This is a genomic window from Nocardia sp. NPDC049737 (genome assembly GCF_040674755.1).
Lineage (GTDB): Bacteria > Actinomycetota > Actinomycetes > Mycobacteriales > Mycobacteriaceae > Nocardia.
In genome coordinates this window covers 114,780-170,901 of sequence record NZ_JBFANH010000019.1, presented here as the reverse complement: position 1 = coordinate 170,901, position 56,122 = coordinate 114,780, and the positions used below count along the sequence as shown (strand labels likewise).

The following is a 56,122-nucleotide window of genomic DNA, read 5'->3' as shown; positions in this document are numbered from 1 at the left end:
GATGATTGTGTTCGGTGGTGTGCTCCGTGAGATATATCTCGCCTCCGCTGCGCAGGTCCGAAGCCGGCTTGCAGTGAACGGCCTGCTCGCGGTCCGTGAGCGGGTTCGCCTGCGCACCTCTGCCCTCGCCGACGATGCCCCTCTGGTCGGTGCCGCCGAACTCGCCTTCGCCGACGTCCTCACCGACCCGCTGCAAACCCTCGCCCGCATCTCCACCTGACTCGTATCAAGATCAGGTGGAATATGTGCGGGCATCGGCCGACTTGGGCCTGCTCCACCAGTGCCACCTGACCTTGATTGTGTTGACGCCAGAGCGGTCGCTTGGGTGGTTTACCTGCGGGGATATTCGTGGAATGCTGGCGCGGTCCGAGCTCGGGGGTAGTAGTTCGAACTCAATTGGGGGTGTTGCATGGAGAGACATCCGTCGGGGCTTTCGTATGCACCGAGGACTGAGCCGCCGTTGTTGCCGTACCGTGCGGCCGGGAGCCGCGTGGAATTCGAGGATCCGCCGCGTGCGTCACCGTGCCGCACGCCGTTATCGCGGAATGATCAGACCGGACGATCCGGCCCGCCGGGTGTGCGGCGGGCGCTCAGTGCCGGGCACGCAGAGTTGCCTCCGGTCGTCGAATTGGATTCGACGGCACAGCAATTCGTTGAGCGTGCGCTGCGGCTGGCGCTCGAGATACTCGACCACCGCCGCCCCGTCGCCCAACTCGCCGGAATGGCCACGCCCGCAGTGGTCTCCGCGGTCCGGACCATAGTTCGAGCCGACCTCGCACCAGGCCGAACGCTCGGTGTCGCCGTGCTCCAACGTGCGAGCCTCATGATGGTCGACGCCTCGACCGCGGAAGTCTTCGCCTCCTACGACCGCGGCCGCCAACACTTCGCCATCGCCGCGCGCATCGCCCGCACCCGCTCAACGGACTGGAAATTGACTGTCTTTCGGGTGCGGTAAATCCCAACGCGCAGCCAGTAGTCGCCACGGTGCGGACTTCGGTCCGTGCCGTGTCCGGACTGTTCCTGGCGTGTCGATGCAATGAATCCGCGGACGGGCATCGGGTGGGCCCCGCTGATGCCTAGTTCGCGACCGTCCGCGTCCGGCGCTGCGACGTGGATGTCTGCGGACGCGGGCTGCGGCATGTGCCCGGCTTGGCGGTGCTGTCCTTGCCGTCGGCGTCGGCGTATGTGTGGACGCTCGGCGGTGTGGGCGGCGCGTGCCTCCACAACGGACGCCGACTACGACGGGCGCCGCCACATTCGAGGTTCGTCTGCCCTGGGCGCGCCGCGGTCTTCCCGAGGCCGTTAGTCCACGGCGGGCGCGGGGTGCGGGCCGGAACTACGCTGGCTGGATGATCGGCACGCGACGCAGTTATGACCTGGTGGCCGAGCGTTATGCCGATGAGCTTGGGGACGAGTTGCGGGGTAAGCCGTTGGATCGGGGGATATTGGGAGTGTTTGCCGAGCTCACCAACGGGGGTGTGGTTGCGGATATTGGTTGTGGGCCGGGGCATGTCGCGGCGTATCTCGCGGGACGCGCGGTGCGGGCGGTTGGTATGGATCTTTCGCCTGCGATGTGTTCGGTGGCGCGGCGGACCAATTCGGTGGCGGTTGGTGCTGCTGACATGACTGCGCTGCCGGTGCGGGCGCAGTCGTTGGCGGGGTTGGTTTGTCTGTACGCGGTGATCCATTTGGACGAGCAACAACGGGCGGCGGCCTATGCGGAGTTCGCGCGGGTGTTGCGTCCGGGTGGTCATGCGCTCATTGCATTTCACACCGGCGACCCGGACATTCCGATCGGCGGGGCCAAGAGGCTTACGGACTGGTGGGGCCATCAGGTTGACCTCACCTTCCATTACCTGGACCCGTCTGCAGAATCCGAAGCCTTGGCGACGGCTGGTCTGGCCCTCGAGGCGCGCCTGGACCGGGAACCGCATCCGGATGCCGAACATCCGAGTCGGCGCAGCTATCTGCTGGTCCAGCGCGTATAGGGAATGGTGCGAATTATGTTGCGGGCATTGCTTTTCGATGTGCAGGGTACGGCCACAGACTTTCATTCGACCGTCTGCGCCGAAGCTCGAAGAATCGGTGGTGCCCGATATCGCCACATCGATTGGCCCGGTTTCGTAGACCACTGGCGTGCCGAGTACTTCGCCGCCCTGCGGAAGGCGAAGCCCGACCGAGACAACTGGGTCACCGTGCATTCGGTCTACGCCAACACGCTGGATGGCCTATTGGGTGACTACGGGATCGACCTATCGCCCGACCGACGCGCGGATCTCACCCTTGCCTGGCAGCGACTCGAACCCTGGCCCGATGTGGTCACCGGATTAAACAGGCTCGCAAGCAAATTCACGATCGCAACCTTGTCGAACGCGGATGTCGCCGCCGTGGTGAATATGTCGAAGCGCGCCGGGCTGCCGTGGGATGCGGTGTTCACCGCCGAGATGGCGGGCGCGTTCAAGCCCGACCCCACGGTGTATCGCATGGCCGCAAGGTATCTGGGGCTGGAACCTTCCGAGATCATGATGGTCGCCAGCCACAAGTACGACATTCAGGCGGCGGGCGCACTGGGTTTCCGGACGGCCTTCGTCGCACGTCCGCTCGAGTTCGGCAAAGGTGGTGACGTGGACGTCTCTTTCGACGACGATTTCGACATCAACGCCACCGACTTCCTCGATCTCGCAGATCAACTCGACTGCTGATCTACCCGGTTCGCATGGCACACAGCACATGTGGCGCAACAGCAGAAGCCTTTCGCGGCGCGATACCGAGGTAGCCGGCGATGAGGTGGGGTGCGTCACGATCGTCGAGCTGATCGAATCCTGTCTCCAGCAAGATATTTGCGATCTCATCGGCAGTGAAGAAGCTCAGCCATGGCTCACCGATCGATGCCACCAGATCGGCGCGCGCGGTGCGATGATCCATCTCCTCGGGCGTGGATGCCGAAGCGGGATAGAGATAGTCGAAGACCAACCGCACCGGTGTCGCCTGGCCCGCGACGAACCGTAGGGTGTCCAGGATCGTGTCGCGAGTCAGGTACATGATGACGCCGAGCCAGACGAATACGGCCGGTCGAGTCCGATCGAATCCGGCCGCAGCCAATCCTGCTGCGAGCGTTTGGCTTTCGAAGTCGACCGGGGCGAAGGTCAATGACGCCGGGAGTTCGATGCCCGCCGAATCGAGCTGCTGCCGCTTCCATTCCTGGGTATCGGGATGATCGACCTCGAATACCCGCACATCCGGATGCGGGTTGCGATAGGCGAATGTGTCCAGTCCTGCACCGAGAATCACTACCTGCCGGGTGCCCGTCGCTACCGCATCGGCAACGGTGTCCTCGGCGAAGCGCGCACGGGCGGCCAGGAACAGACGGCGTCGGCGGCGTAGGTCCGAGTCGTCCTGAATCGTCGCGGTCTCCAGATCGGCCAGTTGACCGGGCGTGACTCCCGCGATTCGAACGGCCAGCGGATCGGTGAAGATGCGCGGCTCGCTCGCGATCTGGTGGTAGGCGCGCGCGTAGGCCGTGGCCAGGGCGGTGCGACTTGGCTGACCGAGTTGCATACGCCGAACCTACGTGGCCGCTGCCCGCCGCGCTATTCCTCGGTGATGATCAGCGAGGTGGCGATGGGGGCGAGCACCTCGACCAGTTGCGTGATCGGCGGGCGTGGGTCGGCCAGAATCCATTCGTGCGCGACGCCGTTGATCGCGCCGATGAGTGCGCTTGCCGCCCAGGTGATTCCACCGCGGACGCGGATGTCCGGGCCCGCGATCGAGATGAGCAGCGCCTCGATTGCCGCTGCCCAGGCGTGGCGGCGCTCACGTCGGTGCTGTTCCATGCGTTCGCTGACCCCGACCACCTCGATGAAGGCGACCTTGGCCCGGTACGGGTCGGAGCTGATCGAACCGATGAACGCCGTCAGCACCGCGGTGAGCCCGGCTGCGATATCCGTATCCGGACCCAGCGCCGCGACGGCCTGCCCGACCACCGCCGCGGACTGGTCCTGGATGTAGTCGTAGGACGCGATGAGCACATCTTCCCTGGTCTGGAACTCCTCGTAGAACTGCCGCTTGGACAGCCCGGCCGCGGTGCACACATCGGCCAGCGAGCAGTCCGCGTAGCCGCGCTCGGCGAAGGTGCGGATGGCGGCGTCCAGGAATCGCTGCCGTCGCTCGGCCTTCCGCTCGCTCACTGCGCGGCCGCCGTACTGCCTGTCCACGATGGTCACAGCTGCACCTCGCAAGCGCTCGGCTGCGCTGCGACCAAGGGTGCTTCGCCTTTGGTTGCCTCGCTGTGCTCGATCACAGGCACCACGGTATCCGAGCGGTCACGCGGACTGCTCGGTGTGCTGTGGCGGCTCGGGTCAGCCCAGGATGAAGGCCCTGCCCAGCGCATCCTGTGCGCCATAGAAGAGCAAGAAGACGTAGTACAGAACCGTCGAGACCGGTTCATTGGGACCGTGCATATTTCCTCGGAGCTTCCCCAGCAAGCTGTCCGGCACCAACCGGCCGGTTCGGTGAAAGTTACGTCATCTGCGGCCGCTCGGCATATCGAGTCGCCAAATCAGGACTATGTCACTGCCCACCTATGCGGTCGTTGTTGCGATCCACATCACTCTTATGTCATAGTCGCCCACATGTGAGACGGAGTGGTCTCACAGTCTGTGAAGGGGATGGAAGTTGATCAATCCGCTGGCGGGTCGTGCCCGGCGAATCATGTTCTCGGCCGCAGTCACGGCCATCGCACTGCTCGCGACGACCGCGGTCACGGTCGCCGAGCCGCCGGGGGAACCGGTCGCGGTGCAACCTGCGGCACCGTTCCCGCTGCCGCCCGAATTGGATCCGGGTTTCTACCATCCGGCCGCCGAATTGGTGGCGAGCAAGGCGCCGGGCGAGATCATCGCGGCGCGGCAGGTGAATGTCGCCAACTTCGGGTTGATCCCGGTGAATGTCGATGCCTGGCAGGTCTCCTACCGCTCGAACAACAGCCGGGACGAGGCGATCGCGGCCGTCGCGACGGTGGTGAAGCCGCGCGGTTCGGCGCCGGACAAGCTCGTCTCGATGCAGATCGCCGAAGATTCTTTGGCTGGATACTGCGCTCCTTCCTATGCGGTGCAACAGTTTTCGGTCAGCCCGTTCGTCGGGCAGATCGTCGCGCCTGCCGAGTGGGTGATCGCGCAGGGGGCGGTGCAGCAGGGCTGGGCGGTCGTCATTCCCGATCATCAGGGACCGAACAATGCCTATGCGGCCGGACCGCTGGCCGGGCGGATCACGCTCGACGGCATCCGTGCGGCGCGCAATCTGGAGCCGATGCGGCTCGCATCCGACGCCCGGATCGGTATGTACGGCTACTCCGGCGGCGCCATTGCCACCGGTCACGCGGCCGAATTGAAGCAGGGCTATGCGCCCGAACTCGATATCGTTGGTGCGGCCGAGGGCGGTGTGCCCGCCGATCTTGGTGTGACGCTGAATGTCGCGAACAATCAGCTCACCTCCGGTCTGGTCCTGGGCGCCGTCAACGGGCTCACCCGCGAATACCCGGATTTCGCCCGATTCATCGAGGGGAATATCGATCTGCTCGGTAAGGCGGTGTCGACCGTCCAGGGCGGGTTGTGTGTGCAGTATGTATCCGCGTTGCTGCCGTTCCTGAACCTGAAGGGCATGCTCCGGGTGCCCGGCGATCCGATCCAGCACCCGGCGGTCGTCGACGTGCTCGACAAGACCCGCATGGGTAAGTCGGTACCCGATATGCCGATGTACATCTGGCAGGGCAATCCGGATGAAATCATCCCGGTGGGGCAGGTGAATGCTCTGGTCGATGCCTACTGCCAAAGTCCTTCCGCGAGTGTGCAATACACCCGCGAGCACTTCGCCGAGCATGTTGTCACCGAGGTTTCGGGCACTGCGCCCGCTCTCCTGTGGCTGCGTGATCGGCTCGATGGTGTTCCAGCGCAACAGGGTTGCAGCACCGCTGATGTCGGCTGGTTGGCCTTGGACCCGAACGGAATCGAGCTGCTGAAGGCAACCTTTGGTGAGACCTTCGCTTCATTCTTCGGTAAGCCGATCGGTGTGAAGTGAGTTGAACCTCCGGTCCGATCCAGACCGGAGGTTCAATCGTCCAGGCTGCCGGAGATCGGGCCGAAGTTGCCGAGAGACGGCACTCTCAGTCGGCGCTGAACAATTCCTCCGCCCGGCGGGTGTCCATGTACTCGCGGACGCGGTGGATCAGGCCGTCGCGCAATTCGAAGACGAAGCAGTAGTCGTTGTCGTAGTGATTGCCATTCATCAATGTCGCGCGCATCCGCTCCTCGACGACGACCGTCGTGCCCTCGGCGATGATGGCGGTGAACTCCACACTTCGATCGGCGACGAAGACGGTCGGAAACTCCCTGGTCAGGAAGCGCACGATGCGGTCGCGGCCGACGAGGTGATGGGTGCCGTCGATGGCGCGGGCGGTGGCGTTCTGCGGCGGGGCGAGCCATTCGGCGTCCGGGGCGAATACCGCGGCAATGCGGTCGGGATCCTGCGTCGCGAATTCGCGCCAAGCCCGGATGATCGTATCTTTGCTCGTCAGTACATTCATTCGACCAATCCTGGGTGGCGCGGCGCCGCCGACCACGCCATATCCGGACAGGTCGTGTCCGGATATGGCTGGTCGGTGTGCGGCCCGGCGCGCAGACTCGGGGTATGGGATCGTTCCAAGGCGTCGTCACGACCGGCATCTACTGTTTGCCGCCGTGTCCTGGCCGTCCGCGGGCGGAAAATATCATCCCCTTCACCTCGGCTGCGGGTGCCGAGGCGGCGGGGTTTCGGTCCTGCCACCGCTGTCGGCCCTATCGTGGTGCTGGAAATCCCGCGATTGCGTCCGAATTAGTGTGTCGCGCTGTCGATCTCATTGCCGACGGTGCACTGGACGAGGGCAATGAGGCGGAACTCGCCGCGCGGCTTGCGGTTTCGGAACGTCATCTGCGGCGGATGTTCCATGAGCAGGTCGGCGCGACGCCGGATCAGCTGGCTCGCTCGCGGCGTGCGCATTTCGCGCGACGACTATTGGACGATACCGATCTGTCGGTCACCGATATCGCCTTTGCCGCTGGATTCGGGAGCCTGCGTCAGTTCAACCGGGTGATGGTCGCGATATTTCGCGCAACACCCGTCGAACTGCGCAAACGTCGGCGACGTGCGGACCGTCTGGTCGCCGATGGTGGTCTCGCGCTGCGGGTGCCGGTTGCGGAGGGTACGAATATCGAGCGGCGATTGGCACAGCTCGCGCAGACCGCTATCGCTGGTGTCGAAAGTGCAACGTCGACTTGCTATCGGCGAACGATTGTCATGGACGACGATCCGGGAGTTATCGAAATCTGCTCGGCCACAACAGATGCCGCGCGACTCGTGCTGCACGTGCCGCATATCGAAGGGCTGATCCACCTCGTGTCCAGAGTGCAGCGGCTGCTCGCGGGCCAGCCATGGGATCCATTCGAGGACGACATACGCGGCATGGTGTCGGACAGAGATGTTCTCGACGATCTCGTCACTGCCTATGGCACGCCCATCGGCGGCCTGCAGCAGTTCGGCCTTTCCTACCTCTTCCCGACGCCGACGGCGCTTGCCCCCGCCGACCTGAACGGTCTGGATGCCGTTGGTGCACAAGCGATGCTTTCGCCCTCGTGAACTAGCCGGTTGAGTCGTGCTGGCATGGAATCGGGCGCACGGTCGAATGATCGAGGGCATTGAGCACGAGTGCGGCGGTGGTAGGTGAGAAGACCGTGCCGTTGTGTCCGGCTTTGCTGGCGGCGCAGACGTTTTGGAGGACGTAGTTGTCGACACCGGGTTCCGCGAGTATGGCCTGGGCCTGGCCGAGGGACGAGATCGGGTCGAAACGGCTGCTGATGGTGGTGTAGGTGACGCCGGGGACGGTGATGGGGCCGGAGTTGAGCTCCTGTAGGAAGGCCGATCCGGCCAATAGATCCTTCACCGCGGGCGGGACCGGAAGTTCGTCGCGGAGGTTTCCGGTATTGAGGAGGGTCGCGCCGAGATTGCCGAGCGTGCCGTGTGTCGGCGAGGAGATGGTGGTCACCGAACGGACATCACTGGCGATATCCGGGTCGGTTTTCACGATGTACTGCGCCATGATGCCGCCCTCGGAATGACCGATCAGGTCGACCTTCGATGCGCCGAGCCGGGTGGTCAGCGCGGTCAGTTTCTGCTTGACCTCGATCGCCGAGTCGGCCAGCGGACCATTGCCGCCGCCCTGCATGGCATTGCTGCCCCCATAAGAGAAGGAATAGACACACAGGCCCGCATTGGCGAGGGCCGGTCCGAGATAGCCCCAGGCTCGGTACTCGTCGCCCGCGAAACCATGCAGTAGGACAACGGGAACCGCGCCAGGGACGGTGGGCACGCAGTCGTACCGGTTGACTCCGGGCGGCGTGGGCGCTTCGACCTTGCCCTCCTGTACCCAGCGGGTCTCCTCGTCCTGCACCTGCTCCCAAGTGGCGGTCGGATACGGTCCGGGCTCGGCGGCGGCCATCGGCATCGCCGCAGCGCATAGTGCAAATCCGGTGAGGAACAAGGTGATTCGGTGCAACCTCATGCGTGCAATCCTTGAATAGCGGTGGTCAGGCGGATATCGGCAACCGATCGGCCGGTCAGCAGGTCGTAGGCGCCGGTGGGTAGTACCCAGGTTTCGGTTGCCTCGTCCCAGGATTCGGCGGCTCGGCGGGGAATCGGGAGCGCCACCTCGGCGGTCTCCCCCGGCTCGGCTTCGACAACCGCGAAGGCGGCCAGCCGTCGGTCCGGTTGCGATGAATGAGCGATATATGTCTGGATCGTTTCGCGGCCGCGACGATCGCCGGCATTGCGAACGCGAACAGTCAGCGTGCCGAGCGCACGCTCGGCCAAGGGATCAGGATCGAACACAGCGCTCTCGTATTCCCAGTTGGTGTAACCGATTCCGTGTCCGAACCAATACGCCGGCGCGATCGAAAGTCGTTGCCACGCACGGTATCCGATGTAGGCACCCTCCTCGTAGGCGAGGGCACCGTCGGTCGGCGTGACATTCAGTACCGGCGCGTCATCCTGATGCGTGGGCCAGGTGGTGGGCAGCCGTCCGCTCGGCTCGGCTCGGCCCATGAGCACATCGGCCAGTGCGGCGCCGCCTTCCTGTCCCGGAAACCACGTGAGCAGGACAGCCGCGACATCCTCGGCCCACGGCATGTGTACGGGTGAGCCGGTATTCACCACGACCACGGTGCGAGGATTGGCGGCGGCGACCCGCGCGACGAGCTCGTCCTGTCGACCGGGCAGCGAAAGCGATGTGCGGTCGAAGCTTTCGCTCTCCACCTCGGGCGTAGTGGCGACGACCACCACGGCCACATCGGCCGAAGCCGCCGCGGCGACCGCTTCTTCGATGAGCGCCTCGGGGTCGATATTCGGTTCCTGATGGCCGAGCGAGAACTTCTCGAAGGCAATGGGCATTTCCGGCATCGTCGTGACGGTATGCGTAACATGCACCGAAACTCGCTGTCCCGCAGTAAGTTCGACATCGAAAAGCGTCTCCGGCGGACGGAGCAAGGCGGCCAGCGGATCGCCCTGCGCGACGATGGTTTCGTCGAAACAAGTCATATCGCCGATCGTCAGTCGGAACGCCCCGACGCCCGCGATGGCCATCGTATGCGTTCCGGTCGCTCGTGGCGTGAAGGTTCCGGTGACATCGACCCGATGCAGTTCCCCGACCGCGATACCGTCCGGGAATTCACCGATCCATTCGATCGCGGCTTCCGGCAGCGGATGCTCGCCGAGCAAGCGGTCACCGGCGCCATAGAGCTGGACCCGCAGATCGAAACCCTCCTCGGCGGCGGGAATCTTGACTCGGGGGTCCGCGCCGACGGCATAGACCAGTTCGGTATCCGCATCGAGTACTGCCCGCAAGCCCTCGAGTGGCGAGATGGTATGCGGCGGGAACACCTGGGCGCTACCGCCACCGAGCGCCCTCGGCTGGTCAGCGGTCTGGCCGATCACCGCGATGCGACCGACCGTGCCGAACGGCAGGACGCCGTTCTCGTTGCGCAGCAGCACAATCGAGCGTTGTGCGATCTCGCGAGCCAGCGCGTCGCCGTTGAGCGCCCCAGGCACGGTTGCGACTTGTGGTGGTGCCCCGGCCAACGCACCGACCCGAGCGGCGAGCCGAAGCATATGTCGCGCCATCTGCTCGATCGTCTCGGCCGGAACCTCGCCTGCGCGAACGGCTTCCGCGAGAGCCTGCCCGAAGACGCTCTGCGGACCCGGCATCGCGATATCGAGTCCGCCGACGGCCGCACCGACGGTATTGCGAGCCGCCGTCCAGTCGGACACGATTGCGCCATCGAAACCCCAACGCGCACGCACGATTTCGTTCTGCAATGCGCTGTTCTCGGTCATCGTGACCCCGTTGACGCTGTTGTAGGCCGCCATCAATGCCCACGGCGAGGCCTGCTCGACCACGGTTTCGAACGGGGCCAGATATAGCTCATGCAGTGCGCGCTGGGATACCCGCACGTCGACGGTGAATCGGTCGGTCTCGGAATCATTGGCCACGAAATGCTTCGGTGTCGCGGCAACACCACCCTCCTGAACACCGGTCACATAGGCCGCGCCGATAGCCCCGGTCAGCAGCGGATCCTCCGAGTAGCACTCGAAATGCCTGCCGCCCAACGGACTTCGATGCAGATTGAGCGTGGGTGCCAGCAGCATGTGCACGCCCTTGCGTCGTGCCTCCTGCGCGAGGAGTTGCCCGGCCTGCCGAGCCAGAGTCGGATCCCAGGTCGCGGCCAGTGCGGTCGGGCTCGGCAGGGCGATCGAAGGGTCCTCCGGACTCCAGTGCACACCGCGCACGCCGATCGGACCGTCGGACATCACGACGGACGCCAGCCCGATCTCCGGAATCGCGGGCAGGGACCACATGTCCTGTCCGGCGAGCAGGCGGCAACGGGAATCCAGATCCAGTGCGGCCAAAGCCTTTTCGACTACTGCCTCGCGGTCGGCTCGGTGATTCGCCATGTCGGTCGACTCCCTTGTTCGGCTGAAGCGCGGGCATCTAACCTCGAAGTATGAAGGCTTTACCTAGCAGGCGGTAGGTAAAGTAATCAATACGTTATCATTGCGATTCTGGGCGGATCAATTGCAGGAACTTGCGCAGCAGCGCGGACATATCCACATCATCCGGCGATAGCAACCACTGCTGTTGCAACCCGTCCAGCACCGCGATCAGCAACACTGCGGCATCTCTATGTGAGACACCGCGCGGCGGATCACCGCCCAGATCACGCTCCAGGAAGGCCGTCAGCATTTCCCGGGCCTTTGCGTATCGATCGACGAAATACTCGCGCGCCGGATGATCTTGGGTGACGCTTTCGGCCGCGAGCACCGTGAACGACTGCACGATTCCGGGTCGCTCGGCATTGCGTTCCACCAGTTCGGCGAGGATTTCCAGGGTTGTCGAACGACCCTGTGCGGTGGCGAGCAGGACATCGAGATCGTTCTGATCCCGCAGTGCGAGCACATTCGCCAGTAGCGTCTGCTTATTGGGGAAGTAGTGCAGCACACCCTGCTGGCTGAGCCCGACCCGCTCTGCGACGATCGCAATGGTCGCGCCTTGATAGCCGCGTTCCGCGAAAACCTCGAGGGCTGCCTCCAGGATCGCTCGACGACGATCCTCGTGACCGGCCCGGCCCGGGGTCCGTCTCATGCGGTGCGCTCTTCTGCTGCGTCCATTGTTCGCAGACTAGCGAATCGCCATTGACAGCGGCGGTTTCGGCGCGTCTACCAGCTATCAATGCTAGATCTAGCATTGATAGACCTCACGCGGTGCGGTCTGGGAGGAACTGGGCATCAACCCTGCTCGGCTGACCGATCGGCTCGCGATTCACGACACCGCGTCCCAGTGACGGGACACTGGGCGCTGTACCGCGCCCAGTGCCGCGATCTCACCGCAGCGCGGCGACAACCTGCTGTGCGATGTTCTGCTCACCGAAAGTGTTGGGATGCAGCGGGACGATGGATGGAGTCGACAGCGAGGGGATCAGCCCGTTGATCCACTGCTGCTCCGGTGCGGCGCACATATCGTGTCCGATGCTGGAGGTGGCCGTGTCGACGAAGATCGCGTCGTGTGCGGCGGCGACATTGCGCAACAGCGTATTGAGGTTGACCAGCACATCCTGGAGGTAGTCGGCGTCGCGCGGCCATGCGGGCTGCTGCGCGGGACAGGCTCCAGCGCGCGACGCGGTCGGGTAGCCGACGATCACGACCGTGGCTTCGGGTGCGCGCGAGCGGATTTCATCGATCGCGTTCCCGTAGACGGGTGCCAACTCGCTGGTTCGTTCCGCGAAAGTGTCGACGCCGTTCGCCGTGAAGGTGTCCGTGCACGACGTGCCGTAGGGTTCGGGCAAGATATTGCCGCACAGCAGAGCCTGCTTCGCCAGACCGATATCGTTGCCGCCCATGGTCATTGTGACCAAGGTTGTGTCGGGTGTCAGCGCATCGAACTGGGGGGCGGCGGTTCCGGAGACGACGCCGCGCTGCGGGCTCGTGAGGTCGTCCAAGGTGGCCCCGCCGCAGGTGACGTCCTTGAAGGTCGCGACGCCGAGTTCCTTCGCGACCAGCGTTGGATAGTTGACCGCAGACCGTGAACATGTGGCGAGTTCGGTTTGCGGAAATACGCCCGCGCCCGCGGCGAAGGAATCACCGAGAGCCACATAGTGCGTGTCCGCGGTCGGTTCGGCGCTCGCTTGCCCGGTGATAGCGGCGCTCGCCGCGACTGCGATCGCGGCTGCGGTGACCGCCGGTCGCACCTTTCCGAGTGGGTGGGTCCAGCTGCCGAAAACTTGCATCATGTCTCCTCGTGAACCCATGACCGGACGAATTCGGATCTGAACTCCCAGGAGTAACTCGCGCCGACGGGATCGAACCTGGACATCCGACCAATCCGGACTGAGTCTAGCGCCAATTCGTCAATCCCGAATAATTTTTGGTTTTCCCGCTGCCATTTTCTGGTCGCTGCGCTCGGCTGCACGCCGATGCCTCGGGCGATGTTGGGGGATAGCGCATTTCGCGACGCTGTCAGCGACTAGGCATCGTTTCAGATCCATGTCGTCGGGTGGGGCACTGTTGCGTTCCTCACTATTCAATCTCTACCTGCGGAAAGTCCACGATGACGAATCGTCTGGGTTGACACCGCCTGCCCGCACTGGCTAACGTCGCCATTGTTCATGCTGAGTCATCGCCCGCCTCGGCATTCTTGGCAGCAGGCTGCCCACATGGTCTGGCCAAATATTTCGACTGCGGGGAGGCTGTCGTTATTCTCCGACTCTGGTCGCATTCACGCAGAAACTCGGCAGACCTTTCTTTGTGCTCCGAGACTAGATTCTCGCGCTTTTTTCTAGACCAAGCCTCCATCAGATCCGTTCGACGTTAGGCGCCGGTTTTGTCCGTCTCGATCTCACCTGCCAAGACCGTGGATGATCTCCCGGGGCCGAGCCGGTGGCCGTTGCTGGGGAATCTTCCACAGATGCGCCCCTCGTTGCTGCACCGTCAGTTCGACGAGTGGTGCGATGAGTATGGCCCGCTCTACCAGTTGCAGATGCCGGGACGGCGCATCGTTGTCGTGAGCGATCCCGATCTGAACAGGGAGATCTTCCGGGACCGACCCGGTGGATTCCGGCGGCAGTCGGCAATCGAATCGGTCATGGACGAAATGGGTTCGAACGGACTGTTTTCGCTGGAAGGGGAGGCATGGCGGCTGCGTCGCAAGCTGGCCATGCCCGCCTTCAATGCCTCGCATCTGCGCAGCTTCCACCCCACCCTGGAGACGATCACCGGACGGTTGCAACGGCGCTGGGAACGGCAGTCGCCCAAGGATATTCGCGCCGACCTGACCCGCTATACGGTGGACGTCACCGCCAAGCTGACCTTCGACTACGACATCAACACCATCGAACAGTCCGGCGACATCATCCAGCGGCACCTGGAGCTGATCTTCCCGCTCATCAACCGGCGGATCAATAGCCCGCTCCCGTACTGGCGCTATGTCAAACTTCCGGACGACCGGGCGCTGGAGCGCGCGCTGGCCGCACTGCGCACCGATCTCACCGGCGTCATCAGCCGCGCCCGCGCGAATCTGCCTGCGGTGCCGACCAATTTCATCGAAGCCTTCCTCTTGGCGCAGGACGGCAGCACCTCCTTCACCGATGACCAACTGTTCGCCGAGGCGCTCACCATCCTCATCGCCGGTCAGGACACCACCAGCAATGCCATGGCCTGGCTGCTTTACCACCTTGCGGGCAATCCGGCTGTGCAGGAACGGATTCGGGAGGAAGTCGCCGAGATTCCCTCGGCACTGGACCGACAGCCGTATCTGGAAGCCGTTGTCGCCGAATCGATGCGGCTACGGCCGACGACACCGATCGTCGGACTGGAGGCCGCCGTCGACACCACGATCGATGGTGTGCACATCCCGGCGGGCACCTGGGTAATCGTCAATGTGCAGCATGCGAGCCTGCAAGAGAAGAACTTCGAGGACGCGTTGCGCTTCGATCCGGATCGCTGGCTGCGCAGCGGCCACGGCACTCATCGGCCCGAGGTCTCCACTCCGTTCGGGGCCGGTCCGCGGTTCTGTCCGGGACGCGGGTTGGCGATGTTGGAGATCAAGAATGTGACCGGCATGGTCTGCCGCAACTTCGAGGTGCGTCTGCCCGCAGGTGCGCAGCCGCCGAGGGATCGCTTCCACTTCGCCGTCATCCCCATCGATCTCGATCTCGAACTGATCCGACGGCCCGCCTGACTCCCCATTCGCCGAGCACACTCTAAGGATGTAGATGTCGTTGCATCGACTGACCGCGACCGACGGTGTCTGGCTGTCGCTCGAATCACCCGATATGCCAATGCATATCGCCTTCCTACTGGAATTCACCGCGCCCGAGGGCGGGGCGGCCCAGTTCCTGCGACAGTGGCGGGCCGGACTGGACGCACCGGCGAGCCTGCCGCAACCGTGGAACTTCCGCCCGCTGAAGTTCCCGCCGCCAGGTGTCGCGGCCATGGTGCGTGAGGTCGACGATATCGACCTGAGCGAGCACATCCGGGAGTGGACGCTGCCGGAGCCGGGCAGCCAGGACCAGTTGACCGAGCTCGTGTCGTCGATCCATCAGAAGCAGCTCGATATGAGCCGTCCGCCATGGGAATTGCACGTCATCGAAGGACTGGCGCAGGACCGTTTCGCGCTGTTGCTCGAGGTGCACCACAGCCTGCTCGACGGCGCATCGGCCATGCGGTTGTTCACCGATACGTTCACCGAGGATGCCGACGCCCGCGATGTGCCGGACCTGTTCACGGTGCGCCCGGCCGCCGAATCGGCGGAAGCCGATAAGGCGAATCCGTTCCGTGCCCTGCTCGCCGCGTTGACCGGCGTACTGGCTTTGTTGCGCGGTGTCGGATCCGCCGCCCGCGATGCATTCCGACGTGCACGCGGCGATAAGACGATGGCGCAGAAGGCATATCAGCAGCCGGAAACCGTTCTCGACGGCACCATCACCGGTGCGCGCGATCTGTCCAGGCGTCGCTACGACCTCGCGCTGTTCAAGCGATTGGCGAAGGCGGGTGACTGCACGATCAACGACATCGTGCTGTACCTCGTGAGTACGGCACTGCGCGGCTACCTGACCGATCACGCTACGTTGCCCGAAGAGTCGTTGACCGCGGGCGTGCCTACCGATCTACGCGAGGAGGACGACGCTCGCGCCGGCACCCGCGCCGGCATGATGTTCACCGCGCTGGCCACCGATATCGCCGATCCGCGTGATCGGCTGAGTGCGGTCAAGTACTACATCCGCGCCGCGAAGCAACATATGGGCGAGATGGCTCCGAACGAGGTCATCGGCTACGGACTCGCGGTCACCCTGCCGTGGATCCTCGGGCTCAGCTTCGGCTTGACCAACACCGCGTCCTCGCACCCCATGGGCATCTCCAATGTGCCGGGACCACGAAACCCGCTGTACTGGAACGGCGCTCGACTCGAGACGATCTATCCGATTTCACTGCTGATGCACGGCAATCCGCTGAACTTCACCTGCATCGGCTATTCGGGTGGGCTGCATTTCGGCGTCCTCGGTGTGCAGGACAAGCTGCCGCCGATGTCGTACCTCACCGCGGCCATGGACGCCGCGCTCGATGAACTCACCGACCTGCTCCTGCCGGACCGTACACAGTTAGCCGCTGGATAATGTCGGATTTCGATGTAGCGATTATCGGCTCGGGCTTCAGCGGGCTGGGTGTCGCGGTGAACCTGCGCCGCCTCGGCAATGACAACTTCGTCATCTTGGAACGTGCCGACGCCATCGGCGGCACCTGGCGCGATAACGTCTATCCCGGCTGCGCGGTTGACGTGCCATCGGTGCTGTACTCGTATTCCTTTGCGCCGAACGCGGATTGGACCCGCGTGTACGCGACCCAGCCAGAATTGCGCACCTACACAGAGCAGGTCGTCGATACCTTCGATCTGCGACGGCATGTGCAGCTGAACAGCGACGTGACCGAGGCCGATTTCGACGACGAGGCCGAACAGTGGGTGCTGCGGCTGAGCGATGGCAGACTGGTCCGGGCGCGTACCGTCGTCATGGGGTACTTCTCGCTGCACGCCGAAGCGATTCCGGATATCTCCGGTCGCTCCGATTTTGCTGGGCCGCAGATGCATTCGAGCAAGTGGGATCCGTCATTCGAACCGCCGGGCAAGCGGATCGCGGTGGTCGGGGCCGGGGCGAGCGCGGTACAGATCGTGCCCGCGCTGGCGAAGTCGGCGGCTGAGCTCATCTCGTTCCAGCGCACTCCGGCCTGGGTGATTCCGCGTCTGGACCGGCCGATTCCGCCGACGGTGCGCAAGATACTGCGCACAGTGCCACCGATTCGCCTGGCGGCACGTGGATTCGTCTTCCTGTTCCTGGAGGCCATGCATTTCGCCGAATTCCATCCGCGGCTGGTTTCGGTATACGAGTGGGTCGTCCGCAAGGTGCTGGCCGAACAGGTGCCCGATCCCGAGCTGCGGCGCAAACTCACGCCCGATTATGCCTTCGGGTGCAAGCGACCGATGGTCTCCGACGAGTACTACAGCTCATTCGCCCGCCCGAATGTGCGGCTGAGCACCGAGAAGATCACCGAAATCACCGCGACCGGCATCCGCACCGCCGACGGTGACTTGCATGAAGTCGATGCGATCGTGTGGGCCACCGGATTCCACGTCCAGGATTCCATCGCGCACTTCCCGGACTTCCGTACCGCGACAACTTCGACGCGAAAGAAGTTCCAGCACGATGGTTTTCGGGCCTACCGCGGCATCGCATTCGCGGGCCTGCCGAATCTGTTCGCGGTCACCGGACCGAATACGGCGCTGCCGCATACCTCGCAGTTCCTCGCCATCGAACCGACGACGAAGCTGATCGCCAGGACGATCGAGCATATGCGGGCCAAGGGAATTCGCCGCTACAGCCCGTCCGAGCGAGCCGAGCGCGAATGGGTCACGCGCGCACGGAAACTGCTCGGCACCCGGGTGTGGTCGACCGGCGGTTGCACCAGCTACTTCATCGACGAGGACGGTACCAACACCCTGACCTGGCCGGGCGGAACGTTCAGCGTCCGACGCGACCGGCGTCGCATCCGGCCGGGGGATTGGGATACTGGTCGGTAAGCGGGGCGAGTCCTGCGAATAATCCCCAACGTAGGGCTGTGGCAAGGGGACGCCGGTCCGCTTGCCGCACCTCCGATTAGGGAGAATGCGCGGCAACTTAATTGCGGTCCACAGTGCAAGGCGTGCTGCACAGAGCGATGTAATGAGTCACGGTTGCGTACCAATGGTGATGCACGTTACTGTACCCACTCGATGATGGGAACGGGGTAGTTCCTCATTGCCGGGAGGGTTTGGCAAACATGATCCGACGTCGACGTCCGATTAAGGCAGTGGCTGCTGCGATAGCCACCTTCACCGTGTTTGCCGCAGCCGTGGTCGCGGCCGCGCCGACCCAGGCCACCCTGGGCCTCGATGCGCAATTCACCGCGAACCATGAAGGGTCGCAACAGTATCCGAACGTGTACATCGACTGGGACATCCCGATCACCATGAGTGACGGTACGGTGCTGAAGGCGAATGTCTACCATCCGGCCGACGCCTCCGGCCGCCCGATCGTCGAGCCGACGCCGACCATCGTGAACCTCACGCCCTACACCAAGCTGATGGCGAATATCGCCGACTCCGTGCTGGCCATCCCGGGCCTGGCGGAGCCGCTGATGCAGGCACTACACAGCTTCGATCTCTCGGCTTACGGCCTGAGCGGAATCAGTGATCTGGCACAGGCATTGGCGGGCGGCACCGCGCGCACCTTCGCCGTGGATCGCAAACTGGTGCAGAGCGGCTACACCCAGGTAGTCGTCGACGTGCGCGGCACCGGCTTCTCCGAGGGCATTTGGCAGGTGTTCGGCGATCGCGAGCAGCAGGACGGCGTCGAGGTGGTCGACTGGGCGGCGGCGCAGCCCTGGTCCAATGGCAAGATCGGGATGAGCGGCATCTCCTATTCCGCTATCAACCAGTTGCAGACCGCGGAGCGCAGACCCGCTGCGCTGCAGGCGATCTTCCCGATCGTGCCGGGCAGCGATCTGATCCGCGACGTGGCCGCACCCGGTGGCGCACTCGGCATCGGTTTCATCCCGGAATGGCTGCTCGCCGTCGACGGCACGAAGCTGATTCCCGATGTGGTGTCCATGCTGGCGGGCAAGTTCGACTGGACCTGGCTGGCGGACCGCGTCCGTGACCCGTTCACCTTCTTCAATATGATCATCATGGCGCTGGGCACTCAGAGCATGGATCAGATTCCGCCCGAGATGCATTCGGTACTCGACGATGAAAGTCCATTGCGCACCGCCTGGATCGGACATCCCGATCGCATCGATGTGCCGACCTTCGTCTACGGCGGCTGGCAGGACATCTTCGCCTACTCATCGCCGCGGGTCTACAACGCCATCAATGTGTCCGATAGCCAGAAGAAGCTGGTGATGGACAACAATTACCACATCACGACCGGCTCGGGCATGGGTGACGCCGACGGACCGGCGGCCCTGGACGTATTGCAGCGCGCGTGGTTCGACAAGTGGCTCAAGGGCATCGATAACGGTATCGATGACTACGACCAGGTCACCCTGTGGCAGCAGGGCGGCGGCTGGACCCACACCACGGCCTTCCCGCGGCCCGATATGGATTACCGCCGTATGTATTTGAACGCGGCGGCCTCCGGCACCGCGCCGGGCAGCGCCTATGACGGCAGCCTCACCGGGCAGCCGGGCGCACCAGCCCGGGTTACGATCGCGCCCGGCCTCACCACGCTGTGCTCACGCGACGGTGCACAGGGGACGGCGGGCATCCTGCCGCTCCCGGATATCTGCACGAAGGATTCGCGGATCGCCGAGACCAATGGTCTGACCTTCACCAGCGCGCCGGTCGCCGTGCCGACGCAGATCTCCGGCCCGATCGCCATACACCTCGATACCGTCCTGGATGCCACCGACGGGTACTGGAACGTAACCCTGAACGACGTTGCGCCGGACGGACGTTCGACCCAATGGACACACGGCCAACGCACCGCATCCCTGCGCGCCGTCGACCAGAGCAAGGCCACCCGCTCGGCCAATGGCGACTACACCGACCCGTATCCCTATCTGACCCTGGACACCCGTGAACCGATCGTGCCCGGCCAGCCGACGGTCATCGATATCGGCCTGTTCGCCACCGACGGTGTGCTGCAGCCCGGGCACCGGCTGCGCGTCGACATCTACGCCGGAAACTTCCCGAGCAGTCTTCCCTTGCGCCCCTTGCTGAATGAGAGCGGCTTGCGCCCCCAGCACCTCGACCTGGACCCGAATCAGCCGAGCTGGCTGAACATTCCAGTCGACACCGACCCCGGCTGGTAGCCCGGTCTCGCCGCGATGACGGTGTCAACCATGGTCGAATGGTCGCTCACGGAGTGGGCTCTGGCCGCCTTTCGACTACCGTCGGTGCGGCGGTGGTCGGGGTGGGGCCGGAACCGAGTAGGAGTAGGGCGGCGCGGGTGAGGGTGGGGGCCAGCGCCGGTAGATTGTGCGGGCCGGATTCGATGAGCGTGGCGCGGACGCGATCGTCGATACCGCCGAGCAGGACGTCGAGCAGTCCCGGGTCGGGTTCGGCGCGAAGTTCGCCTGCGCGCCCGCCGATTCGGGCCGCCGCGATCATTCGGTAGCCGAACATCCGATGCGTGCGGGCCCGGCGGGCGATGAGTCCCGGTCCGGCGGCGAGGGTTTCGATATGCAGCGCCCGCGCGGCGGCAGGCTCGGCCGCGAGGAACTCCAGGTAGGTCTCGAGCGTGGTGCGCACCAACTCATCGAAGGTAGCAGCGCCGGATTCGGTGACCACCCGGTCGAGCTCGTGGGTGATTGTATCGACCGCGAAATCGAAAGCGGCGGTGAAGCATTCCTCTTTGCTCTCGAACAGCCCGTAGAACGTCCGCCGGGCCACCCGGGCCCGACCGACGATATCGGTGATCGTGGTCGGGCCGTAGCCGAGTTCGGCGACCGCCTCCAAAGCGGCGAGATATAGCCGCTCGCGCTGTGACGTCACGACTTCGTCCCGGGTCAAGCGATGCGGCCCTCGGGGCAATCGGTCCGGAGAAGCGCTGGTCAAGACGGTCATAATGCCGACGATTCTGCCACACCGGATACTTTCGTCCGGAAATTCTGGTGCGGCCGGCAAAAGAGGTCAGTGCAGAGCGCTGCCCTGGAGCCACTCGTCCCACGGCATGCCCCAGTCGCCGTTCTGCCAAACCTCGAGCGGTGCGCCGCCGGTATTGCGGACCTCGACCACATCGCCCGGTATCGAAAAATTATAGAACCACTGGGCATTCGTGGCGCTCAGGTTCAGACAGCCGTGCGAGAGGTTCTGGCTGCCCTGCGCCCAGACTGTGGAATCGAGCTGGTGCAGATAGATGCCGTCGGTGCTGATGCGGGTGGCCCAGCCGATGGCCTCCTTGTAGCCGAGCCGGGAATTGACCGGCAGGCCATAGGTGGAGGAGTCCATGATCACCGGATTGCCCTTGTCCATCACGGTGTAGATGCCCGGCTGGGTCCAGAAGGTCAGCGTCTTACCCCCGATGACCTCGCTGCCGCCCCTTCCCATCGAGGTGGGCATGGTGCGGATCAGATTGCCGTTCTCGAAGACCTGCACCTGTTTGGTGTTGTCATCGGCGATGGAGACATGCGATGGGCCGATGGTGAAGGTGGTCTTGGTGTCCTCCTGGCCGTAGAGGCCGCCGCCGAGGTCCGCGCCGTAGATGTTGGCCGCGGCGGTCACCTTGGTGCCCGGTGCGAAGTATTGCTGCGGCCGCCAGTGCGCGTTGCGCCTGTCGAGCCAGTACCAGGAACCCTCGACCGGCGGGTTGGTCGTCACCGAGAGCCGCTTCTCCGCGACGGCCTTATCCGGGACGTCCTCATCGAAATGCGCGACCACAACGGTGCCGACACCGAAGGTGCCACCGTCCGCCAGCGGTGTGCCGCCGGTGGTGGTCATATACACCTTGGTCTGGTTGTTCGGCGCCAGCGTGCTGAAGGTCGAGGTGGTCGGTCCGACGCGGCCGGTGATGGTGAGGCTTTCGGCGCTGATCGTGTAGGTGTGCCCGTAGCCGAGCGGATCGACAGGCTTCCACGCCGTCTTGTCCGGCGTGTAGATGCCCTCGATCGAACGGCCCGCCTCATTGGTGAGCTTCACAGAGGTGAGCATGCCGTCATTCGCGGTAACCACGACCGGTGCGAGCGGATCGACATTGTTGCCACCGCCCGGAGTGATGACGATCGGGGGCGGCGGCGGTCCGGCCTGGGTGGTCGGCGTTTCCGACTTCGACGAACACCCGGCGACGAGCAACGTCGTCACCAATGCAAAACCCGCAGCGACTTTCCACCGGAAGCGGCGACTCGACATGACTCTCCTGTGTTTCGCCGTACGTTCCCTGCGGCGTACCTACGACATACTGGCCCGTGCCGTAGTTTACCGGCCGTTTCGGGTCCATTTCGCCGCTGCGGGTGTGACCTGCGCGGACTCCGGCGTCAGTTAACGCATGGCACACTGCTGCCGATCGTGGTCGCGACCGGCTTGCCCGCATCGGGCACGGGCTCGGCGGAGGTGGTGGTCCGCGCCGCGCTGGTGGTCGGCACGAGTTCGGCGGGCATGGTGAAATCGGTGCCGACGACCACGGTGATGTGGCCGGGTTCGGCATTCGGCGATGCGGTCGGGGTAAGGCCGATGAGGTCGCCCAGCTGCGCGGCATCGGTCTCGGCGCCGATGCCGTAGGTGAGGGTCGAGGTCGTACCGTCGGCGCGGGTGCCAGTGGCCACGGTGCCCGCCGGATAGCCGCGCTTGGTGAGCGCGGTGGACAGCTGGGCGGCTCGGCCGCTGTATCCGCTCGCATTGTGGACATCGACGATGCTGGTCGGGGTGCGCGTCGAGGTGGCAGGTGTGGTTTCGATGCCGAAGGCGGCGCGCACTTCCTTCTTGATGGCCGCCGGATCGACGATATTGACGTCCTGACCGTCGATATTGTCGTAGCGCAGCACCGGCAGTGTCCGGAATTCGACCGAGATCGAGCCCGCCGAGCCGAGGTCACGGGCGAAGTCGAGCAGGTTCCAGCCGTCGGACAGCACGATATCGCGGTGCGCCACGTCCATGAGTCCGGAGAGCTTGCTGAAGTTGGTCAGCGTGCCGGTGTCCTTCAGCGATTTGGCGACCGAGGTCAGGAAGGCCTGCTGGCGGTGGGTGCGGTCGAGGTCGCCGTTCTCCAATCCGTGGCGTTGGCGCACGAAAGACAGCGCATTGGCGGCATCGAGGTGCTGCGGGCCCGCGGGGAAGACCGCGCCGGAGTAGTAACTGTCGTCGACCGCGTGGTTGAGGCAGACATCGACGCCGCCGAGCTTATCGGCGAGGTCGTAGAAGCCGACGAGCGAGATTTCGGCGAAGCGGTCGATGGGGACGCCGACCAGATTGCGCACCGTTTGCACGATGGAGGCCCGCCCCGCCTCGCGGCCCGCGCGTTCCAGAGCCACCTTGTCCTTCATGCCCGCGTTTTCCAGCTTGGTCTCGGTGGCGGCCTTTTTCAGCCCGTAGGCCTCCTTGATCTTGGCGTGGTCGTAGCCCGGAATGCCGGATACCGCGACATAGTCGTCGCGCGGAATGGAGAAGGCGACGATTTTGTGCATATCCGCGGGAATGTGCAGCAGGATGAGCGAATTCGCGTTGTAGCCGCCATTGTCGCCGTCGCCGGCGTGCAACTGGTCCAGGATTGCCTTCGGCAAGTCGTTGCCGTCGAGGTCCTTGCGGGTATCCAGGCCGATCAGCAGGATATTCAGATCGCCGCCGAGTGAGCGTGGCGCATCCTTGCCGATCGCATCGGTGTGGGTGAAACCGTTATCGAATTCGGTCTTGGCCGACCAGGCGAACCCAGTGCCGGACAGGACGGCGAGCGCGGCGATCGAGGTCAGAACGCGCATCGCGATCTTTGCCGCATTGCGGCCGCGATGGGGTTTCGGTTCGGCTCGTCGGTGTCTGGGGCGTCGAGTTTCGGTGATTTTGGGAATCTCGACGGTGTCGTCATCCATGGCGGCGACCTGGGTCCCGGATCATTCTCGCCGCCTCAGCTTTCGTTTCGGGTATTCGACACAGCGCACGCCCGGGTTATGCCCGCTACCGACTAGTTGCACTCGCTAGGGTCTGCTCAACCTTTCCAGTCTTACCGACGCCGCTCGGGGCGGGCAAGAATCGGACAGTGTGATCTGCACGGATTGACGATCTAGTCTCGTATACATGGCTGCTCCAGTGTTGCTCGTCCTCGGTGCCGGTCCCGGAGTCGGATTGTCCGTCGGCCGTCTTTTCGCGCGCGACGGATATGTGGTGGTGTTGGCCTGTCGGACCGTCGCGGAGGCCGAGCCGTTGGCGAAGGAATTGCTGGGCGAGGGTTTCGATGCCGAAGGTGTCGGTGTGGATCTGGCCGATCCCGAGGATGTCACTCGTATTGTGACCGAGGTGGGCCAGCGGCACGGGCAGATCGACATGCTGCACTTCAACCCGAGCATCTTCCGGCAGGCGGATCCGCTGCGGTTGACCGTCGCGGAGTTGATCGAGGACTTCACGATCGGCGCCGCGGCGTTGCTGCCCGCGGTGCAGGCCGCGCGGCCGTTCTTCGCCGATGGTGCGCGTGTGCTGGTAACGGGCAGCGCGGCGGCGGATAAGCCGTGGAATCAGGCCGCCTCCCTCGGCGTGCAGAAGGCGGCGGTGCGCAATCTCGTCACCAGTCTGGACACCACCATGGCACCCGATGGTTTCCGGGCCGTCGCGGTGCAGATCAACGGTGTACTCGGTGCGGGGGCATTTACTCGGGAGCGGGTTGCCGCGGCATTGCACACCGCCGCCGTCCGCCCCCTCGACGACTGGACGCCGCATGTGTCCTATGACGGCTGATCCGACGAGACATTCCGACCAACGACGCGCCCGCGCCGGTCTCTTCTGCGAACCGGATGGGACCCCGCGCGGGTATCACCGTCCGCGCCGAAGCAAAGGCCGCGCGGACCCTGGCGACGGAGGATGAATGCGGCGGTTCAAGGTAACGACGGCTTTGCTCGCCGCACTGATGATCTCGGTGCTGCCGCATCTCGCGGCGTCCTCGGCTCAACCGGCACCGGTGCGCCTCAACGTGCTGCAAGCCGGGCTGGATGGCCTGGTCCATTCGGCTTTCGTTCCGGGTGCGCAGCTGGTCGTCACCGCAGACGGCGACGCGACCCAGTTCGATAGCGGTGTCGGCGATCTCGTGACGCACGAGGCATTTCCCGATGACGCACAGGTCCGAATCGCCAGCAATACCAAGACTTTCGTGGCGACCGTGGTGCTGCAATTGGTGGGGGAGGGGCGAATCCAGCTCGACGCTCCGATCGAGCATTATCTGCCCGGTGTGGTGCGCGGCCCCGGCGGTGACGGGAATCTGATCACCGTCCGAAATCTGTTGCAGCACACCAGCGGTATTCCGGACTATCTCGTTCGATTGGACTGGGGGTCGGTCGAGGCATTGCAGCGGTACCAAACCGCGGATCAGCTGATCCGACTCGGTTTGGATATGCCCGCTATGTTCGCGCCCGGTTCGGCTTTCAGCTACTCCAACACCAATTACCTGTTGGCCGGAAAACTGATCGAGCAGATCACGGGACGGCCGGTAGGTGCCGAGGTGACCTCCCGGGTTCTCGACCGCCTGCAACTGCGCGACACCTATTGGCCCGCATTCCCGCAGGAGAATGTGATTCGCGGTCCACACCCGCGCGCGTATCAGATCTTCAACGGCGTGCAGGTCGACATCACCGATATCGACCCGGGCTGGGGCCTGGCCGATGGCGCGCTCGTCTCCACCGATGCCGACCTGAACCGCTTCTTCACCGCCCTGCTCACCGGAAAGCTGCTTCGCCCAACCGAACTTGCCGAAATGCAGCACACCATCCACGGCGGCGATCCAGCCTTGCCCGACGATGTCGGTCTCGGTCTGTTCCATCGCACCAACGGTTGCGGCGTCGATATCTGGAGCCACGGCGGCGCCATGGACGGGTTCTTCGTCTTCGGTGGCTACACCCCCGGCCGCTCGATAACCGTCAGCCTCAACCAAGTCCCGCCCTTGTTCGGCCTCGGCTACAAGCCCGCCCTGGACGGCCTGGTAGACGCCGCCTTCTGTGGGTGAGGGAGTCAGGTGTGCGGTACGGCGGTCAGGAAGGCCGACATTGCCGTGGCGACGGCTTCCGGGCGGTCGAGCACGGACGGGACGTAGGCGTCGTCGACCTCGACCAGTTTGCCGTTCGGCAGTAATTCGTCCGTCACGGACTCGACGCCCCTGAGGCGCGCCGATTCGCCTTCGCGCTGTTGAGCGCACTCAAGGGTGCGTTCATTCTGAGCCGCACCCTGTACTCGGGCGAACCGCTGCGCGCGGCAGGGCGGTCGCTGGCCTTTCGGTTGGCCAGCGACCCGCGTATACCCGATGACCTATTTCGGCGCGGCCGTAGTGGTCGGCGCGGGTTGGGTCGTCTTGTCCGCGAAACGCGTGGCGCCGTCCGGAGCCAACATCGTATTGACGTAATCCACGCCGGACGCGATCAGTACCGGTCCACCTATGGCTATCGTGCCGACGATCCCGCCGAGGGCCGCACCGGTGGTAAGGCCAACGATGCAGCCGGCGGCAATGGTTGCGACACATCCGATGACCGCGCCGATGGCGGTCCCGACGAAGCCGCCGACCGCTGAGGCCAGGCCGAATTGCGTGGCGAATTCATCACGGGCGCGCTGGTTTTCGGGCATCGATGCCACCGGCTTGACGGCCAGCGGCTGCGAGATGTCGAGTCCGGCGGGCTTCTCCGGCGCCAGTTCCAGTACCGTGCCGTCTTTTTCGACCACGGGCTTGACCGGGATCTCGGTATCGGCAATCCGGAATCGCAGCGGCAGCGTCATGACGACGTGGCCGTCGGTATCGGCCAGATCCACGACATCGACCACATCGGCGAGATCGGCGGCCTTGCCGTCTTTATCGACCAGCGTGCCGTCTTTGTCGACCAGCCGCCCCTCGCCGCCCGCCGCGAGCTCGCTTTCCGTCGCCTTGGACAGGGTGAAGGTGCCGCCGCGCACGCTGGCGACGACGGTCTTGTCGGCTAGCTTGACCGAGTAAGTGATGTCCTGCCGCGGGGGTGCGGCGACCGGCTCGGCATGCGAGACTCCGGCGCCCAAGGTCACGGCACCGATGACAAGGATCGCCGCCGCAGTGCTATCGCAAAGCTTCATTCGGAATTCCGTTCAGTCATCAGATTATTCGCTCTTCGCAAACGCCCGCGCAGGCTCGACTCTCCTGCTCGAGATGCTTCCCGCGCAAATGTACTCAGATGTGCGGGCAGCGAGGTCGAGGGGAGCCTAGCCGAGCCTGCGGTGCGAAACCAGCTGATTCGGAACGAAAAATCGATGTCAGCTATGACACGGTTACTTCCTCCGGCGTGTCGATCTGGGGCGCGGGACGTGTCCGCAGCAGCGCCAGTCCCAGTAGGGCGGCGGCGATGCTGAAGCCCGCACTGATCCAGGCGCCGGTCGACATCGCATCGGTGAACGCTTCCTTGGCCGGTTCGGCATATCCGAGTTGGAAAGCGGCGCCGATGGATTCACGGGCGGCCTCGGGCGTGTCGTCGGGCATATGCGCGGTGAACACACCGGCCAGTACGCTGCCGAGGATCGCGATGCTGATCGCCATGCCGACCTGCTGCAACGTATCGTTCATGGCCGAGCCGACGCCCGCATGTGCCAGCGGAATGGCGCTCATGATCGCGGCATACGCGGCCGGACCCGCCAGACCGCCGCCGATCCCCATGACCAGCATGCTGGCCAATACCGCGAAATATCCGGAACCGACGGCCAGAATCGCGAACGCCCCGCCCATGACCAGTAGACCGGCGACGATGAGTGTCTTATTGCTCAACTTCTTGCCCAGCGTCGCGCCGAGACCGTTGCACACCGCTGCGGCCACCGCATACGGCAGCAGGGCAAGACCCGCCTTCATCGGTCCGTAGCCGAGCACGAACTGCAGATACTGGGTGAGCATCAGCATGATCGCGCCCATACCGAACACCATCAGCAGCAGTGTGCAGCAGGTGCCGGTGAAATCGCGATTGCGGAATACCGCCAGCGGCAGCATCGGATGCGCGGACCGGCTCTCCCAGACCACGAATGCCAGTCCCGTGACCACGGCGAGGCCGATCATCGGAATATTCCACTCGCGCTCGATGATCACGTACACCGTCGAAGTGAGCGCGACGATGGAAAGCAGCACGCCGATCAGGTCGACCGGTCGCTGCTCACCGGTGGATTCCGGCATCAGGACCAGCGCGGCGACAATCGCGAGCGCCGCGACCGGGATATTGAGCAGGAACACCGAGCCCCACCAATAGTGCTGCAGCAGAAAGCCGCCCAGCGTCGGCCCGAGGACGATGCCGACCATCGAGACAGTGGACCATGCCGCCATCGCCTTACGGCGCTCGTCCTCGGCGAAGGTGGTCATGAGAATGGACAGGGTCGATGGCATCAGCAGTGAACCGCCGACGCCCATCAGTGCGCGGGCCCCGACCACTTGCCACGGCTCGGTGGCCAAGACGGCGGCAAGGGACGCAGCGCCGAACAGCGCCAGCCCGAGCACCAGCATGCGCCGCCGCCCGAACCGGTCGGAGAGGCTGCCCGCGGTGAGCAACAGTCCAGCGAAGACGAGGACGTAGGCGTCGAGGATCCACTGGATATCCGACGGCGTCGCGTCGAGTTCCCGGATCAGGGACGGAATAGCGATATTGAGCACAGTGCCGTCGATCATCAGCACCAGCAGCGACAGACAGAGGACCCCCAGAATCCACCAGCGGCGAGGATCTCGTACAACGTTCGATTCCACTCGAACACCGTACGATAGAATCGCACAATGTGCGAGAGAATTATGCTGACCGGGTGACAAAGCAGCAGTTCTCCTCGGTATGGACCCGCGAGCCACGCCAGCCGAAGGCGGCCGGACTGCGCCGCGACCAGATCGTCGCCGCCGCAATCGAGGTTTTGGATGCCGAGGGCCTCGGCGCGTTGAGCATGCGCAAGCTCGGAGCCAAGCTCGATGCGGGCGCGACCAGTCTCTACTGGCATGTCGCGAATAAGGATGAACTGCTCGAACTCGTCCTCGACGAGATCTGGGGTCTGGTGCGAATCCCGGATCCCGACGAGGCCTCGTGGCGTGAGGTCGTCACGACCTATGCCTACAACTTCCGGCTCACCATGCTCGACCACACATGGGTGACCGCCTTGATCGGCTCCCTGCCGAGCGTCGGCCCGAAGGCCTTCGAACTCAGTGATCGACTGCGCCGCACCTTCATCGACGCCGGATTCACGGGCGTCGATATCTACCTCGCGAGTGGCACCGTGACGAGTTACGTACTCGGGCAGGTCATCCCGGAGATCACTGCGGCGAAGGCATTCGGCGACAAGGGTTTCGACAAGGACATGGTGCTCGACGTCATGGATGAGCTCGCCTCCGACTATCCGGAGATGCTCGACGACTACCGGAAGATGCAACCCGCCGATTATCAGACCGCCCGCGCGATGGCCTTCGATTTCGGTCTGCTCTGTGTGATGGACGGCCTGGAATCGCGGCTGCGCAAGTGACCGGTAACCCTCGGGAATAGATGACGACACCGCCCTGTTGGTTGCCATATCCACCAAATAGGTGTCAGACTTTCCGAGAGGAGGCGACGTGCAGTTCGGAATTTTCACCGTTGGCGACGTAACGGTCGACCCGACGACAGGTCGGGCCCCGACCGAGCGCGAGCGCATCAAGGCGATGGTCGCGATCGCGCGCAAGGCCGAAGAGGTCGGCCTGGACGTATTCGCCACCGGCGAGCACCACAACCCGCCGTTCGTGCCATCGTCGCCGACCACGATGCTCGGCTATATCGCGGCGCAGACCGAGCGGTTGCAGCTGTCCACCGCGACGACACTCATCACCACCAACGATCCGGTGAAGATCGCCGAAGACTTCGCCATGCTGCAGCATCTGGCCGACGGTCGCGTCGATCTGATGCTCGGACGCGGCAATACCGGTCCGGTCTACCCCTGGTTCGGCAAGGACATTCGCGAAGGCATCCCGCTGGCCATCGAGAACTACCATCTGCTGCACCGGCTTTGGCGCGAGGACGTGGTCGACTGGGAGGGCCGATTCCGTACTCCGTTGCAGGCGTTCACCGCCACGCCGCGACCGCTGGACGGCGTAGCGCCGTTCGTCTGGCACGGGTCGATCCGCAGTCCGGAAATAGCCGAGCAGGCCGCCTATTACGGCGACGGCTTCTTCGCGAACAATATCTTCTGGCCGAAGGGCCACTTCCAGCGCCTGATCGAGCTGTATCGGCGCCGCTACGAGCATTACGGCCACGGCTCCGCCGACCAGGCCATTGTCGGCCTGGGTGGACAGGTGTTCATGCGCAAGAACTCTCAGGACGCGGTGCGCGAATTCCGGCCCTACTTCGATAACGCGCCGGTCTACGGCCACGGCCCGTCGCTCGAGGACTTCACCGAGCAGACGCCGCTGACCGTCGGCAGTCCACAGCAGGTCATCGAAAAGACCATGACCTTCCGGGAAAGCTTCGGCGACTATCAGCGACAGCTGTTCCTGATGGACCACGCGGGTCTACCGTTGAAAACGGTGCTCGAGCAACTCGAACTGCTCGGCGCGGAGGTAGTTCCGGTGCTGCGCAAGGAGTTCGACGCACTGCGTCCGGCTCATGTCCCGGATGCGCCGACTCATGCGTCATTGGTCGCCGCCCGGGATCGAGGCAAGGCCGTGGAGGTCGCGCAGTGACCTGATCCCCGGTGCAACGGCGCGCCGGTCCTGATCCCAGAACTGAATACCTGTTTCATATCCAAGTAATTGAAATCTCAACTACACGAGGAGACCGACAATGTCGACCACCACCGCAAAAGCCCTGACCGCAGGCACCTGGGTCATCGATACCGCTCACTCCACCCTCGGATTCACCGTGCGTCACCTGATGGTCAGCAAGGTTCGCGGTCGGTTCGCCGACTTCTCCGGCAAGCTGGTCATCAATGAAGACGGCACCGCCTCGGCCGAGGCCGAGATCGTGGTCGATTCGGTGACCACCGATAACGAGCAGCGCGACGCGCACCTGCGCACCGCCGACTTCTTCCACGCCGCCGACTTCCCGGTAGCCACCTTCAAGTCGACCGGATTCCGTGTCAATGGTGAGGATTTCGTGGTCGACGGTGAGTTCACCATCCGCGGCACCACCCGTCCGGTCTCCCTCGACGTCGAATTCCTCGGCGTCAACCCGGGCATGGGCCAGGGCCCGGTCGCCGGTTTCGAGGCCAAGACCGTCATCAACCGCCGCGACTTCGGCATCACCATTGATATGCCGCTGCCCGACGGCGGCGCGGTGATCGGCGACAAGATCACCCTCACCCTGGAGATCGAGGTCGGCCTGCAGGCCTGATCGGACCGCGTCGCCGCCCGGGGTTACCGATCGGGCGGCGACGCTTACTCTGAATTCCATGTCCGCTGATTCCGACGCATCCGCTGTCGAGCGCTTGTCCGGGCTGCTGGCGGGGCGGCGGGTCGCGGTGCTGACGGGGGCAGGGGTGTCCACCGACAGTGGGATTCCGGATTATCGGGGGCCGGGGTCGCCGGTGCGGACACCGATGACATATCAGCAGTTCGTGGGGGATACGGCATTTCGACAGCGGTACTGGGCGCGCAATCACATCGGGTGGCGGGCCATGGACGGGTCACGGCCGAATGCGGCGCATCGAGCGTTGGCACGGTTGGAGCGGGCCGGCATCGTCACCGGGTTGATTACGCAGAATGTCGATCTGCTGCATACGAAGGCGGGGCATCGCCAGGTCATCGATCTACACGGAACGTATGCGCGGGTGCGCTGCCTCGGCTGCGCCGCTTTGATTTCGCGGATGACCCTGGCCGAGCGGTTGGAGGCGGCCAATCCGGGTTTCGCCGCATCGGCGACAGCCACCGGGGTGGAGGTCGCGCCCGATGCGGACGCTGTGGTCGCAGATACCGTGAATTTCCGGATGGTGGACTGCGCGCGCTGCGGCGGCATGCTCAAACCGGACATCGTGTACTTCGGGGAGAACGTCCCCAAGGAGCGCGTCGCCGCCGCATTCGAAATGGTCGAGGCGGCCGACGCGCTGTTGGTTGCGGGATCGTCGTTGACGGTGATGTCCGGGCTGCGGTTCGTCCGATATGCGGCGAAACAGGGCAAGCCGGTCGTCATCGTGAATCGCGGCCGGACCCGAGGTGATGAACTCGCCGCGCTCACCGTCGGTGCCGGGTGCGCGGATGTGTTGACCGCGCTGGCAGATTCCCTGGGTGCGGTCCCCGTCTGAGCGGCTCAGCCGAAGTGGCAGACGTAGTGCACCGCCGAAAGCACCTCGATCTCGAATGAGCTGTTGCCCGGCACCGAGAACGATTCGCCGCCGCGGTAGGTCACGGCTTCGGTTTCACCAGCAAGGGTGACGTTGCACTCGCCCTGGATCAGCTCCATGATCTCCGGCTCGACCGTGTTGAACGTCAGAGTGGACGGCAGGATGACGCCGACCGACTTCGCGGTGCCATCGGCCAGCTCGATGCTGTGGCTGATGCACTTGCCGTCGAAGTACACATTGGCCTTCTTGGCCACACTGACGTTCTCGAACCGCGTCATGATCTCTTTCCCGAGGTGCTGGAGGTGCAGCCGTCAGCGTACGTGAACCCGCCTCGACCGCCCGGATGGGTGGCCGGTGGGTGCGTTAGCGTCGCTGTCATGCGGCTTCACGTGGGATGTGCGATGTGGACGCACGCGGCATGGCAGGAATATCAACCGGTTGCGGCCGAGCGGTTGCGGCATTACGCCTCGTGGTGCACTGCGGTGGAAGGCAATACGACGTTCTATGCGACGCCGACGCGCAACACTGTGGAGTCGTGGGCGAAGCAGACCGATCCCGACTTCCGATTCGTCATCAAACTGCCCAAGCCGATTACGCACGAGCGCAGGCTGCAGGGTGTGGAGGTCGAACTGCGCACTTTCCTGGATGCGATGCAGCCGCTCGGTCCGCGCATCCACGCACTGTGGGTGCAGTTGCCGGGCTCATTCGGACCGACCGATCTCGGGACGCTGGCCGGATTCCTGCGCACGTTGCCCGACTCGTACCGATCCGCCGTCGAGGTCCGTCATCCCGCGTTCTTCGAAAATGACAGCGCCGCAAGGCAATTGGAGCAGCTGCTCGCGCGCATAGGTGCCGAATGGGTGCCCTTCGACACCACTTTGCTTTTCGAAGGACCCGCCGAAAGCGCCGCGGAGGCCGAGGCGCGGGCGAAGAAACCGCGGGTGCCGCGCCGTACGCAAGCGCTCACCGAATTCCCGATCGTCCGCTATCACGGCCGCGATTCGGCCGAGCGCACGATTGCCGGCTGGCAGCCGTGGCTCGAGATCGTCGTCGCATGGCTGCATGAGGGCCGCTCACCAACGGTTTTCATCCACACCCCGGACAACGCCTCCTCCTTGCATCTCGCCCGCCGCTTCCACGACGAGGTGCGCGCCCGCCTGCCCGAACTCGAGCCGCTGCCCGACCCCATTCCGACCGAGCCGATGACCTTATTCTGAAATATCTCGAATAAATAACAATCCCGAATGTGCGCTCGGCTAGAATGGAGGTGTTGCCGCATTAGTGCCGAGCACGATGGAGGAAACCGATGAGCCACGCCACCGCGCAGTCCACATCCTTCACCCTGCACGGCGGGGCGGGCACACTGGCCGCCTGGGAATCCGTGCCGCCGCACGACGTCGAGATGCGTGGCACGGTCCTATTGGTCCCCGGCTTCGCCGGCTCCAAAGAGGACTTCGAGGCCATGCTGCCGATTCTGTCCGCAGCCGGATTCCGTTGTGTCGCTTACGATCAGCGCGGGCAGTGGCGGTCCGACGGTCCCGATGACGTATCCGAATACACGATGGCCGGTTTCGCCGACGATCTGATCATCGTCGCCGACCAGATCTCGAATGACACACCGATTCACCTGGTGGGCCAGGGGTTCGGCGGCTATGTCGCCCGTGCCGCACTTGCCGCGCATCCGGACCGCTTCCGCAGCCTCACCCTGCTCGCCTCCGATCCGTCCTCGGCCTCCGGTATCAACTTCGCGCCACCACAATTGGTCGCCCGACTCATCGAAAGCGGTGGCCAGCAAGCGCTGTGGGAGCAGATGAGTAGGGCAGTGGCGGCGCTGGTTCCGCCCGCCGAACTCGAATTCCTGCGCAACCGCATCTTCACCACCAAGAAGGCGAATTTGGTCGGCATCATGCGGGTCATGGAGGGCCCGGCCGACTGTACCGCCGCGCTGCGCGCCACCGGCCTGCCGATTCTCGTCGCCTATGGCAACTCCGGTGATCTGTGGCCGCCGAGCGTGCACGAACGCTATGCCGAGGAATTGGGTGCGCGTACCGCGGTTTACGACGGTGTCGGCCACCTGCCGAATGAGGAGCGCTCGGCCCGCGTCTGCGCCGACCTGGTCGCCTTCTGGACCGATATCGATCCGCACTGAGCGGACCTGTCTGAGAAGGCGCCTGCTAGCGTGCAGGCATGCACGATAGCGTGACGGTTCGAATGGCAGCACCCGCAGACAAGATCTGGGGGTTGGTCAGCGATATCACGAATACCGGGAAGTTCTCACCGGAGACCTTCGACACCGAATGGCTCGGTGGGGCAACGGCTCCCGCCGTCGGCGTCAAGTTCCGCGGGCACGTCAACCGCAATGGCTGGGGGCTGAAGTATTGGACCGTCTGCCGGATCGTCGCGTGCGAGCCCGGACGTGAGTTCGCATTCACCGTGCTCGGACCGCGCGGGACGGCGGTCAATACCTGGCGCTACCGGTTCACGGCCGTGGAGGGGGGCACCGACGTGACCGAATCGTTCCAGTTGAACGAAAACAACCTCCCGCTGCGCCTCTACTGGCGGGTGGCCGGGCGCGCCCGCGGCAAGACGAACCGGGACGGCATGCGTCAAACCCTCGAGCGCATCAAGGCATACGTCGAGCAGTAATCAGTGCCCGCGGGCTATCCAGTCGGCGAGTGCGGGTTTTTCGGTGCCGATGGTGGTGCCGTCGCCGTGGCCGGTGTGGACCGTGGTTTCCTCCGGGAGGGTCAGCAGGCGGTCTCGGATGGATTCGATGATGGTGCCGAAGTCGGAGAACGAGCGGCCGGTGGCGCCGGGGCCGCCGTTGAACAGGGTGTCGCCCGTGAACAGGGCGGTGGCCTCGGGCAGGTAGAGCGAGACCGAGCCGGGGGAGTGACCGGGTGTGTGCAGGACCTCGATATCGGTGCCCGCCACGGTGATTCGCTGAATATCGGCCAGTGATTGGTAGTCGACGTATGGGTGGGTCATCCGCCAGAGCGGATCGTCGCCGGGGTGGAGCAGGATCTGGGCGTCGAGGCGTTTCGCGAGTTCCGGTGCGACGGTGACGTGGTCGTTGTGACCGTGGGTGCAGACGACCGCGCCGACATTGCGGTTGTCGACGGCTTCGATGATCGCGTCGGCATCATGGGCCGCGTCGACGATGAGCACCTCGGTATCGTCGCCGATCAGCCACACATTGTTGTCGACATCCCAGGTGCCGCCGTCGAGTGAGAAGGTGCCGGAGGTGACGACGCGATCGATGCGCAGGCTCACCAGACCACCACCGAACGCAGCACCTCACCGGCATGCATTGCGGAGAAGGCCTTTTCGACCTGGTCCAGGGCGATGCGCTCGGTGACGAAGCGCTCCAATGGCAATCGGCCCTGCAGGTACAGATCGACCAGCATCGGGAAATCGCGTTCGGGCAGACTGTCGCCGTACCAGGAGGATTTCAGCGCGCCGCCATGGGAGAACAGGTCGATCAGCGGCATATCGATGGTCATATCCGGGGTCGGGACGCCGACCAGCACGACGGTGCCCGCAAGATCGCGTCCGTAGAAGGCCTGCTTCCAAGTCTCCGGGCGTCCGACCGCGTCGATGACTACATCCGCGCCGAAACCGTCGGTGTATTGCTGGATCTGCTCGACGACGTCGGTCTCGGTCGCATCGATTGTGTGGGTCGCACCGAATTCCGTTGCCCAGCTGAGCTTCTGGGGATCACGGTCGATCGCGATAATGGTCCGCGCACCTGCCAGTCGCGCACCGGCGATGGCGGCATCGCCGACACCGCCGCAGCCGATGACCGCGACCGTATCGCCGCGCGACACATTGCCGGTATTCATTGCGGCGCCGAGACCGGCCATGACGCCGCAGCCGAGCAGTCCGGCGACGGCCGGGTCGGCAGCCGGGTCGACTTTCGTGCACTGACCCTCGTGCACCAGCGTCTTATCCGCGAATGCGCCGATGCCGAGGGCCGGGCTGAGTTCGGTGCCGTCGGCGAGGGTCATCTTCTTGCTCGCATTGTGGCTGGCGAAGCAGTACCACGGGCGGCCACGCTTACACGCCCGACATTCACCGCACACCGCGCGCCAGTTCAGAATGACGAAATCGCCCGCGACAACATGGGTTACCGCATCCCCGACGGTCTCCACGATGCCCGCCGCCTCATGCCCGAGCAGGAACGGGAACTCGTCGTTGATACCGCCCTCGCGATAGTGCAGATCGGTATGGCACACCCCACAGGACTGGATGCGCACCACGACATCGTGCGGCCCGGGATCCGGGATCACGATATCGACGAGCTCGACCGGTGCGCCCTTACTACGGGCAACCACGCCACGCACGGTTTCGGACACAAATCCTCCTAGATGTCGCCGAGTGCCCCATAAGTATCGCCGTTGTCGATTGCCGAGGTATAAGAGATCGTCGGGCAGTATGCGAAAAGGTTTTGTGCTGCGTGAGCGAGCGTCAGAGCTCGGAAGTCTCGCCGGCCGAGTGTGCGGACCCCGTCGGTTTCGTAGTCGGCCGCCAAGGCGACGATGACGGCGTCGGCGAGGTCGAGACGCAAGGACGGGTACAGCCTGCCGACAGCGTTCGCCTGGTCGAGTACGTCGGGCGTCACACTCAGGGGGTTCAGGCGCCGAGTCCATTAGCGAGAACCGGCCAGGAATCCTTCAGTGCGTGTTCCCAGTAACCCCATGAGTGGGTGCCGGTGGGTTCGAGGTCGTAGGTGGCGGGAATACCGAGCTGATTCAGCCTGGTCCGCATGTTGCGGGTGCACCAAGCGGTCGACCCTTCGATCGCACCGCCCATCGTCACCTGCAGGGGCAACCCACCCTCTGCCCAGCTCTGGGTATGCGGATCGGTGGGATTGTCGTACGGCCCGGGCAGTCCACTCCCCGCCGAGAGGTACAAATTCAGCCCGCGCAGGGCTTCGGCATTGACATACGGATCGTTTGCTGCCCACATCGGATCCTGCGGCGGTCCATACATATTCACCGGATCACCGCCGCCCTTGCGCACCGACAGCGCGACGAACGCCTGCCCGACCGGATCACTGATCTGCGCGCACCCGCTGAATGCGCCGACGGATCGGTACAACCCGGGATTCGAAATCGCCAGTGACAGCACCGAGGTGCCCGAAGTGGAGATCCCCGCAATGGCATTGCGCCCATTGGTGCCCAACGCAGCGTCGATCAACGGCGGCAATTCCCGAGTCAGATACGTCTGCCACTTGTTGACCCCCAACACAGGGTCCGCCACTCGCCAATCGGCGTAATAGCTGTAGGCCCCACCGAGCGGTTGCACCACATTGACGTTCTTATCCCCGAAAAACCCCATGACATCGGTCTTCGTACCCCATGTCGCGCCATCCTCCCCACCATCGACCCCGGCCAGCAGATACAACGTCGGCCGTGGCGCCCCGGTATCCGCAGGCCGCTGCACCTGCACCGAAAACTCCCGTCCCATCGCCCCCGAATACACCGTCAACGTGAGATGCCGATCATCCCGAACCCGGATGTTGGTAATCCTCGACCCATCCCCGGTCACCACCGATCCCGGTGTCGCGTACGAACGAGGTCCTGCCAGAACGGATCCGAGCACAATGGCGGCGACAACCGAGGCCAATCGAAGACCACCAACACCCATCGACTACCAACCTCTCCCGGCTCGGCCTTTCCCGATGTCACGCCTGTCTGCGACAGTAGCCGGGCGGCCGGTAGGTCGACTGCCGGGTCCGCCCGTCGCGGCACATTCGTATCGCCGGGCCTGGGAAGTTGACTCCAGGGTGGACGCGGGTCGAGAGTTCGCGAATGGATGGAACGCCCGAGGTGTCCCGCGCGACGTTGCGCAAGGTCACGATTCGACTGGTGCCCTTTCTCGGGCTGCTGTATTTCATCAACTACCTGGACCGGGTCAATATCGGATTCGCCGGGCCCAGCGGTATGAAAACGGATCTCGGTCTGACCGAGACGGCCTTCGGTTTCGCCTCCGGCATCTTCTTCATCGGCTATCTCGTACTCGAGGTGCCGAGCAATCTGGCGCTGCACCGGTTCGGCGCCCGCCGCTGGATCGCCAGAATCATGGTGAGTTGGGGTGTGGTCGCCACCGTCATGGCATTCGTGCCCAACGAAACCTGGCTCTATATCCTGCGATTCACCCTCGGCGTGGTGGAGGCCGGATTCTTTCCCGGCATCCTGCTGTATCTCACCTACTGGTTTCCGCAGACCCAGCGCGCGAAGATCGTCGCATTGTTCATGACGGCGGTGCCGATTTCGACCGCCTTGGGCTCGACGGTATCGAGCCTGATCATCCAGTACGGCGACGGCGTCTTCGGCCTCAGCGGCTGGCGATTCATGTTCCTGGTCGAGGGCGTGCCCGCGATCGTGCTGGCGGTGGTCACCTGGTTCTTCCTCACCGACCGTCCCACACAGGCCAAGTGGCTGTCCGAGACCGAAAGAGATTGGCTGACCCGCGAACTCGACAAAGAGCAGGCCGCGCGGGTCGAACACTGGACGGTGCGCAAGGCGCTCACCCATCCCCGCGTACTCGGCCTCGCCTTCATCTACGGCGGCATCGTCTACGGCCTGTACGCGCTCGGATTCTTCCTGCCCACCATCATCAACGGCTTCCAACAGCAGTACGGCACCCACTATTCGGTGGTGCAGCGCGGGCTCATCAATGCGGTGCCCTACGTGATCGGCGCCGTCGTGATGGTGCTGTGGAGCAGGCACGGCGACCGAACCGGAGAGCGGGCCTGGCATGTCGCACTACCCGCGTTGGTGGGTGGGCTCGCCATCCCGGCGGCGCTGTATCTGGGCAACCCGTTCGCCGCCATGGTCGCGGTCACCGTCTGCGCCGTCGGAGTGCTCGCCGCGCTGCCCACCTTCTGGGCGCTGCCGAGCAGCTTCCTCTCCGGTGCGGCCGCGGCGGGCGGTATCGCCCTGATCAACTCCATCGGCAATGTCAGCGGATTCGTCGCACCGTATGTCACGGGTGCGCTGAAGGACCTCACCGGTACCCAGCGAGCCGGACTGTGGGTCGTCGGCCTCGCCATGATCGGCTCGGCCGCGGGCGTTCTCGCATTGCGATCCCGCATCCGCGACTGACGAGTTGTGCCACGGATCACCGTCTGCCGCCGCTGGTCGATATGGAACGATCCCTCTAATATGAGGATATGAGCAACCGAGACGTAGTCGAAAAGTTCTATAAAGCAACGCAATCGGGGGATCCCGCAGGCATCCTCGATGCGCTGCATCCGCGCTTCCAGGGGTGGGTGGCCCCGGGGATGCCCAGCGTGACCGTCACGCAGGCACAAAGCCCTGAGGCGGCGCTCGCAGGTATTTGGCAGCCGGTGTTCCGCGAATACGAGATCGCGCCCTTCGCCGAGGAATGGTTCGACGCACACCCGGACACCGTGATTGTCACCGGCCACTACCGCGGCACCGCGCGCGCCACCGGCAAGCATGTGGCCGCCGAATTCGCCCACATCTGGCATATCGCCGACGAAAAGCTCCTCGTACTGCACCAATACACCGACACCTGGCACTGGCACGAGGCGCTGTCGGACGCGGCCTGAACCAATTCCGACGACGGCCGTCCAGGGGATGGCTGCATGTCAACGGATCTCGCCGCATTCGTTCGCGGCCTGCCCAAGGCCGATTGCATCTGCATCTGGAGGGCCGCTGGAGTCGGGGTTGAAGTTCCGACTGGCGCAACGCAGAGGGCATCGAACTGCCCTCTACGTCGCGGCGCATCGCCCGAGCGGATCCGAAATCGCCTGACCTATCGACCAGTTGGCGACGACACGCCCGAATGTGTCGACACCCCTTGGGGAAACCGACTGGTTGGCTGTTTTGCTGGCGGCGAGCAGTCGTGCCGCAGCTAGTCCGGGCCGGTGAACCGTACGTTCATTGCGCCGCGAGCGGCGTTCGCGACTGCCGAATCGTCGTTAAATCGAAACTTCGCATGCGTGTGTCGCGCGCGGCGCGCCGGAGGACAACCCACCGGCGGCAAATTGACAGTTTCGCTGGCAACGGTGAATCGACTATGAATGTCTGGTGCCGTTCCCACGCGTGATCACTTGTCTGCCGTCGAATCTCTCCCGCGGGGAGTCGAATTGACCATCGAGCATCATCCCGTCGAGGACGAGGTCGGACAGCTCGCGAGAAGGGTCGAGCGGGCCCGGGGTCGACTGGCCTACCAGTTCGATCCCGCGCTTACCGAGGCGCTCTCCGAGGACGAACTGGTCGCCGAGCGTGAGCTAGCGGAGAAGATTCGCGGCGAGGATCGCGCACAGCGATGGAAACAGGTTCAGGCCGCGGCCTCCGCGGCCGACCGCGCCAGGCAGACCACGGAAGCGATCGAGAAGGCCGACATCAGAGATCTATTGGTAGCCCGCAAGGCAATTGCGGCACAGCGGCGAGAGTCCAGCCCGCATGCCAAATTGGCGTCGCTGTACCGGCACCGGGGATGGTCACTGCGCGCGCTGGCGGGCGTGGTGGCGGCGGGCATGCTGTGGTCCGCGGTCAATGTGCAGCACAACATCGCGCCGGGCGGACCGGGCGATCCGCTGTACTGGTTCAGCTACCTCATCGAGGCGATGATCAGCGTCTGCTTGATCATCATCATGGTCGGCACCAATAAGGTCGCCGAATGGGGCGTGATCGACAACCGCCGACAGGTCGCCGCGGCCGAAATCGCCCTGCTGTCACTGACTGTCACCCTCAACACCTACCCCTACCTGCGCGACGGGGAATGGTACGAGACCGGTGTGCACGCGGTCGCGCCGGTGATGATCGGTGTCGCCCTGCTCATTCACGACGCGGCCAGCGCACGCTACGGCCTGGCCATCTACCGGGCCACCGAGCAGGTCCGCGAGTTGCCCGATCCGGCCGAACAACTCAAGCAGACGATGCCATCGATCGCGTCCTATCGCGCGAATACCCAGGCGGCCCTGGTGGCGCCGGGTGCGGAGAAGGAGTCCGCGGAACACGGGGTGCTGACGGCCGCCGAAAGTGCCGAACAGGACGCCGAACTGGCAGCCGACGAGATCGTGGAGGCCGAAGCGGTGGAGGTCGAGGAGTCGACCGACAGGGAAAGCGCTGCCGCGCAAGAGGGCTCGGACGCACCCGAGAAGCGTCCCGCGCCGACCAACGGTCAGGCGCCGGACAATGCGGAGCCTCAGCAGCGGCCCGCTCCGGCGAAGACCGAGAACCGCGCCGCTGTCGTCAAGGAGCCGACCGCGCCGGTGGCCGCGAAGCCGGTGGTCCCGAAGAACAACCCCTTCGCACCGCCCGAGCCGGAACCGATCGCCGAGACCAAGCCCGTCGCGAAGGCCGAGAGCCCAGCGCAGCCCGCCAAGGCGCCCGCGCGCAAGGCCGCCCCGGTGAGCCAGGACAAGCCCGCCGCGGAGAGCAAGCCGTCGGTCGTGTCGGCACTGCGCAGGGGCAACGGGTCGAGCGCGGCCACGGCGCGCAAGCCCAGTTCGCTCGAGGGCCGCAAGGACAGCAGGACGACCGAGAACTCGCGCGGCAAGGGCAACGCCCCCGCCGAGCCGGATTCGCACCTGCAGGTGGTTCGCACGCCCGATATCCACGACACCGGGCAGTTCCGCATCGCCGAGATGCTCGAACAAGAACTTGCCGAACTACAGGCGGAGCGCAGGCGGGCCAGGGCCAGCCGGCAACGATGACCCCGCCGCTTGCTTGCCCCGGCACTTCGGGGCATGATGCAGGCGCGGGTCATTAGGTACGGTAAAAACTGGCTATCGCCGTAGTGCAGCAGGTGCGGGACGAAGGGATGGATCGGTCGTCGTGATGAGGTCTTATCACCCAACAGGATCCTGTACCTCGAATCCTGCGACGGTGTTGCCTCGGTCGTAGCGGATCGGTGCGAGACACCCGGAAGCTGGAGTTTCCGCGTACGGGACCAGCGATATACCTGCTCGCCGGGAGCGCCCTGCTGTCGGTGATCCTGCTCTTCACCACCATCGATCCCTTCCTGGACAAGGGCGGGTTCCTGGTCGGCGGCTTGGACGTGCACATCTATCGGGACGGTGCGTGGCGCATCGTGCACGATATTCCGCTGTACACCGAGCCGACCATGCGCGGCCTGCTGTACACCTACACGCCGTTCTCCACCATCGCGTTCGTGCCGATCTACATGGTGCCGTGGGGGTACGTCACGAACACCTGGCTCGCGGTCAACCTCTCGGTACTCATCGCCTGTGTGCTGCTCAGCTGGCGGCTGCTGGGCTATCGGATCACGACTCGGCTGGTAGTGGTCAGCGTGCTGATCGCGGCGACCTGCGTATTCATCGAGCCGGTCCGACAGACGCTCTACTTCGGCCAGATCAACCTGGTGCTCATGCTGCTGGTGCTGTTGGACGCGCTGCGCGAGGACCGAAGCAAACTGCGTGGCCTCGGCGTCGGACTCGCGGCGGGTATCAAACTCACCCCGATCTACTTCGTCGCCTACTTCGCCGTCCTGCGGCAGTGGCGCGCGGCGCTTACCGCATTCGTCACCTTCCTCGCCTCGATCGCCTTCGCCTGGGTCATCCTGCCCACCGATTCCCGGCAGTACTGGACCTCGACGTTCTTCCAATCCAACCGGATCGCGGCCGACAACCACCCGTCCAACCAGTCCATCCGCGGTGTCATCGCGCACCTGCTCGGCGGTCCCGCGCCGGTGTGGTTGTGGTTGCTCATCGCGATCTCGGTCGCGATCGCCAGCCTGACCGTCACGACGGCGCTGTATCAGCGTGGTGAGCGGCTGCTGTCGATCACCCTGGCCGGTCTCACGGCGTGTGCGGTGTCGCCGTTCTCCTGGGGCCACCACTGGGTGTGGTTCGTGCCGCTGTTCGTCTTCCTCGTGCATAAAGGGCTGGACAACTGGCGCTGGTGGGTGGCGGCGGCGGTGCTGTTCACCGTGACCGCCGCGTGGACGTACCACTGGAGCAAGACCTGGGTGTCGATCGGAGTGTTCCTGCTGCCGCCGTGGTGGCCGATCACCAAGGTCTTGATCAACGGCTACGTCATCGAATTCCTCATCGTCCTGATCGCGGCGTGGATACACCTGCGCAGGGACGGTTGGTCGGCGCTCAGCGAGCACTCGGCCGAGCGTTCGATCCGGTTCCCACTCCCGCGCCGTCGCAACTCGGACTCCCCTTCGTGCCCAACGCCTTCCCCCTGACCAATCCCGGAAGCCGGTAGCGCGGGCCAGGTTTCCGGAGTGCCGGCGCTGGATGGAGATCGGGCCGCGGCATGGGAACCGCGCCGGAAACTCGTTTGCTGTGGCCGAAATCAGGCAGGCGTTCAGTGTGGCGGCACAGGCGGCCGCCCCACCATACCGACGATGCGGCTAGGTCCTTTGCGATCTCTTTACCTGCGGATTCCCTTCGGTTTCCACCCGAATACGGACTCTTGCCGGGCGGGTCGGCCGGAGTTACGGTTGCTTCCTGCGTCGCGAAGCAATCGGTCACCAACCGGTTGCTGAAGCCGCACGAACATTTCGCTCTAGGGCTGGAGGGTTCCCGCTATGACGAAGAAGAAGGCTCAGCCCAACCCGATGTTCGCGGTGACCATGGTCAATGCCATCCATCAGGATGTCGATGGTTACGGGGACAGATGGGTAGCCACCGTCGACCACGGGAATATGCGGGCCGACTGGATCGCCGAAGCCGTTGCCAAGGACGCGCGTACGGTCCGGATCTGGTGCGACGACTGCGGCAACAGCGTCCATCTGTGTGCGGAAATCCGGGATTACCTGCCCCACGACGTGCGCAAGTCGCTGGCCGACGCCTGGGAGCACTACCACCCGACGCACCACGCGTCGTAGGTCGGGGTCGCGAAAACAGCGGTGGCTCGATCGAATTCGAGCACCCGATCCAACCGGCGACGCAGCGAAACGCCGTGGCTTGATCCCGGTCCCCCTGGGACGTGGGCCCCGGCCCTGTTGCGGGTCGGGGCGGTCGGCCTTTCAGGACAACTCGGTTGGCACGGGTATGCGGCTGCCGCTCATGCTCTTCGAATGCCGCGCGGTCGCGATGGAACTCGTAAAAATTCCAGAGTGATCGTTCTCAGGACACCGGAGCATCCACGGTGTCCGTGGGATTGATCATCCGGTCCGGCGGATTGCTCGTGCGACGTGCGAGCGGGTAGTAGATGGCCGCCGTGAAGACGATGCCGACGATCCAGGAGATATCCGCGCCGCCGAGCATATCGGTGATCGGGCCGGTGTAGAGCTTCTGTGCGAGGAACGGGATCTGGGCGAGAATGCCGAGGGTGTAGCAGGCCAGGGCGGTGACGTTCCAGCGTCCGTAGCGGCCGTCCGGATTGTAGAGCGCCGGGATGTCGATGCGCTCGCGTGAGATCAGGTAGTAGTCGATCAGGTTGATCGCGCTCCATGGCGTGAACACCATCAGCAGGACGAGCACGAAGTTCTTGAAGTTATTGAGGAAGTCGGCGCTGGCCCCGATGGCGATCAGCATCGACACCACGGTGAAGCCCACGATATAGGCCGTTCGCGTGGCCTGGGTGGTGCGCGACTGACCGCTGAACGCGGTCACCGATGTAAGGATCGACATGAACCCGCCGTAGGCGTTGAGACAGTTCACCGTGAGCTTGCCGACCACGATCACCAGGTAGATCAGCAGCGCGATCGCGGATGGGCCCGCGAGATCGCCGATGAATCCGACTTGATTGCCCAGGAACGCTTTTCCGGCGACGGCGGCCACCAGCGCGCCGAGCGTCATCGCCCACTGCGACCCGAGCACGCTGCCCGCGAAGGTGGACCAGAAGGTGGTCCGCGCACTGGTCGTGCGGGGCAGATAGCGCGAATAGTCCGCGACGTACGGTCCGAAGGTCAGCTGCCATCCGGCACCGAGGGAGACCGCGAGGACGAAGGTGACGATGTCGAAGGATTTGGTACCGACGTAGGCGCTGACGTCGTATTCGGCGAACAGGCGGATCGTCAGGTAGGTGAAGCCGATAGTGCCGACCACGGTGGCGATTCGCCCGATGACATGGATCAGCCGGTAGCCGGTCACTGCGACCACGGCCGTGAGCGCACCGAAGACGAGAATGCCGATGTTCGAATTGTCTACGTGCAGAATCTTGTTCACCGCCTGACCGGCCAAAACCGTTCCGGTCGCGGCAAAACCGAGATACATCACGATTACGAGCAATAGCGGCATCACCGCACCGAGGACGCCGAATTGCGCTCGGCTGGAGATCATTTGCGGCAGCCCGAGCCGCGGACCCTGCGCCGAATGCAGCGCCATGACTATGCCGCCGAGAATATTGCCGAGCAGCAAACCGAGGATCGCCCACAGCGCATCGGCGCCGAATACCACCGCGAGCGCACCATCGACGATGGCGGTGATCTGCATATTCGCCCCGAACCACAGGGTGAATTGATTGCGCGCGGTGCCGTGGCGTTCGGCATCCGGAATTACTTCGATGGTGCGGCGCTCGATCTGCAGTCCGGCGTCGAATTCGTCGTTGTGCGGCATGGATCCGCCTTCCCTCAGGAGAAGGGCAGCTGGGGCAGCCTGCCCAGATGCATAGTCCTGTATATACAAGTGGCTGTCAACCGGAACGGCTAAGGTTGCGGCCAGGCTAGTGAGAGGTGGTGGCGATGGCCCGCCCGGTGGGCGATGCAGATCTGGCGGTCTTGTTCGCGGCGTCCGGACCCGATACGGCACCGGCGTACGAGCGGATCAAGACCCTGATCCGGATGCAGATCGGCGCCGGACGCTGGGTCGCTGGGGATCAGCTTCCGTCGGAGCATCAGCTGGTCGACGCGCTCGGTATCTCCCGCATGACGGTCAACCGGGCGCTGCGTGAGTTGGCCGCAGCCGGTGTGGTCGTTCGGATGATGGGGGTCGGCACCTTCGTCGCGCCCGCGAAGGTGGCATCGCCGCTGTTCGAGGTGCGCAATATCGCCGATGAGATCCAGCAGCGCGGCCACCGGCACCGCACCGAGGTCATCTTCCTGCGCAGCGACCCCCTCGACGCCGCCAACCCACTGCTCGACGATTGGCCGACCGATTCGGTATTCCATTCGATGCTGGTGCATTTCGACGACGAGGTGCCGATCCAGGTGGAGGACCGCTACGTCAACCCCGCCGCCGCACCCGGCTACCTCGACCAGAATTTCACCGCGATAACCCCGAACCGGTACCTCAGCGAGGTGGCACCGCTGGTACGCGGCGAACATGTCGTCGAGGCGGTGCAGGGCAGTCAGGAGGACTGCCGACTACTGCGCATCCGCCGCACCGAACCCTGCCTCCAGATCCGCCGCCGCACCTGGTCTGCCAGTGCGCTGGTGAGCGTGGCCCGCCTGGTCCATCCCGGCTCCCGCAGCCGCCTCGAAGGCGCTTTTGGAGCCTGATCCAGCTGGGCGAGAACGGCTCCCGCGCATTGATCGGCGCGCCACGCACGTTTTGGCCCACGATTCCGTGCGCGGCGTAAAGAAAGGTGCGCGGTGTACGGAAGGTACCTGGCGTGGGCGCCCTGCCCCGGCTCCCGAGGCCGCCTCGAAGGTGCATTCGGAGCGTGATCCGGCTGGGCGAGGACGGGTCCCGCGCATTGGTCGGCTCGCCACGCACGTTTTCGTCCACGATTCCGTGCGCGGCGTGAAGAGAGATGCGTAGCGTGTGGCAGGTGCCTGGCGCGCGAGGGTTCGTGGTGAGCGAAGGTGCCGCGCGAAGGTGCGTGGCGATGCTTCAGGTGCCGAAGCGGAGGGCGTGGGTGACGATCGCGTCGAGACGCGCGTGATGCGCACCCTTCCAATAGGTTCGGCCACAGTCGACGCACTGTGCGAACGCGTCGTAGGTGCGTTCGGTCTCGTTCGGGAGTTGCCCGCGCAGGGTCCGCTTATCGGTCACGCGCAGGGGGCCGTTGCAGGCCGTACAGCGGGTCCATGGCGCAAGGGGCGGTGCGAAACGCGATAGCACGTCGTCGAGCTGTTCGACGGGGCGATGACTGTAAATGTAGGCGCCAGCGAAGATTTCGCGTCGACGCAGCAGTCCGCGGTCGCGCGAGAGCAGGATGCGATGTTCGGTCGCCGAGCGCGTGGCGAGTGCGGCATCACCGATATCCGGATTCTCGTAGGCGGTGTCGACGCCGAGCAGCCGCAGCCGTCGCGCCAAAGTGCCGAGGTGGATGTCCAGCAGGAAGCGCAGCGGTTCGTCGAATCGCTGCGGACGCACCACCGCGCGCACCGACACCGCTTCGCCATCGGCGGGCTTATACGCCGGGCTCGTCGACCGACCGTCGACCAGCAGTCTGCCCACCTCGGTTAGCGGCACGCCGAGCGCTTCCACGATATGTCCGAGCGTCGACACGCTGTCGATCCGCACGGCAGAGCGACCGTCCCGCTGTGCGGCCGCGACGAACAGCCGCAATTCGGGCGCGAAATCGATCGTGATCTGCGCGGTGCTCACGCGGCCAGCATGCCAGGGCATGCGGTCCGGCGACCACCCGGTTTTACAATGCCCAGGGCTGGGCGCGGCGTCGGACCGGCGGTTCCGCGTTAGCCATGGCCTCGAGGTCCTCGAGGAATTTGTCGATGCTGTCGGCGGCCACGTGGGTGGCGCCGATCTCGTAGCGCACCTTTTCCTCGGTGCTGTCCATGACCGTGGTGATCAGCTCTTCCTTCAGATCGCGGATGAGCTGGGTGCGCATCTGGGCGATCTGATCGCGGCCCTGGCTACGGACCCGTGCGACCTCGGCATCGGCGAATTCGCGCATCTTGGCGATGATGCGTTCGGCGTCGGCACGCGCATCCTCACGGATGTGCTCGAGTTCGGCCTGGGCGTCGGTGACCGCATTGTCGTAGGCCCGTTTGGCCTCGACGAGGCGGTCGGCCGCCTGCTGGTTATCCTCGATCTGTTTCTGAATATTGTTCTGCGCCTTGGCCATCAGCCGTTTCACCGGCGGTGCCACCCATTTGACGATGACGAAGATGATGACCGCGAAACCGAAGAGCTGGCTGAAGAAGATCGGCCAGTCGAAGGTGATGTGGAAGATGCCCGAATCCTCGGACCCGGCTGCGTGGATTGCCCCTTCGGCAAGGATGCCGCTGTTGAGGTTCATTGGCTACGCTCGTCCTGACTGATGGCCGGCGCTGGAGCCGGCGTGCCGATCCTTGATGCCGAGCACTCGATCGGCCAATGTCTCGGCGAGCGGTTCGACAGCCTCACGCAGCTCCGCGGCCACCTGGTCCGCCTGAGCCCGCAGTTCCGTCGCGGATTCCGCGACGATCCTGTCGGCCTCGCCCTGCGCCTCACTTCGCAACTGCTCGAGGATAACTCGGCCCTCGGCCCTTGCCTGGTTCCTGATCTCGACCGCCTCACTGCGCGCCTGCGCGACGGCCGCCTGGTATTTCGCTTCGGCGTCGGCGAACAAGGCTTTGGCTTCCTTGTTGTCGACCGCGGTCTCCGCGACTCTCGTCTCGCGTTCCGCCAATACCTTGCGTATCGGCGGAACGACGAACAGCCACATGACCCCGAGCACGATCAGGAAGATCAACAGCTCGGCGAAGAATGTGCCGTTGGGGATCAGGAAGTTCCCCTCGGCCACAACATCCGTTCGCGGAGTCATACTTAATTACTTACCTGGAGTAGCGAATACGAAAAGCGCCATGAACGCTAGATTGATGAAGTACGCCGCCTCGACCAGACCGACGGTCAGGAAGAAGTTACCGCGGAGGCGACCTTCGGCTTCCGGCTGACGGGCAACGCCGTTGATCAACGCGGCGCCGGCGAGTCCGTCACCGATTCCCGCGCCGATGGCGCCACCGCCCATAATGATGCCGCCGCCGATGAGCGCGCCCTGGACGATGGCTGCCGTTGTTGCGTCTGCCATTTTTCACTTCCTGTTCTTTACTGAGCTCGATCGGCGGCGCCGATCTGTCGTTGTTTAGAGCGACCCGAAAGTAGTCGCCAGGGCTAGTGTTCGTGCTCCAGCGACATCGATTGACTGAAGTAGAGGACGGTCAACAGCGAGAAGATGAATGCCTGGATGGCTCCGACGAACAGATCGAAGAGTTTCCAGACGGCATTCGGCCCCCAGCTGATCCAGAACGGGAACAGTGCGATCACCGAGACCATCACGCCGCCCGCGAACATGTTGCCGAACAATCGAAGCGACAGCGAGAGCGGTTTAGCGACTTCCTCGATGACATTGATGAAAACCATCGGGCCCCATCCGGTGTGGCCCTTCAGCAACTGCTTGGCGTGCCCACCGGGGCCGCGCCGATACACGCCCGCACCCTGGTACATGAAGAAAACGAACAGTGCCAGCGCGTATACGAAATTGACATCCGAGGCGGGCGGTGCGATCAATTCACCGTGTCCGTACTGCACCGGCAGCACCGACAACCAGTTCGACAACAGGATGTAGATGAACAGCGTGACGGCCAATGGCAGCGCGAACGGCGCGACCTTCATGCCGATGGCGCTTTCCACCTGGTTGCGCATCTGGACCGTGACGGTCTCGAAGAACAACTGCACGCCGTTGGGTACGCCCGAAGTCAGCTTCGCCCGCAGGTAGAACGCCAGACCGAGCACGATCGCCGCCGCGATGGCGGTCGAGATGATCGTGTCGACATTGAAGTCCATACCCCACAGATGCGCGACCGCGTGTTCGCCGACCTTGATTTTCGGCTCTTCGGCGGGCGCTTCCTCCGCGAGGACGGGAAGCGCCGACTGGGCGATGAAGGCGAGTTGATTCGTCATGATTGCTGGCGAAGCTCCTTCACTTCAGGCAAGACGGTGACCAACACCAGAATCACTTGAAAGGCAGCCAGGCCGAAGAAGATTCCGATGCCGTGCGGCCTTGCCAGGAAACCCACTGCGAGCGAACCGCCGGTTATTGCGATCAGTCGAGTTGCCGAGGAGAGGTACAACCCCTGTTTCCTCGGTTTCTCGGCGTCGGCGACCCGGTTGACCGTCAATCTGGTCAGTTGTGCATTCACCCAACCGAGTCCGAGTCCGATGCAGATGAACAGGCCGAGCAGCAGCCGGTCGAGTGGACCGGTAGCTGCCAGGGTCAACACGCCGACGCCGATCGCGAAGACAGTCGCACGGCGCATTCGGAGTGCGTTGACATCCACTGCGACACCGCCTTCGCCGGTCATCCCACCTCGTAGTGGGGTCTTAATTGATCGATAGCATACACATTAACAACCCTTTTGGAAGGCAACGTTTTTGATCTTTCTCGGGCGAGATTTCGGACGATGTCCATTGGGCGACAGTGTCACACGGGGGACGGCAAGTGCAATCAGTGCTCTCGGCCGCGCCGAGTTGAATCGGACAAAACGGTCATTGGGTCGACTGTCGCTATTTCCCGGTTTATTCGATCAGCGTGCATAACTTTGGTCATGTCTTTGTAAAGGAATTACAAAGAGACGACCGATACTCCGAGCTGGCGCCGGCGTACGGCATCGAATCGCGTGTTCGCCGCGATATCACGGTATCGCGTCCTAGCGGCAACTGTTGATTGCTGGCGCGCTGCCCCTGGTGGCGGTGGCTCGAGTGCCGTTGAGGCCGGTGGTGCGGATGCGCGGTGGGTCGAGTTGGTGGGCAGGGTCATCGACCAGTTGAGCCGCCAGTGGATTCGGTGCCGCCGACCCAGGTGCCGAGTGCTTCGGTCAAGCCCGCGGTGGTGGCTTCGCCGGCAGCCCATGCGACGTAGCCGTCGGGGCGCAGCAGGACGGCGGCGGGGGCTTGGATCGCCCCGAAACCGGGGATGGCCCAATGCTCGGCGCGGCCGACAGCGCTGATGATCTCGACCCGGTCCTGCCATTCCGGGACCGCAGGAACGTCGTTTCCATTGAGCACCAGCAGGACCGGGCGGCCCGCGCGCAGCAGCTCGTGTACCCGAGTGTCGCCGTCGGCGGTGGTGAGGTCGGCATCCGGGACGCGGCGGCCGACGAGCGGGTGCTCGCCCTTGATGTCGTAGCGGATATCGAGTGCGGTGATCATCAGGCCGAGGCGGTGGCGTACCTGATCCATATCGATCAGATCGCTCATGATGTCGCGCAATGCGTCGGTGTGCGGGCCGGGTCGTCCGAGTGCGGTCTGGGCGCGGGTGTTGTGCAGGACGCGGGTGGCGATGGGGTGTCGCTCGGATTCATAGGTGTCGAGGAGTTCGTCGGATGCGTTGCCGCGCAGGGTGGCGGCGAGTTTCCAGCCGAGATTCATCGCATCCTGCAGTCCCAGATTCTGGCCCTGACCGCCCGCGGGGTAGTGGATGTGCGCCGCATCCCCGGCCAGGAATACCCGGCCCACGCGGTAGCGGTCGGCCTGGCGGGCGGCATCGCCGTAATGCGAGATCCAGCGCGGGCTGTGCATACCGAAGTCGGTGCCCGCGATCTCGGTGAAGTTGGCGCGGAAGTCCTCGAAGCTCAGTTCGGTGCCGCGCTCCAGGACGAGGTCGTGGCGCTGCACCATCAGTCGGTACCAGCCGGGCTCGAATTGCACCGCGGAGAAATCGCCCGCACCGGCGCGGTGTCCGAAGAAGGGCTGTGTGGGCGGATCTGCCAGTTCGACATCGGCAAGCATGCCCGTTACGGTCGCGTCGGTGCCGACGTAGTCGATGCCCGCCAGCTTGCGCACCGCGCTGCGGCCACCGTCGCAGCCGACCAGGTAGGCCGCGCGAATCCGGCGGGGATTCGGACCGCCGATCTCCACCTCGACACCCGATGCGTCCTGCTGGAAGCCGATAACGGGTGACCCCCACTGCACGATCGCACCGAGTTCGGTTGCTTGCCGGTCGAGTTCGCGTTCGATCACCGACTGCAGCACGGCGAGGGTGAACGGGTAGCGGGTATTGAAGTCGCTGAAATCCAGGGGCAGGCCACCGAAATGCCCGGCCTGCATTACGCGGCCGAGCGGGAGCAACTCGTCGAGCAGGCCGCGCTGATCGAGGATTTCCATGGTGCGGGCGTGGATGCCGCCCGCCCGCGATTCGCCGGTGCGCGCCGCAAGTCCATCGACGACCGCGACATCTGCACCGGCCAGGCGCAGTTCGTAGGCCAGCATCAGCCCGGTCGGTCCGGCCCCGGCGATCACCACATCGGTCGTTTCCATGTCGGTCTCCTTAACATTGTTAAGCGATTTAACGTTGTTAAGGAGAACAGAACATTGTTAAGCTGTCAAGCGTCGGACAGCAGGAGGTGACAGTGAAGATCGATGCGACGGTGATCGCCGAGGCAGCGTTGGGTTTGCTCGACGAGGTCGGTCTCGACGGACTGACCATGCGGAAGGTGGCCGCGGCCCTGGATGTGCAGGCACCCGCCCTGTACTGGCATGTCAAGAACAAGCGCGAACTGCTCGATGCGATGGCCCGGCGGGTATTCGTTTCCGCTGTCGACGGGATCGAGGCGCCGCGGCAGGGCGAGGACTGGCAGGACTGGGTGGTGGCGGTGGCCGGGCGGTTGCGCCGGTCGATGCTGCGGTATCGGGACGGGGCGAAGGTGCTGGCCGGAACCTATGTCAGCGACGAAGCCATGTGGCGCACCGTGGAACTGACGTTGCGCACGCTCGAGGACGCGGGTTTCGCGCTGGTGGATGCCGAGCGGGTGTTTCCGATACTGCTGCACTACACGATCGGATTCGTTATAGAGGAACAGGCGCAATCCGGCGCGGAGTACGCCGATGGCAATCCCTACGATCCCGCGCGGGTGGCGCAGTCCGTCGATGCCGAGCGCTTTCCGCGGACGGCCCGGATGGTGGCCGAGCTGTTCGACGCCGATACAGATGTGGAATACGAGCGCGGACTGCGGGTCATCCTGGCCGGAATCCGCGCCACGCTATCGTCATAGCCGCTCAGCGGCCGAAGCCTGCGAGCCCGTCGGCGAGGGTGCTGATATTCAGTGCGTCGAGCACCTTTTGCCGGACGTCCGGACATTGGGTGGTCGTGATGCGATCGACGATCGCCCGGTCCTTCAGGACGGTGTCATTGAGGCCGCCGTTGCGGGCCGCCCAATCGTGCACTGTGCCGTTGAAGCCGAGCTTGCCGAGCTGGGCACCCTCGGTGCGCCACCGGTCGACCTCTGGTTCGAGCATGTCGCACAGCTGTTTTGCCGCTGTCGGGGTGATCTCGTCCGGATTGGGCACCTGTGCGGAACTGCCGGGGGAGGAGAAGGTGATGGTGATATTCGGGTGGGAGGTCGGGGTGGCGGGCACCGCCGGGTCCAGGGGGCCGTTGCCGCCGCAGGCGGCGAGCAGGGCAGCCGCCACGGTCGCCGCGGTCAGCGTGGCGATGGATCCGATCGAGGGCATCGGTACTCCTTATTATTCTTTTGTTTCCGGCTTCAGCTCGTAGACGACATAGGCGGTGCGCACCACCGGTAAGGCCACATTGCGTACCCGGATGCCGCCCGGTGTGGTGCCGCGTTCGATACCCGCATGCGCATGCCCGTGGATCGCGAGGTCGGCGTGCTGGTCATCGATGGTTTCGCCGAGCAGATAGGACCCGAGGAACGGGTAGATTTCGCGCGGTTCGCCGTGCAGGGTGTCGCTTATGGGGGAGTAGTGGGTCAGCGCGATGGTGATATCGGTGTGCAGGCCCGCCAGCGCTTCGCGCAGCATCTCCGCGAGGTCGACGGAGTGCGCGGCGAATTCACGCATCACGCGTTCGCCGAAGACGCTCGCGCATTTACCCGCGAAGCCACCGCCGAAGCCCTTAGTGCCCGCGATGCCGAGGGTGTGTCCATCGACCGCGAATTTCGTCGCGGTGCCCTCCAGTACGGTGATGCCGTGATCAGTGAGCTCGGCGGTGATCTCGTGCTGTGCGTCGCTGTGATGGTCGTGATTGCCGAGCACCGCGACGACCGGAACACCGAGATCGGCGAATTCCGCGGCCACGACGCGGCCCTCCTCGATCGTGCCGTGCCGGGTGAGATCACCGGCTAGCAGCAGCACATCGGCGCGGTCGGACAGTTCCGCCAGCGCCGGGCGCAGTTCGCCGCCCGACTCGGCGCCGAGATGGACGTCACCGATTGCCGCGATCCGCATCTGCCGCCCTCCTTTTCCGGTGTCAGTCCGCCAGCGCCTCGGCGGCCCCCGGCGCGCATGGCGGCGTGACGTGCACGTCGTTGTGGATGCGGGCGCGTGGAAGCTGTTCGCGCACCACGTTTTCCATCTGCAGCTTGCGTTCGATACTGCTCACCTCGCCGCCGAGGACGACGACATCGCCACGGATGGTCACCTGTACACCGAGTTCGGCGGTGCGCGGATCCTCTGCCAGCGCCCGGCGCAGATGTGCGACCAGATATTGCGGTTGTTCCATTCACACCACCCGCTTCGACTCGATTATTCCGAGATCGTCCAGCAGCCCGAGGAAGGCTCGGGCATACGGCGAAACGTCGGTTTCCTTGCGCACCCGTTCCCACTCCACCTGTTCGCGTAGATCGCGTGCGATCGTCAGCAGCGGGCTCAGGTCCAGTCGGTGCGCGTCGAAGACCAGCAATTTGTCGATCATCAGGTCGCTCGCGCTGATCACCGGCGCCATCGTCGGGCCGATGCGCATCATGTCGGCTCGATCGAGTAATTCGTCGGTGACTGGTCGATTGTTCGGCCGGTAGATCAGGTCGATGAGGACACCGCCGTCATAGACCTTGGTCAGCCAGTCCTCAGGCGGATCGGCGACCCGCAAGCCGCCGCGGGTCAGCGCGCTGCGGGCCTCTGACAGGTCGGCGGGTTTGATGAAGATGTCGACATCGTGCTCGGATGCGGGCCCGCCGCGCGCGTACACCGCGCAACCCCCCGCGACCGCGAAGCGGATATCGGCATCCACCAGCGTATTCACCGCGCGGGTGAGCGCGTGGAGTAATTGGTCGATCGTCGGGACCATATGTGCGCCATACCCGCGCTCGGTTCGGCTAATCGCGTCTTTCTCGTGTTCGCGCGCAGCCCGACCAGAGCGCCCTAATGCCGACGTAACCCGCTGGCCAATGACTCGAGCCCACGGCTCAACCATGCCTGCGTACTGCGCCGATGCGCACGATCATCGAACTCGCCGTGCGCACCGAAGTCATGTCCGCCGGACCGGTCGACCGGCTCCCAGAGGTTGTCGGCCCGTGCGTCGGCGTCGGCATCGGTCTGCTGCGACTCGTAGCCGGTGCGAGCGAGATAGCGGTCGAGCAGGCTGGGCGCGAGCCGTTGTGCGAGCAGTGTCCCCGTTGTGCTCGCGCCGACCCAATACTCCTTGCGCTCAGGATGTTTCGCTGCGAAGGCGATCGAGCGCGCAATGATCTCGGGTTGGTAGATCGGCGGCACCGGCTGTGGCCGCTTCGGCAATCGCGACAGCACCCAGGAGAATTGGGGGGTATTCACCGCGGGGGCCTGCACCAGCGTGATGTGCACATTGCTGCCCTCGTGCATCAACTCGACCCGCACCGATTCGGTGAACCCGTTGATCGCATGTTTGGCTGCGCAATACGCCGACTGGAGTGGAATCGAGCGGGCGCCGAGCGCCGAGCCGACCTGTACGACAGCGCCGCGATCGCGCGCCCGCATGCGCGACAGCGCGGCCATGGTGCCGTGCACGGTACCGAGATAGGTGACCTCGGTGACCCGCCGGAACTCCGCGGCCGCAATCTGCTCGAAGGGGGCGAATACCGAGGTGAAGGCCGAGTTCACCCAGACATCGATGGGCCCGAGCACCTCCTCGGCCCGCGTCGCCGCGGCCTCGACCGCCGCGTAATCGGCGACATCGACCGGAATCGTCAGCGGCTCACCACCCGCGGCGCGCACATCATCGGCCGCGGCGGCAAGTCCGGCATCGCCGCGGGCGAGCAGCGCGACTTTGCAACCGCTCGAAGCGAATTCGCGCGCGGCCGCGCGACCGATGCCCGCACTCGCCCCGGTGATCACCACTACTCGGGGTTCGAAGCTCATCACAACTCCTTACTCATGGTCGTCGCCGAATCGGGTGAGCTGGATCGAGGATTCGAAAAGCGTCGCGTGCACGAAGGCCTGCGGCATATTGCCGCGCAGCTGACGCTGCCGGACATCGAATTCCTCGGCGAACAATCCGGGCGTACCGCACG

The 56,122-nt window shown here is 64.4% G+C and carries 58 protein-coding genes and 1 pseudogene (2 of these 59 only partly in view); 27 read left to right on the top strand and 32 right to left on the bottom strand.

What is annotated here, in order from left to right; all coding sequences use genetic code 11:
- From AB0J47_RS25235 to AB0J47_RS25220, 4 genes are all read left to right on the top strand, one after another.
- Positions 1-220, top strand: the 3' portion of a protein-coding gene (locus AB0J47_RS25235; RefSeq protein WP_364350616.1) for an ROK family protein. Its footprint begins 974 nt before the window's first position; the window shows 220 of its 1,194 coding nt (coding positions 975-1,194); its start codon lies off the left edge, out of view; it ends in the stop codon at positions 218-220.
- Between the two features lie 270 nt (positions 221-490).
- Complete coding sequence (locus AB0J47_RS25230; RefSeq protein WP_364350613.1) at positions 491-955, top strand: Rv3235 family protein; 465 nt, start codon at positions 491-493, stop codon at positions 953-955.
- A gap of 394 nt (positions 956-1,349) precedes the next feature.
- On the top strand, positions 1,350-1,988 hold the full coding sequence (locus AB0J47_RS25225) for a class I SAM-dependent methyltransferase (RefSeq protein WP_364350610.1): 639 nt from the start codon (positions 1,350-1,352) through the stop codon (positions 1,986-1,988).
- 3 nt (positions 1,989-1,991) lie between these two features.
- Positions 1,992-2,702, top strand: a complete 711-nt coding sequence (locus tag AB0J47_RS25220) for a haloacid dehalogenase type II (protein ID WP_364350607.1) — start codon at positions 1,992-1,994, stop codon at positions 2,700-2,702.
- A gap of 1 nt (position 2,703) precedes the next feature.
- Here the strand turns inward: AB0J47_RS25220 and AB0J47_RS25215 are convergent, their stop codons facing one another.
- Complete coding sequence (locus AB0J47_RS25215) at positions 2,704-3,558, bottom strand: SAM-dependent methyltransferase (protein ID WP_364350604.1); 855 nt, start codon at positions 3,556-3,558, stop codon at positions 2,704-2,706.
- Between the two features lie 32 nt (positions 3,559-3,590).
- Positions 3,591-4,223: a TetR/AcrR family transcriptional regulator gene (locus tag AB0J47_RS25210; protein ID WP_364350601.1), complete on the bottom strand. Its 633-nt coding sequence runs from the start codon at positions 4,221-4,223 to the stop codon at positions 3,591-3,593.
- Positions 4,224-4,674: 451 nt separating this feature from the next.
- Between AB0J47_RS25210 and AB0J47_RS25205 the strand changes: the two genes are divergently transcribed.
- Positions 4,675-6,072 (top strand): lipase family protein, encoded by a 1,398-nt coding sequence (locus AB0J47_RS25205; RefSeq protein ID WP_364350598.1) that lies wholly within the window; start codon positions 4,675-4,677, stop codon positions 6,070-6,072.
- 85 nt (positions 6,073-6,157) lie between these two features.
- Here the strand turns inward: AB0J47_RS25205 and AB0J47_RS25200 are convergent, their stop codons facing one another.
- Positions 6,158-6,577: a nuclear transport factor 2 family protein gene (locus AB0J47_RS25200; RefSeq protein WP_364350595.1), complete on the bottom strand. Its 420-nt coding sequence runs from the start codon at positions 6,575-6,577 to the stop codon at positions 6,158-6,160.
- A 104-nt stretch (positions 6,578-6,681) separates the two neighbouring features.
- Here AB0J47_RS25200 and AB0J47_RS25195 point away from each other — a divergent pair.
- Positions 6,682-6,816 (top strand): annotated as a pseudogene (locus AB0J47_RS25195) (Ada metal-binding domain-containing protein); the annotation flags it as partial.
- Positions 6,817-6,867: 51 nt separating this feature from the next.
- Positions 6,868-7,665, top strand: coding sequence for a helix-turn-helix domain-containing protein (locus AB0J47_RS25190; protein WP_364350687.1), 798 nt, complete (start codon positions 6,868-6,870; stop codon positions 7,663-7,665).
- Position 7,666: 1 nt separating this feature from the next.
- Here the strand turns inward: AB0J47_RS25190 and AB0J47_RS25185 are convergent, their stop codons facing one another.
- From AB0J47_RS25185 to AB0J47_RS25170, 4 genes are all read right to left on the bottom strand, one after another.
- Complete coding sequence (locus AB0J47_RS25185) at positions 7,667-8,587, bottom strand: alpha/beta fold hydrolase (protein WP_364350592.1); 921 nt, start codon at positions 8,585-8,587, stop codon at positions 7,667-7,669.
- Positions 8,584-11,031 carry a glycoside hydrolase family 3 C-terminal domain-containing protein gene (locus tag AB0J47_RS25180; RefSeq protein ID WP_364350589.1) on the bottom strand — a complete coding sequence of 816 codons (2,448 nt, stop codon included), beginning with the start codon at positions 11,029-11,031 and terminating at the stop codon, positions 8,584-8,586. The genes AB0J47_RS25185 and AB0J47_RS25180 overlap by 4 nt, the downstream gene beginning before the upstream one ends.
- Positions 11,032-11,128: 97 nt before the next feature.
- Positions 11,129-11,719 carry a TetR/AcrR family transcriptional regulator gene (locus AB0J47_RS25175; protein WP_364350586.1) on the bottom strand — a complete coding sequence of 197 codons (591 nt, stop codon included), beginning with the start codon at positions 11,717-11,719 and terminating at the stop codon, positions 11,129-11,131.
- Between the two features lie 238 nt (positions 11,720-11,957).
- Positions 11,958-12,863 carry an SGNH/GDSL hydrolase family protein gene (locus AB0J47_RS25170; RefSeq protein WP_364350583.1) on the bottom strand — a complete coding sequence of 302 codons (906 nt, stop codon included), beginning with the start codon at positions 12,861-12,863 and terminating at the stop codon, positions 11,958-11,960.
- Positions 12,864-13,483: 620 nt separating this feature from the next.
- Here AB0J47_RS25170 and AB0J47_RS25165 point away from each other — a divergent pair.
- From AB0J47_RS25165 to AB0J47_RS25150, 4 genes are all read left to right on the top strand, one after another.
- Entirely contained in the window at positions 13,484-14,809 is a 1,326-nt protein-coding gene (locus tag AB0J47_RS25165) for a cytochrome P450 (protein ID WP_364350684.1), read from the top strand.
- A 34-nt stretch (positions 14,810-14,843) separates the two neighbouring features.
- Positions 14,844-16,244 carry a wax ester/triacylglycerol synthase family O-acyltransferase gene (locus AB0J47_RS25160; RefSeq protein WP_364350580.1) on the top strand — a complete coding sequence of 467 codons (1,401 nt, stop codon included), beginning with the start codon at positions 14,844-14,846 and terminating at the stop codon, positions 16,242-16,244.
- Positions 16,244-17,701: an NAD(P)/FAD-dependent oxidoreductase gene (locus AB0J47_RS25155; protein WP_364350577.1), complete on the top strand. Its 1,458-nt coding sequence runs from the start codon at positions 16,244-16,246 to the stop codon at positions 17,699-17,701. Before AB0J47_RS25160 ends, AB0J47_RS25155 begins: the two co-directional genes overlap by 1 nt.
- A 269-nt stretch (positions 17,702-17,970) precedes the next feature.
- Positions 17,971-19,971 (top strand): CocE/NonD family hydrolase, encoded by a 2,001-nt coding sequence (locus tag AB0J47_RS25150; protein ID WP_364350574.1) that lies wholly within the window; start codon positions 17,971-17,973, stop codon positions 19,969-19,971.
- A 46-nt stretch (positions 19,972-20,017) separates the two neighbouring features.
- On the opposite strand, the gene AB0J47_RS25145 is transcribed toward AB0J47_RS25150, so the two are convergent.
- The 3 genes from AB0J47_RS25145 to AB0J47_RS25135 all read right to left on the bottom strand — a co-directional run bounded on the left by AB0J47_RS25145 (position 20,018) and on the right by AB0J47_RS25135 (position 23,676).
- Positions 20,018-20,725 carry a TetR/AcrR family transcriptional regulator gene (locus tag AB0J47_RS25145; RefSeq protein WP_364350571.1) on the bottom strand — a complete coding sequence of 236 codons (708 nt, stop codon included), beginning with the start codon at positions 20,723-20,725 and terminating at the stop codon, positions 20,018-20,020.
- Positions 20,726-20,791: 66 nt separating this feature from the next.
- On the bottom strand, positions 20,792-22,006 hold the full coding sequence (locus tag AB0J47_RS25140; protein WP_364350568.1) for an Ig-like domain-containing protein: 1,215 nt from the start codon (positions 22,004-22,006) through the stop codon (positions 20,792-20,794).
- 125 nt (positions 22,007-22,131) lie between these two features.
- Positions 22,132-23,676, bottom strand: a complete 1,545-nt coding sequence (locus AB0J47_RS25135) for an LCP family protein (protein WP_364350565.1) — start codon at positions 23,674-23,676, stop codon at positions 22,132-22,134.
- A gap of 205 nt (positions 23,677-23,881) precedes the next feature.
- Between AB0J47_RS25135 and AB0J47_RS25130 the strand changes: the two genes are divergently transcribed.
- Positions 23,882-24,535 (top strand): SDR family NAD(P)-dependent oxidoreductase, encoded by a 654-nt coding sequence (locus AB0J47_RS25130; protein ID WP_364350562.1) that lies wholly within the window; start codon positions 23,882-23,884, stop codon positions 24,533-24,535.
- A gap of 127 nt (positions 24,536-24,662) precedes the next feature.
- The gene (locus AB0J47_RS25125; protein ID WP_364350559.1) at positions 24,663-25,793 is read left to right on the top strand and encodes a serine hydrolase domain-containing protein; all 1,131 of its coding nucleotides are present in this window, start codon (positions 24,663-24,665) and stop codon (positions 25,791-25,793) included.
- Positions 25,794-25,798: 5 nt separating this feature from the next.
- Here AB0J47_RS25125 and AB0J47_RS25120 read toward each other — a convergent pair whose 3' ends face one another.
- The 3 genes from AB0J47_RS25120 to AB0J47_RS25110 form a co-directional block, all read right to left on the bottom strand.
- A complete protein-coding gene (locus AB0J47_RS25120; protein WP_364350556.1) occupies positions 25,799-25,930 on the bottom strand; it encodes a hypothetical protein in 132 nt (43 codons plus the stop codon).
- A 162-nt stretch (positions 25,931-26,092) separates the two neighbouring features.
- On the bottom strand, positions 26,093-26,881 hold the full coding sequence (locus AB0J47_RS25115) for a hypothetical protein (RefSeq protein ID WP_364350553.1): 789 nt from the start codon (positions 26,879-26,881) through the stop codon (positions 26,093-26,095).
- A 181-nt stretch (positions 26,882-27,062) separates the two neighbouring features.
- Positions 27,063-28,520 carry an MFS transporter gene (locus tag AB0J47_RS25110; RefSeq protein WP_364350550.1) on the bottom strand — a complete coding sequence of 486 codons (1,458 nt, stop codon included), beginning with the start codon at positions 28,518-28,520 and terminating at the stop codon, positions 27,063-27,065.
- Between the two features lie 53 nt (positions 28,521-28,573).
- On the opposite strand from AB0J47_RS25110, the gene AB0J47_RS25105 reads away from it, so the two are divergent.
- The 4 genes from AB0J47_RS25105 to AB0J47_RS25090 all read left to right on the top strand — a co-directional run bounded on the left by AB0J47_RS25105 (position 28,574) and on the right by AB0J47_RS25090 (position 32,020).
- Positions 28,574-29,275, top strand: coding sequence for a TetR/AcrR family transcriptional regulator C-terminal domain-containing protein (locus AB0J47_RS25105; protein ID WP_364350547.1), 702 nt, complete (start codon positions 28,574-28,576; stop codon positions 29,273-29,275).
- Between the two features lie 88 nt (positions 29,276-29,363).
- Positions 29,364-30,464 (top strand): LLM class flavin-dependent oxidoreductase, encoded by a 1,101-nt coding sequence (locus tag AB0J47_RS25100; protein WP_364350544.1) that lies wholly within the window; start codon positions 29,364-29,366, stop codon positions 30,462-30,464.
- A 100-nt stretch (positions 30,465-30,564) separates the two neighbouring features.
- On the top strand, positions 30,565-31,113 hold the full coding sequence (locus tag AB0J47_RS25095) for a YceI family protein (protein ID WP_364350541.1): 549 nt from the start codon (positions 30,565-30,567) through the stop codon (positions 31,111-31,113).
- 58 nt (positions 31,114-31,171) lie between these two features.
- Entirely contained in the window at positions 31,172-32,020 is an 849-nt protein-coding gene (locus tag AB0J47_RS25090; protein ID WP_364350538.1) for an NAD-dependent protein deacetylase, read from the top strand.
- Positions 32,021-32,025: 5 nt separating this feature from the next.
- On the opposite strand, the gene AB0J47_RS25085 is transcribed toward AB0J47_RS25090, so the two are convergent.
- Positions 32,026-32,337 (bottom strand): pyrimidine/purine nucleoside phosphorylase, encoded by a 312-nt coding sequence (locus AB0J47_RS25085; RefSeq protein ID WP_364350535.1) that lies wholly within the window; start codon positions 32,335-32,337, stop codon positions 32,026-32,028.
- A gap of 99 nt (positions 32,338-32,436) precedes the next feature.
- Here AB0J47_RS25085 and AB0J47_RS25080 point away from each other — a divergent pair, with 99 nt between their 5' ends.
- From AB0J47_RS25080 to AB0J47_RS25070, 3 genes are all read left to right on the top strand, one after another.
- A complete protein-coding gene (locus AB0J47_RS25080; RefSeq protein ID WP_364350532.1) occupies positions 32,437-33,276 on the top strand; it encodes a DUF72 domain-containing protein in 840 nt (279 codons plus the stop codon).
- A gap of 89 nt (positions 33,277-33,365) precedes the next feature.
- Positions 33,366-34,208, top strand: a complete 843-nt coding sequence (locus tag AB0J47_RS25075; protein WP_364350529.1) for an alpha/beta hydrolase — start codon at positions 33,366-33,368, stop codon at positions 34,206-34,208.
- Positions 34,209-34,246: 38 nt separating this feature from the next.
- Positions 34,247-34,705, top strand: coding sequence for an SRPBCC family protein (locus AB0J47_RS25070; protein WP_364350526.1), 459 nt, complete (start codon positions 34,247-34,249; stop codon positions 34,703-34,705).
- On the opposite strand, the gene AB0J47_RS25065 is transcribed toward AB0J47_RS25070, so the two are convergent.
- From AB0J47_RS25065 to AB0J47_RS25050, 4 genes are read right to left on the bottom strand one after another with little or no spacing between them, the layout of a single operon-like run.
- Positions 34,706-35,332, bottom strand: a complete 627-nt coding sequence (locus AB0J47_RS25065; RefSeq protein ID WP_364350523.1) for an MBL fold metallo-hydrolase — start codon at positions 35,330-35,332, stop codon at positions 34,706-34,708. It abuts the gene before it with no gap.
- Positions 35,329-36,414, bottom strand: coding sequence for an S-(hydroxymethyl)mycothiol dehydrogenase (locus AB0J47_RS25060; RefSeq protein ID WP_364350520.1), 1,086 nt, complete (start codon positions 36,412-36,414; stop codon positions 35,329-35,331). The genes AB0J47_RS25065 and AB0J47_RS25060 overlap by 4 nt, the downstream gene beginning before the upstream one ends.
- 8 nt (positions 36,415-36,422) lie before the next feature.
- Positions 36,423-36,680, bottom strand: coding sequence for a hypothetical protein (locus AB0J47_RS25055; RefSeq protein WP_364350517.1), 258 nt, complete (start codon positions 36,678-36,680; stop codon positions 36,423-36,425).
- Between the two features lie 11 nt (positions 36,681-36,691).
- Positions 36,692-37,528: an alpha/beta hydrolase family protein gene (locus tag AB0J47_RS25050; protein WP_364350514.1), complete on the bottom strand. Its 837-nt coding sequence runs from the start codon at positions 37,526-37,528 to the stop codon at positions 36,692-36,694.
- Between the two features lie 344 nt (positions 37,529-37,872).
- Here AB0J47_RS25050 and AB0J47_RS25045 point away from each other — a divergent pair, with 344 nt between their 5' ends.
- The 5 genes from AB0J47_RS25045 (at position 37,873) to AB0J47_RS25025 (ending at position 43,897) form a co-directional block, all read left to right on the top strand.
- On the top strand, positions 37,873-39,168 hold the full coding sequence (locus tag AB0J47_RS25045; protein ID WP_364350511.1) for an MFS transporter: 1,296 nt from the start codon (positions 37,873-37,875) through the stop codon (positions 39,166-39,168).
- Between the two features lie 68 nt (positions 39,169-39,236).
- Complete coding sequence (locus tag AB0J47_RS25040) at positions 39,237-39,638, top strand: nuclear transport factor 2 family protein (RefSeq protein ID WP_364350508.1); 402 nt, start codon at positions 39,237-39,239, stop codon at positions 39,636-39,638.
- 540 nt (positions 39,639-40,178) lie between these two features.
- Positions 40,179-41,753 carry a hypothetical protein gene (locus AB0J47_RS25035; protein ID WP_364350505.1) on the top strand — a complete coding sequence of 525 codons (1,575 nt, stop codon included), beginning with the start codon at positions 40,179-40,181 and terminating at the stop codon, positions 41,751-41,753.
- A gap of 197 nt (positions 41,754-41,950) precedes the next feature.
- Positions 41,951-43,252, top strand: coding sequence for a glycosyltransferase 87 family protein (locus AB0J47_RS25030; protein WP_364350502.1), 1,302 nt, complete (start codon positions 41,951-41,953; stop codon positions 43,250-43,252).
- Between the two features lie 345 nt (positions 43,253-43,597).
- Positions 43,598-43,897, top strand: coding sequence for a hypothetical protein (locus tag AB0J47_RS25025; RefSeq protein ID WP_364350499.1), 300 nt, complete (start codon positions 43,598-43,600; stop codon positions 43,895-43,897).
- A gap of 241 nt (positions 43,898-44,138) precedes the next feature.
- On the opposite strand, the gene AB0J47_RS25020 is transcribed toward AB0J47_RS25025, so the two are convergent.
- On the bottom strand, positions 44,139-45,572 hold the full coding sequence (locus AB0J47_RS25020) for a cytosine permease (protein WP_364350496.1): 1,434 nt from the start codon (positions 45,570-45,572) through the stop codon (positions 44,139-44,141).
- 125 nt (positions 45,573-45,697) lie between these two features.
- On the opposite strand from AB0J47_RS25020, the gene hutC reads away from it, so the two are divergent.
- Positions 45,698-46,453 carry a histidine utilization repressor gene (gene hutC / locus AB0J47_RS25015; protein WP_364350493.1) on the top strand — a complete coding sequence of 252 codons (756 nt, stop codon included), beginning with the start codon at positions 45,698-45,700 and terminating at the stop codon, positions 46,451-46,453.
- Between the two features lie 334 nt (positions 46,454-46,787).
- Here the strand turns inward: hutC and AB0J47_RS25010 are convergent, their stop codons facing one another.
- From AB0J47_RS25010 to AB0J47_RS24980, 7 genes are all read right to left on the bottom strand, one after another.
- On the bottom strand, positions 46,788-47,507 hold the full coding sequence (locus tag AB0J47_RS25010) for a Mut7-C RNAse domain-containing protein (protein ID WP_364350490.1): 720 nt from the start codon (positions 47,505-47,507) through the stop codon (positions 46,788-46,790).
- Between the two features lie 43 nt (positions 47,508-47,550).
- Positions 47,551-48,159, bottom strand: a complete 609-nt coding sequence (locus AB0J47_RS25005) for a hypothetical protein (protein ID WP_364350487.1) — start codon at positions 48,157-48,159, stop codon at positions 47,551-47,553.
- Between the two features lie 3 nt (positions 48,160-48,162).
- Positions 48,163-48,666: a F0F1 ATP synthase subunit B gene (locus tag AB0J47_RS25000; protein WP_364350484.1), complete on the bottom strand. Its 504-nt coding sequence runs from the start codon at positions 48,664-48,666 to the stop codon at positions 48,163-48,165.
- Between the two features lie 6 nt (positions 48,667-48,672).
- On the bottom strand, positions 48,673-48,930 hold the full coding sequence (locus AB0J47_RS24995) for a F0F1 ATP synthase subunit C (protein WP_040687366.1): 258 nt from the start codon (positions 48,928-48,930) through the stop codon (positions 48,673-48,675).
- 83 nt (positions 48,931-49,013) lie between these two features.
- On the bottom strand, positions 49,014-49,685 hold the full coding sequence (gene atpB, locus AB0J47_RS24990) for a F0F1 ATP synthase subunit A (RefSeq protein ID WP_364350681.1): 672 nt from the start codon (positions 49,683-49,685) through the stop codon (positions 49,014-49,016).
- Positions 49,686-49,798: 113 nt separating this feature from the next.
- Positions 49,799-50,203 (bottom strand): hypothetical protein, encoded by a 405-nt coding sequence (locus AB0J47_RS24985; protein ID WP_364350480.1) that lies wholly within the window; start codon positions 50,201-50,203, stop codon positions 49,799-49,801.
- A 451-nt stretch (positions 50,204-50,654) separates the two neighbouring features.
- Positions 50,655-52,157: an FAD-dependent monooxygenase gene (locus AB0J47_RS24980; RefSeq protein WP_364350477.1), complete on the bottom strand. Its 1,503-nt coding sequence runs from the start codon at positions 52,155-52,157 to the stop codon at positions 50,655-50,657.
- A 92-nt stretch (positions 52,158-52,249) separates the two neighbouring features.
- On the opposite strand from AB0J47_RS24980, the gene AB0J47_RS24975 reads away from it, so the two are divergent.
- Complete coding sequence (locus tag AB0J47_RS24975) at positions 52,250-52,891, top strand: TetR/AcrR family transcriptional regulator C-terminal domain-containing protein (protein ID WP_364350474.1); 642 nt, start codon at positions 52,250-52,252, stop codon at positions 52,889-52,891.
- 4 nt (positions 52,892-52,895) lie between these two features.
- On the opposite strand, the gene AB0J47_RS24970 is transcribed toward AB0J47_RS24975, so the two are convergent.
- The 6 genes from AB0J47_RS24970 to AB0J47_RS24945 all read right to left on the bottom strand — a co-directional run.
- On the bottom strand, positions 52,896-53,351 hold the full coding sequence (locus tag AB0J47_RS24970; RefSeq protein ID WP_364350471.1) for a hypothetical protein: 456 nt from the start codon (positions 53,349-53,351) through the stop codon (positions 52,896-52,898).
- 12 nt (positions 53,352-53,363) lie between these two features.
- A complete protein-coding gene (locus AB0J47_RS24965) occupies positions 53,364-54,086 on the bottom strand; it encodes a metallophosphoesterase (protein ID WP_364350468.1) in 723 nt (240 codons plus the stop codon).
- Positions 54,087-54,108: 22 nt separating this feature from the next.
- On the bottom strand, positions 54,109-54,360 hold the full coding sequence (locus tag AB0J47_RS24960; protein WP_364350465.1) for a BON domain-containing protein: 252 nt from the start codon (positions 54,358-54,360) through the stop codon (positions 54,109-54,111).
- Positions 54,361-54,924 (bottom strand): hypothetical protein, encoded by a 564-nt coding sequence (locus AB0J47_RS24955; RefSeq protein WP_364350462.1) that lies wholly within the window; start codon positions 54,922-54,924, stop codon positions 54,361-54,363.
- Positions 54,925-54,998: 74 nt separating this feature from the next.
- Positions 54,999-55,970, bottom strand: a complete 972-nt coding sequence (locus AB0J47_RS24950; RefSeq protein ID WP_364350459.1) for an SDR family oxidoreductase — start codon at positions 55,968-55,970, stop codon at positions 54,999-55,001.
- 9 nt (positions 55,971-55,979) lie between these two features.
- Positions 55,980-56,122: the 3' end of a glycoside hydrolase family 15 protein gene (locus tag AB0J47_RS24945; RefSeq protein ID WP_364350456.1), read on the bottom strand. Its footprint extends 1,618 nt past the window's final position; only the last 143 of its 1,761 coding nucleotides appear in the window; its start codon lies off the right edge, out of view — the gene reads right to left on this strand; its stop codon occupies positions 55,980-55,982.

Bases quoted from the DNA above. Each gene is read 5' to 3' on its own strand.
- AB0J47_RS25130 (WP_364350562.1), top strand. From the start codon at position 23,882: ATGGCTGCTCCAGTGTTGCTCGTCCTCGGTGCCGGTCCCGGAGTCGGA.
- AB0J47_RS25140 (WP_364350568.1), bottom strand. From the start codon at position 22,006: ATGTCGAGTCGCCGCTTCCGGTGGAAAGTCGCTGCGGGTTTTGCATTG.
- AB0J47_RS25085 (WP_364350535.1), bottom strand. From the start codon at position 32,337: ATGACGCGGTTCGAGAACGTCAGTGTGGCCAAGAAGGCCAATGTGTAC.
- AB0J47_RS25115 (WP_364350553.1), bottom strand. From the start codon at position 26,881: ATGAAGCTTTGCGATAGCACTGCGGCGGCGATCCTTGTCATCGGTGCC.
- AB0J47_RS25045 (WP_364350511.1), top strand. From the start codon at position 37,873: ATGGATGGAACGCCCGAGGTGTCCCGCGCGACGTTGCGCAAGGTCACG.
- AB0J47_RS24980 (WP_364350477.1), bottom strand. From the start codon at position 52,157: ATGGAAACGACCGATGTGGTGATCGCCGGGGCCGGACCGACCGGGCTG.
- AB0J47_RS25025 (WP_364350499.1), top strand. From the start codon at position 43,598: ATGACGAAGAAGAAGGCTCAGCCCAACCCGATGTTCGCGGTGACCATG.
- AB0J47_RS25125 (WP_364350559.1), top strand. From the start codon at position 24,663: ATGCGGCGGTTCAAGGTAACGACGGCTTTGCTCGCCGCACTGATGATC.
- AB0J47_RS24950 (WP_364350459.1), bottom strand. From the start codon at position 55,970: ATGAGCTTCGAACCCCGAGTAGTGGTGATCACCGGGGCGAGTGCGGGC.
- AB0J47_RS25145 (WP_364350571.1), bottom strand. From the start codon at position 20,725: ATGACCGTCTTGACCAGCGCTTCTCCGGACCGATTGCCCCGAGGGCCG.
- AB0J47_RS25090 (WP_364350538.1), top strand. From the start codon at position 31,172: ATGTCCGCTGATTCCGACGCATCCGCTGTCGAGCGCTTGTCCGGGCTG.
- AB0J47_RS25040 (WP_364350508.1), top strand. From the start codon at position 39,237: ATGAGCAACCGAGACGTAGTCGAAAAGTTCTATAAAGCAACGCAATCG.
- AB0J47_RS25200 (WP_364350595.1), bottom strand. From the start codon at position 6,577: ATGAATGTACTGACGAGCAAAGATACGATCATCCGGGCTTGGCGCGAA.
- AB0J47_RS25155 (WP_364350577.1), top strand. From the start codon at position 16,244: ATGTCGGATTTCGATGTAGCGATTATCGGCTCGGGCTTCAGCGGGCTG.
- atpB (WP_364350681.1), bottom strand. From the start codon at position 49,685: ATGGACTTCAATGTCGACACGATCATCTCGACCGCCATCGCGGCGGCG.
- AB0J47_RS25225 (WP_364350610.1), top strand. From the start codon at position 1,350: ATGATCGGCACGCGACGCAGTTATGACCTGGTGGCCGAGCGTTATGCC.
- AB0J47_RS25135 (WP_364350565.1), bottom strand. From the start codon at position 23,676: ATGGATGACGACACCGTCGAGATTCCCAAAATCACCGAAACTCGACGC.
- AB0J47_RS25070 (WP_364350526.1), top strand. From the start codon at position 34,247: ATGCACGATAGCGTGACGGTTCGAATGGCAGCACCCGCAGACAAGATC.
- AB0J47_RS25050 (WP_364350514.1), bottom strand. From the start codon at position 37,528: ATGGGACGGGAGTTTTCGGTGCAGGTGCAGCGGCCTGCGGATACCGGG.
- AB0J47_RS25095 (WP_364350541.1), top strand. From the start codon at position 30,565: ATGTCGACCACCACCGCAAAAGCCCTGACCGCAGGCACCTGGGTCATC.
- AB0J47_RS25075 (WP_364350529.1), top strand. From the start codon at position 33,366: ATGAGCCACGCCACCGCGCAGTCCACATCCTTCACCCTGCACGGCGGG.
- AB0J47_RS25175 (WP_364350586.1), bottom strand. From the start codon at position 11,719: ATGAGACGGACCCCGGGCCGGGCCGGTCACGAGGATCGTCGTCGAGCG.
- AB0J47_RS25005 (WP_364350487.1), bottom strand. From the start codon at position 48,159: ATGAACCTCAACAGCGGCATCCTTGCCGAAGGGGCAATCCACGCAGCC.
- AB0J47_RS25215 (WP_364350604.1), bottom strand. From the start codon at position 3,558: ATGCAACTCGGTCAGCCAAGTCGCACCGCCCTGGCCACGGCCTACGCG.
- AB0J47_RS25185 (WP_364350592.1), bottom strand. From the start codon at position 8,587: ATGAGGTTGCACCGAATCACCTTGTTCCTCACCGGATTTGCACTATGC.
- AB0J47_RS24985 (WP_364350480.1), bottom strand. From the start codon at position 50,203: ATGACCGGCGAAGGCGGTGTCGCAGTGGATGTCAACGCACTCCGAATG.
- AB0J47_RS25180 (WP_364350589.1), bottom strand. From the start codon at position 11,031: ATGGCGAATCACCGAGCCGACCGCGAGGCAGTAGTCGAAAAGGCTTTG.
- AB0J47_RS24955 (WP_364350462.1), bottom strand. From the start codon at position 54,924: ATGGTCCCGACGATCGACCAATTACTCCACGCGCTCACCCGCGCGGTG.
- AB0J47_RS24960 (WP_364350465.1), bottom strand. From the start codon at position 54,360: ATGGAACAACCGCAATATCTGGTCGCACATCTGCGCCGGGCGCTGGCA.
- AB0J47_RS25080 (WP_364350532.1), top strand. From the start codon at position 32,437: ATGCGGCTTCACGTGGGATGTGCGATGTGGACGCACGCGGCATGGCAG.
- AB0J47_RS24965 (WP_364350468.1), bottom strand. From the start codon at position 54,086: ATGCGGATCGCGGCAATCGGTGACGTCCATCTCGGCGCCGAGTCGGGC.
- AB0J47_RS25000 (WP_364350484.1), bottom strand. From the start codon at position 48,666: ATGACTCCGCGAACGGATGTTGTGGCCGAGGGGAACTTCCTGATCCCC.
- AB0J47_RS25220 (WP_364350607.1), top strand. From the start codon at position 1,992: ATGGTGCGAATTATGTTGCGGGCATTGCTTTTCGATGTGCAGGGTACG.
- AB0J47_RS24995 (WP_040687366.1), bottom strand. From the start codon at position 48,930: ATGGCAGACGCAACAACGGCAGCCATCGTCCAGGGCGCGCTCATCGGC.
- AB0J47_RS25020 (WP_364350496.1), bottom strand. From the start codon at position 45,572: ATGCCGCACAACGACGAATTCGACGCCGGACTGCAGATCGAGCGCCGC.
- hutC (WP_364350493.1), top strand. From the start codon at position 45,698: ATGGCCCGCCCGGTGGGCGATGCAGATCTGGCGGTCTTGTTCGCGGCG.
- AB0J47_RS25160 (WP_364350580.1), top strand. From the start codon at position 14,844: ATGTCGTTGCATCGACTGACCGCGACCGACGGTGTCTGGCTGTCGCTC.
- AB0J47_RS25170 (WP_364350583.1), bottom strand. From the start codon at position 12,863: ATGATGCAAGTTTTCGGCAGCTGGACCCACCCACTCGGAAAGGTGCGA.
- AB0J47_RS24970 (WP_364350471.1), bottom strand. From the start codon at position 53,351: ATGCCCTCGATCGGATCCATCGCCACGCTGACCGCGGCGACCGTGGCG.